General features: G+C 69.9%; 50 protein-coding genes. 33 read left to right on the forward strand and 17 right to left on the reverse strand.

The features are described 5' to 3' along the window. Positions 1-206: 206 nt before the first annotated feature. Complete coding sequence (locus tag SREC43747_RS0109725) at positions 207-920, forward strand: YwaF family protein (protein WP_029721021.1); 714 nt, start codon at positions 207-209, stop codon at positions 918-920. Here SREC43747_RS0109725 and SREC43747_RS0109730 read toward each other — a convergent pair. Further along, positions 896-1,351, reverse strand: coding sequence for a tRNA (cytidine(34)-2'-O)-methyltransferase (locus SREC43747_RS0109730; RefSeq protein WP_029721022.1), 456 nt, complete (start codon positions 1,349-1,351; stop codon positions 896-898). The two genes, SREC43747_RS0109725 and SREC43747_RS0109730, sit on opposite strands and share 25 nt — an antisense overlap. 132 nt (positions 1,352-1,483) lie before the next feature. Between SREC43747_RS0109730 and SREC43747_RS0109735 the strand changes: the two genes are divergently transcribed. The 5 genes from SREC43747_RS0109735 to SREC43747_RS0109755 all read left to right on the forward strand — a co-directional run bounded on the left by SREC43747_RS0109735 (position 1,484) and on the right by SREC43747_RS0109755 (position 8,526). Further along, complete coding sequence (locus tag SREC43747_RS0109735; RefSeq protein ID WP_029721023.1) at positions 1,484-3,508, forward strand: primosomal protein N'; 2,025 nt, start codon at positions 1,484-1,486, stop codon at positions 3,506-3,508. 241 nt (positions 3,509-3,749) lie between these two features. After that, on the forward strand, positions 3,750-5,540 hold the full coding sequence (ggt, locus tag SREC43747_RS0109740) for a gamma-glutamyltransferase (RefSeq protein WP_029721024.1): 1,791 nt from the start codon (positions 3,750-3,752) through the stop codon (positions 5,538-5,540). Positions 5,541-5,637: 97 nt separating this feature from the next. Then, positions 5,638-6,183, forward strand: a complete 546-nt coding sequence (gene def, locus SREC43747_RS0109745) for a peptide deformylase (RefSeq protein WP_029721025.1) — start codon at positions 5,638-5,640, stop codon at positions 6,181-6,183. Position 6,184: 1 nt separating this feature from the next. Beyond that, positions 6,185-7,108, forward strand: coding sequence for a methionyl-tRNA formyltransferase (gene fmt, locus SREC43747_RS0109750; protein ID WP_029721026.1), 924 nt, complete (start codon positions 6,185-6,187; stop codon positions 7,106-7,108). Then, on the forward strand, positions 7,105-8,526 hold the full coding sequence (locus tag SREC43747_RS0109755) for an RsmB/NOP family class I SAM-dependent RNA methyltransferase (protein ID WP_029721027.1): 1,422 nt from the start codon (positions 7,105-7,107) through the stop codon (positions 8,524-8,526). Before fmt ends, SREC43747_RS0109755 begins: the two co-directional genes overlap by 4 nt. Before the next feature lie 56 nt (positions 8,527-8,582). On the opposite strand, the gene SREC43747_RS0109760 is transcribed toward SREC43747_RS0109755, so the two are convergent. After that, a complete protein-coding gene (locus tag SREC43747_RS0109760; protein WP_162832386.1) occupies positions 8,583-10,145 on the reverse strand; it encodes an FUSC family protein in 1,563 nt (520 codons plus the stop codon). A gap of 99 nt (positions 10,146-10,244) precedes the next feature. On the opposite strand from SREC43747_RS0109760, the gene SREC43747_RS0109765 reads away from it, so the two are divergent. The 10 genes from SREC43747_RS0109765 (at position 10,245) to SREC43747_RS0109810 (ending at position 18,321) form a co-directional block, all read left to right on the forward strand. Continuing rightward, entirely contained in the window at positions 10,245-10,769 is a 525-nt protein-coding gene (locus SREC43747_RS0109765; protein WP_029721029.1) for a MarR family winged helix-turn-helix transcriptional regulator, read from the forward strand. A 108-nt stretch (positions 10,770-10,877) separates the two neighbouring features. Further along, positions 10,878-11,270 (forward strand): OsmC family protein, encoded by a 393-nt coding sequence (locus SREC43747_RS0109770; RefSeq protein ID WP_236623116.1) that lies wholly within the window; start codon positions 10,878-10,880, stop codon positions 11,268-11,270. Positions 11,271-11,388: 118 nt separating this feature from the next. Further along, positions 11,389-12,789, forward strand: a complete 1,401-nt coding sequence (locus tag SREC43747_RS0109775; RefSeq protein ID WP_029721031.1) for an amino acid permease — start codon at positions 11,389-11,391, stop codon at positions 12,787-12,789. Between the two features lie 62 nt (positions 12,790-12,851). Continuing rightward, positions 12,852-13,532 (forward strand): ribulose-phosphate 3-epimerase, encoded by a 681-nt coding sequence (gene rpe, locus SREC43747_RS0109780; RefSeq protein WP_037331711.1) that lies wholly within the window; start codon positions 12,852-12,854, stop codon positions 13,530-13,532. 79 nt (positions 13,533-13,611) lie between these two features. Then, on the forward strand, positions 13,612-14,649 hold the full coding sequence (gene ribD / locus SREC43747_RS0109785; protein WP_051387919.1) for a bifunctional diaminohydroxyphosphoribosylaminopyrimidine deaminase/5-amino-6-(5-phosphoribosylamino)uracil reductase RibD: 1,038 nt from the start codon (positions 13,612-13,614) through the stop codon (positions 14,647-14,649). Next, the gene (locus SREC43747_RS0109790) at positions 14,630-15,277 is read left to right on the forward strand and encodes a riboflavin synthase (RefSeq protein WP_029721034.1); all 648 of its coding nucleotides are present in this window, start codon (positions 14,630-14,632) and stop codon (positions 15,275-15,277) included. Before ribD ends, SREC43747_RS0109790 begins: the two co-directional genes overlap by 20 nt. 56 nt (positions 15,278-15,333) lie before the next feature. Continuing rightward, a complete protein-coding gene (locus tag SREC43747_RS0109795; protein WP_037331714.1) occupies positions 15,334-16,602 on the forward strand; it encodes a bifunctional 3,4-dihydroxy-2-butanone-4-phosphate synthase/GTP cyclohydrolase II in 1,269 nt (422 codons plus the stop codon). Next, a complete protein-coding gene (gene ribH, locus SREC43747_RS0109800; RefSeq protein ID WP_029721036.1) occupies positions 16,599-17,096 on the forward strand; it encodes a 6,7-dimethyl-8-ribityllumazine synthase in 498 nt (165 codons plus the stop codon). The genes SREC43747_RS0109795 and ribH overlap by 4 nt, the downstream gene beginning before the upstream one ends. 8 nt (positions 17,097-17,104) lie before the next feature. Next, positions 17,105-17,545 carry a PH domain-containing protein gene (locus SREC43747_RS0109805; protein WP_236623117.1) on the forward strand — a complete coding sequence of 147 codons (441 nt, stop codon included), beginning with the start codon at positions 17,105-17,107 and terminating at the stop codon, positions 17,543-17,545. Positions 17,546-17,547: 2 nt separating this feature from the next. After that, complete coding sequence (locus tag SREC43747_RS0109810; RefSeq protein ID WP_037331703.1) at positions 17,548-18,321, forward strand: nucleotidyltransferase domain-containing protein; 774 nt, start codon at positions 17,548-17,550, stop codon at positions 18,319-18,321. Between the two features lie 111 nt (positions 18,322-18,432). On the opposite strand, the gene SREC43747_RS21695 is transcribed toward SREC43747_RS0109810, so the two are convergent. Then, positions 18,433-19,224 (reverse strand): DUF4231 domain-containing protein, encoded by a 792-nt coding sequence (locus SREC43747_RS21695; protein WP_201768663.1) that lies wholly within the window; start codon positions 19,222-19,224, stop codon positions 18,433-18,435. Positions 19,225-19,587: 363 nt separating this feature from the next. On the opposite strand from SREC43747_RS21695, the gene SREC43747_RS0109820 reads away from it, so the two are divergent. From SREC43747_RS0109820 to SREC43747_RS0109865, 10 genes are all read left to right on the forward strand, one after another. Then, on the forward strand, positions 19,588-20,610 hold the full coding sequence (locus SREC43747_RS0109820; RefSeq protein ID WP_029721040.1) for a beta/alpha barrel domain-containing protein: 1,023 nt from the start codon (positions 19,588-19,590) through the stop codon (positions 20,608-20,610). Between the two features lie 405 nt (positions 20,611-21,015). Beyond that, complete coding sequence (gene uvrC, locus SREC43747_RS0109825; RefSeq protein ID WP_029721041.1) at positions 21,016-23,061, forward strand: excinuclease ABC subunit UvrC; 2,046 nt, start codon at positions 21,016-21,018, stop codon at positions 23,059-23,061. Further along, the gene (gene rapZ, locus SREC43747_RS0109830) at positions 23,054-23,932 is read left to right on the forward strand and encodes an RNase adapter RapZ (protein WP_029721042.1); all 879 of its coding nucleotides are present in this window, start codon (positions 23,054-23,056) and stop codon (positions 23,930-23,932) included. The genes uvrC and rapZ overlap by 8 nt, the downstream gene beginning before the upstream one ends. 2 nt (positions 23,933-23,934) lie before the next feature. Beyond that, positions 23,935-24,912 carry a gluconeogenesis factor YvcK family protein gene (locus tag SREC43747_RS0109835; RefSeq protein WP_152528376.1) on the forward strand — a complete coding sequence of 326 codons (978 nt, stop codon included), beginning with the start codon at positions 23,935-23,937 and terminating at the stop codon, positions 24,910-24,912. After that, on the forward strand, positions 24,903-25,889 hold the full coding sequence (gene whiA, locus SREC43747_RS0109840) for a DNA-binding protein WhiA (protein WP_029721044.1): 987 nt from the start codon (positions 24,903-24,905) through the stop codon (positions 25,887-25,889). The genes SREC43747_RS0109835 and whiA overlap by 10 nt, the downstream gene beginning before the upstream one ends. Before the next feature lie 283 nt (positions 25,890-26,172). After that, positions 26,173-27,183: a type I glyceraldehyde-3-phosphate dehydrogenase gene (gene gap / locus SREC43747_RS0109845; RefSeq protein WP_029721045.1), complete on the forward strand. Its 1,011-nt coding sequence runs from the start codon at positions 26,173-26,175 to the stop codon at positions 27,181-27,183. Positions 27,184-27,265: 82 nt separating this feature from the next. Continuing rightward, on the forward strand, positions 27,266-28,468 hold the full coding sequence (locus SREC43747_RS0109850) for a phosphoglycerate kinase (RefSeq protein WP_201768664.1): 1,203 nt from the start codon (positions 27,266-27,268) through the stop codon (positions 28,466-28,468). Then, complete coding sequence (tpiA, locus tag SREC43747_RS0109855) at positions 28,468-29,253, forward strand: triose-phosphate isomerase (protein ID WP_029721047.1); 786 nt, start codon at positions 28,468-28,470, stop codon at positions 29,251-29,253. Before SREC43747_RS0109850 ends, tpiA begins: the two co-directional genes overlap by 1 nt. A 188-nt stretch (positions 29,254-29,441) precedes the next feature. Then, positions 29,442-29,675: a preprotein translocase subunit SecG gene (gene secG, locus SREC43747_RS0109860; protein WP_029721048.1), complete on the forward strand. Its 234-nt coding sequence runs from the start codon at positions 29,442-29,444 to the stop codon at positions 29,673-29,675. Between the two features lie 45 nt (positions 29,676-29,720). Then, the gene (locus tag SREC43747_RS0109865; protein ID WP_029721049.1) at positions 29,721-30,065 is read left to right on the forward strand and encodes an RNA polymerase-binding protein RbpA; all 345 of its coding nucleotides are present in this window, start codon (positions 29,721-29,723) and stop codon (positions 30,063-30,065) included. Positions 30,066-30,095: 30 nt separating this feature from the next. Here the strand turns inward: SREC43747_RS0109865 and SREC43747_RS0109870 are convergent, their stop codons facing one another. Beyond that, positions 30,096-30,566 carry a MarR family winged helix-turn-helix transcriptional regulator gene (locus SREC43747_RS0109870; protein ID WP_029721050.1) on the reverse strand — a complete coding sequence of 157 codons (471 nt, stop codon included), beginning with the start codon at positions 30,564-30,566 and terminating at the stop codon, positions 30,096-30,098. Positions 30,567-30,592: 26 nt separating this feature from the next. Here SREC43747_RS0109870 and SREC43747_RS0109875 point away from each other — a divergent pair, with 26 nt between their 5' ends. After that, positions 30,593-31,402, forward strand: a complete 810-nt coding sequence (locus tag SREC43747_RS0109875) for an alpha/beta fold hydrolase (RefSeq protein ID WP_029721051.1) — start codon at positions 30,593-30,595, stop codon at positions 31,400-31,402. A 140-nt stretch (positions 31,403-31,542) separates the two neighbouring features. Further along, entirely contained in the window at positions 31,543-32,016 is a 474-nt protein-coding gene (gene rraA / locus SREC43747_RS0109880) for a ribonuclease E activity regulator RraA (RefSeq protein WP_029721052.1), read from the forward strand. A 99-nt stretch (positions 32,017-32,115) separates the two neighbouring features. Here the strand turns inward: rraA and pgl are convergent, their stop codons facing one another. The 6 genes from pgl to tkt form a co-directional block, all read right to left on the reverse strand. Continuing rightward, positions 32,116-32,880: a 6-phosphogluconolactonase gene (gene pgl, locus SREC43747_RS0109885; RefSeq protein ID WP_029721053.1), complete on the reverse strand. Its 765-nt coding sequence runs from the start codon at positions 32,878-32,880 to the stop codon at positions 32,116-32,118. Continuing rightward, positions 32,877-33,836, reverse strand: a complete 960-nt coding sequence (gene opcA, locus SREC43747_RS0109890) for a glucose-6-phosphate dehydrogenase assembly protein OpcA (protein ID WP_029721054.1) — start codon at positions 33,834-33,836, stop codon at positions 32,877-32,879. Before opcA ends, pgl begins: the two co-directional genes overlap by 4 nt. Beyond that, positions 33,833-35,368 carry a glucose-6-phosphate dehydrogenase gene (gene zwf, locus SREC43747_RS0109895; protein WP_029721055.1) on the reverse strand — a complete coding sequence of 512 codons (1,536 nt, stop codon included), beginning with the start codon at positions 35,366-35,368 and terminating at the stop codon, positions 33,833-33,835. Before zwf ends, opcA begins: the two co-directional genes overlap by 4 nt. Next, on the reverse strand, positions 35,368-37,002 hold the full coding sequence (locus SREC43747_RS0109900) for a phosphoglucose isomerase-related protein (RefSeq protein WP_029721056.1): 1,635 nt from the start codon (positions 37,000-37,002) through the stop codon (positions 35,368-35,370). The genes zwf and SREC43747_RS0109900 overlap by 1 nt, the downstream gene beginning before the upstream one ends. A gap of 229 nt (positions 37,003-37,231) precedes the next feature. After that, positions 37,232-38,341, reverse strand: coding sequence for a transaldolase (tal, locus tag SREC43747_RS0109905; RefSeq protein ID WP_029721057.1), 1,110 nt, complete (start codon positions 38,339-38,341; stop codon positions 37,232-37,234). Positions 38,342-38,356: 15 nt separating this feature from the next. Next, entirely contained in the window at positions 38,357-40,456 is a 2,100-nt protein-coding gene (tkt, locus tag SREC43747_RS0109910; RefSeq protein ID WP_201768665.1) for a transketolase, read from the reverse strand. A 424-nt stretch (positions 40,457-40,880) separates the two neighbouring features. Between tkt and SREC43747_RS0109915 the strand changes: the two genes are divergently transcribed. Together SREC43747_RS0109915 and SREC43747_RS0109920 are read left to right on the forward strand one after the other, a co-directional pair. Continuing rightward, positions 40,881-41,852, forward strand: a complete 972-nt coding sequence (locus SREC43747_RS0109915) for a heme o synthase (protein ID WP_029721059.1) — start codon at positions 40,881-40,883, stop codon at positions 41,850-41,852. 35 nt (positions 41,853-41,887) lie between these two features. Next, positions 41,888-42,823: a DUF2157 domain-containing protein gene (locus SREC43747_RS0109920; RefSeq protein WP_029721060.1), complete on the forward strand. Its 936-nt coding sequence runs from the start codon at positions 41,888-41,890 to the stop codon at positions 42,821-42,823. A gap of 40 nt (positions 42,824-42,863) precedes the next feature. Here SREC43747_RS0109920 and SREC43747_RS0109925 read toward each other — a convergent pair whose 3' ends face one another. After that, complete coding sequence (locus tag SREC43747_RS0109925; protein ID WP_029721061.1) at positions 42,864-44,027, reverse strand: glycerol dehydrogenase; 1,164 nt, start codon at positions 44,025-44,027, stop codon at positions 42,864-42,866. Between the two features lie 81 nt (positions 44,028-44,108). Beyond that, positions 44,109-45,077 carry a quinone oxidoreductase family protein gene (locus SREC43747_RS0109930; RefSeq protein WP_029721062.1) on the reverse strand — a complete coding sequence of 323 codons (969 nt, stop codon included), beginning with the start codon at positions 45,075-45,077 and terminating at the stop codon, positions 44,109-44,111. A gap of 144 nt (positions 45,078-45,221) precedes the next feature. Here SREC43747_RS0109930 and SREC43747_RS0109935 point away from each other — a divergent pair, with 144 nt between their 5' ends. After that, positions 45,222-45,536: a hypothetical protein gene (locus SREC43747_RS0109935; RefSeq protein ID WP_029721063.1), complete on the forward strand. Its 315-nt coding sequence runs from the start codon at positions 45,222-45,224 to the stop codon at positions 45,534-45,536. A 414-nt stretch (positions 45,537-45,950) separates the two neighbouring features. Next, the gene (locus SREC43747_RS0109940; protein ID WP_029721064.1) at positions 45,951-46,445 is read left to right on the forward strand and encodes a GbsR/MarR family transcriptional regulator; all 495 of its coding nucleotides are present in this window, start codon (positions 45,951-45,953) and stop codon (positions 46,443-46,445) included. 19 nt (positions 46,446-46,464) lie between these two features. Here the strand turns inward: SREC43747_RS0109940 and SREC43747_RS0109945 are convergent, their stop codons facing one another. The 5 genes from SREC43747_RS0109945 to mptB all read right to left on the reverse strand — a co-directional run bounded on the left by SREC43747_RS0109945 (position 46,465) and on the right by mptB (position 51,737). Further along, a complete protein-coding gene (locus tag SREC43747_RS0109945; RefSeq protein WP_037331705.1) occupies positions 46,465-47,415 on the reverse strand; it encodes a COX15/CtaA family protein in 951 nt (316 codons plus the stop codon). Positions 47,416-47,480: 65 nt separating this feature from the next. Next, entirely contained in the window at positions 47,481-48,332 is an 852-nt protein-coding gene (locus SREC43747_RS0109950) for an SCO6745 family protein (RefSeq protein ID WP_029721066.1), read from the reverse strand. 47 nt (positions 48,333-48,379) lie between these two features. Next, positions 48,380-49,096 carry an ABC transporter permease gene (locus SREC43747_RS0109955; protein ID WP_081722511.1) on the reverse strand — a complete coding sequence of 239 codons (717 nt, stop codon included), beginning with the start codon at positions 49,094-49,096 and terminating at the stop codon, positions 48,380-48,382. A gap of 92 nt (positions 49,097-49,188) precedes the next feature. Beyond that, positions 49,189-50,124 (reverse strand): ABC transporter ATP-binding protein, encoded by a 936-nt coding sequence (locus tag SREC43747_RS0109960; protein ID WP_029721068.1) that lies wholly within the window; start codon positions 50,122-50,124, stop codon positions 49,189-49,191. A gap of 11 nt (positions 50,125-50,135) precedes the next feature. Further along, complete coding sequence (gene mptB, locus SREC43747_RS0109965) at positions 50,136-51,737, reverse strand: polyprenol phosphomannose-dependent alpha 1,6 mannosyltransferase MptB (RefSeq protein ID WP_236623118.1); 1,602 nt, start codon at positions 51,735-51,737, stop codon at positions 50,136-50,138. A gap of 91 nt (positions 51,738-51,828) precedes the next feature. Between mptB and SREC43747_RS20580 the strand changes: the two genes are divergently transcribed. Further along, the coding region (locus SREC43747_RS20580; RefSeq protein WP_152528375.1) for a helix-turn-helix transcriptional regulator at positions 51,829-52,211 on the forward strand (383 nt) is incomplete at its 3' end.

The raw sequence follows: 52,211 nt of genomic DNA on the forward strand, positions 1-52,211 counted from the left end.
TCATTTCGGTCGGTCGGATGTGGATCTGCCGTGGGAGCGCACGGATCGGGCGGAGGCGTTGAAGAACGCCGCCGGCCTGTGACCGGACGACAACGATCCGCACCGGTGTTCTCGCGGACGTCAGCTCGCCCGGGGCGACCCTTGCGCGGCTGACGTCCTTCGCGTTCGACGACGAGCAGGGCGCGCGACGGCCCTAAGCTGAGGCCGTGCTCTTCGGCCTGGCGCAGCGCACCTTCGTCGCTTACGGCCCGTCGCACTGGGTGCTGATCGGGGTGCTCCTGGCGGGTGCGCTGGTGTTCGGCGTGCTCGGCGGCCGGGTGCGCGATCCCAGGCCGGTGGCGCGCACCTTCGCGGTCGTCATCGTGGCCTTCCAGCTACCCCTGCTGGTCTACCGGCTGCTGCCGGCCCAGTTCGACGTGGCCGTCTCGCTCCCGTTCCACCTGTGCGACATCGCCTGGCCGGTTGCTGCCCACGCGCTGTGGCGGCAGGACCAGCGGACTTGCGCGCTCACGTACTACTGGGGGCTCACCCTCGCACCGCAGGCGGTGTTCACTCCGGCGCTGGACGCCCCGGATTTCCCGCACGTGGACTTCATCGAGTTCTGGGGCCAACACCTGCTGGTGGTGTGGAGCGCGGTGTTCTTGACCTGGGGGGTGGGGCTGCGTCCGAACTGGCGGGGTTACCGCCTCTCGGTGGCGGTCACCGTCGGCTGGGGGCTGCTGGTGCTGGGGTTCAACTCCTCGGCGGGCACCAACTACGGCTTCGTCAACAGCAAACCGGACAACCCCTCCCTGCTCGACCTGATGGGCGGGTGGCCCTGGTACCTGGTGGTGGAGCTGGTGGTGGGCATGGCCGCCTGGGCTCTGCTCACCTGGCCGTGGACGCGGTCGCGGGATCACGGCATGGCGAAGCCCTGCTGACGCCACGCTTCGTAGACGGCGACGGCCGCGGAGTTGGCGAGGTTCATCGAACGGATGCCGGGGAGCATCGGAATCCGGACCTGCACGGTGGCCGTGGCGAGCACGTCGCGGGGGAGGCCGGTCGATTCGGGGCCGAACAGCAGCACGTCGCCGGGGCGGTAGCGGACGGTTTCGTAGGACTGCTCGGACTGGGTGCTGAAGGCGATGATCCGCTCCGGTTGCAGCGCTTTCCAGCAGGAGTCCAGGTCCGGGTGGACGTGCAGGGCTGCTCTGTCGTGGTAGTCCAGCCCGGCCCGGCGCAGTTTCGCGTCATCCAGGTCGAATCCGAGCGGCTCGATCAGGTGCAGGGAGCAGCCGGAGCCAGCGGCCATGCGCACGGCATTGCCGGTGTTGCCGGGGATTTCCGGGTGGTAGAAGACGACGTGAAACACTCGAAATTTTTTCATACCGCGTTGCCAGGTCGCGCGGAGGGCTCGCGCGCAACTCGAGTCTGCGCTGGCGACCGGGCACGTGCACAGCGGTGCTGCGCGAACACCGCGACCGCTTTCTGGTAGAGAGGTGCTATGGCAGGTGCGCAATCCCGGCGGCGGAAGGAGGCGAAGCAGCAGACGGCGGCCCCGCAGCGTCCGGTCGCGCGGGTCCTGGTCGACATTCCGCTGCCCGCGCATCTGGACCGACCGTTCGACTACCTGATCCCGGAGCGCCTGCACGACACCGCCCAGGCCGGCTGCCGGATCCGGGTCCGGTTCCGCGGCAAGCTGGTGGACGGTTTCCTGCTCGAACGAGCGGAATCCTCCGACTACCCGGGGGACTTGAGCTGGGTGGAGCGGGTCGTCTCGCCGGAGCCCGTGCTCACCCCCCAGCTGCTGGGCTTGGCCCGCGCGGTCGCCGACCGCTACGGCGGGATGCTGGCCGACGTGGTGCGGTTGGTGATCCCCCCGCGCCACGCCGCCGCCGAGAAGGCAGCTCCTCGGCAGCCGGCCGCAGCCCCACCGCCCCGCCCGGAGGCCACCGGTTGGCAGGAGTACCAGTACGGGAAGTCCTACCTGGACGCGGTGCACGCGGGGAAAACGGCTCGGGCGGTGTGGCAGGCGCTGCCGGGGGAGGACTGGCCCGCGAGGTTGGCCGAAGTCGCGGCGACCGCCGCCGCAGCCGGTCGAGGCGCCCTGCTGGTGGTTCCGGACCACCGGGACCTGAAGCGGGTGCACGACGCGTGCGCGCGGCTCGTCGGGGAGCGGGGAGTGGTGGCGCTCGCCGGGGAGCTGTCCCCCGCGGAGCGCTACCGGCGCTGGCTCGCCGTGCTGCGCGGCGTGGTGCGCGTGGTGGTTGGCACGCGGGCGGCGATGTTCGCGCCGGTGCGCGACCTCGGCCTGGTGGCGGTGTGGAACGACGGCGACGAACTGCACAGCTATCCGCAGGTCCCGTTCCCGCACGCCCGCGACGTGCTGATGCTGCGGTCGCACGCGACCGGCGCGGCTTTCCTGGTGGGCGGCTTCTCCCGCACCGCCGAGGCAGCCCTGCTGGTGGAGTCGGGATGGGCCCACCAGCTCACCGCCCCCCGCAGTGCGGTCCGGGCAGCCGCTCCCCGCGTGACCGCCATCGGCGAGGACGACACCCAGCTGGCCCGGGACCCGGCGGCGCGGGCCGCGCGCCTGCCGTCGGTGGCCTTCGAAGCCGCCCGCGCGGCACTGGCAGCGGGCGCCCCGGTCCTCGTCCAGGTCCCCCGGCGCGGTTACGTGCCCGCGCTCGCCTGCGCGGATTGCCGCGAGCGGGCCCGGTGCCGCCGCTGCAGCGGCCTGCTGGCACTGCCGGGCAGCTCCGAAGGGCAGCCGAACCCGCCGGCCTGCAAGCTGTGCGGCACCGTGGAAGCGGCTTTCCGCTGCCCGGCGTGCGGTTCCCGCCGGTTGCGGGCCGTCGTGGTCGGGGCCGGCCGCACCGCGGAAGAACTGGGGCGGGCGTTCCCGAACGTCGCGGTGCGCACGTCCGGAGGCGGCAACGTGCTGGCCTCGGTGCCCGCCCAACCCGCCTTGATCGTGTGCACCCCGGGCGCGGAGCCGGTGGCTGAGCAGGGTTACGGCGCAGCGCTGCTGCTCGACGGTTGGGCGCTGCTGGGCCGTTCGGAGCTGCGCGCCGCGGAGACCGCACTGCGGCTGTGGTTCGACGCGGCCGCCCTGGTCCGCCCGGCCCGGGAAGGCGGGCGCGTGGTGGTGATGGCCGACTCCGCCCTCGTTCCGGTGCAAGCCCTGGTCCGCTGGGATCCGGCCTGGTTCGCCGCTCGGGAACTGGCCGACCGGGTCGAGCTGGGGTTCCCACCGGCCCGTCGGGTCGCTGCGGTGGACGGGGCGCCGGAAACCATCGAGGCCCTGGTGGATTCCGCCGAGCTGCCGGAGTCGGCGGAAGTGCTCGGCCCGGTGCCGCTGGGCGAAGTGGGCGAAGACGGGACCGCGGACCGGGAACGGCTGATCGTGCGGGTGGACCGCACCGAGAGCCGCGAACTGGCCGGTGCGCTGCGGGCCGCCCAAGCCCAGCGGGCCGCTCGCAAGGCCGCGGAGCTGCAGGTCCGGCTCGACCCGTTGGAGCTGCTGTAGTCCTCCAACGCCCCGAGGGCTTCGGGCGTCGCTGCGCCGGGGGAACGCCGTTTCCGGTCTGCAGTGGACTCACCGTGCCACCGCTGGTGCCTCCACTGGGGAGCGAGCAGCTCGGGCACTGCTCCGGTCGGTGGTCGGGGGAGGCGGCCAACTGGCCCATCTGGACCGCGGCGGGAGCGCTTGCGGTTGTCCGACGCGTCCAGTGCCGGCAGAGTATGCGTGGCCGGTCCTGGAGGTGGCGATGCCAGCGAGACTTGTCGGACTCAGCCTGAGCGCAGCGGTGGTTGCCGGATTGCTCTCCCCGGTGGCTCACTCGGCGGAGAATCCGCCGCAGCCGCCGAAGCAAGCCGAAGCGGTCGGTTACGGGGGCGCGGTGTCCAGTGTCGACCCGGACGCCACCCGGATCGGCATCGAGGTGCTCCGCGAGGGCGGCACCGCGACCGACGCGGCCGTCGCGGTCGCCGCGGCGCTCGGCGTCACCGAGCCGTACTCGGCCGGGATCGGCGGGGGCGGCTACTTCGTCCACTACGACGCCGAGACCGGTGAGGTGGAGACGATCGACGGGCGCGAAACCGCGCCGCGGTCGGCCGCGGAGGACATGTTCGTCGAGAACGGGCAACCGATCCCGTTCGACGAGGCGGTCACCAGCGGGCTCAGCGTCGGTGTGCCCGGCACTCCGCTGACGTGGCAGCACGCGCTGGACAAGTGGGGGACCAAGAGCCTGTCCGAAGTGCTGCGACCGGCCGAGCAACTGGCCCGGCGAGGTTTCGTCGTCGACGCCGCTTTCCGGGAGCAGACCGCGGAGAACGAGGACCGGTTCCGGGACTTCCCGGCCACCCGGGAGCTGTTCCTGCCCGGCGGACAGCTGCCCGAGGTGGGCAGCGTGCTGCGCAACCCCGATCTGGCCGACACCTACCGGCTGCTGCGCACCGAGGGGTTGAAGGCCTTCTACGAGGGGGAGATCGGCCAGGACGTGGTCGACGCGGTGAACGCTCCGCCGGTCGACCCGGCAGCTGAGCGCGAGGTGCGTCCCGGCGGCATGACCATGGCCGACCTGAGGGAGTACCGGACGATCGAGCGGGAACCGGTCCACCTCGAGTACCGGGGGCTCGACGTGTACGGGATGGCGCCGGGCAGTTCCGGTGGCACCACCGTCGGCGAAGCGCTCAACATCCTGGAGGAGACCGACCTGTCCCAGGTCGACCAGGCCGAATACCTGCACCGGTTCCTGGAAGCCAGCAAGCTGGCGTTCGCCGACCGCAACCGCTGGGTGGGGGATCCGGCGTTCACCGAGGTGCCCACCGAAGAGCTGGTGAGCACCGAGTTCGCCCGGTCCCGGGAATGCCTGATCGAGGACGACGCGGTGCTGCCGGCTCCCGTGCCCGCCGCGGATCCGCGGAACCCGCAGCCCTGCCAGGACGCGGGAACCGCTTCCCCGACGTCGTACGAAGGGCCGAACACCACGCACCTGACCGTGGCCGACCGCTGGGGGAACGTCGTCTCCTACACCTTGACCATCGAGCAGACCGGTGGGAACGCGGTGGTCGTCCCCGGGCGCGGGTTCCTGCTCAACAACGAGCTGACCGATTTCGACTTCACCCCGGCCGTGCCGGGGCAAGCGGACCCCAACCTGCCCGCGCCGGGCAAGCGGCCCCGCAGTTCGATGAGCCCGACGATCGTGCTGCAGGACGGCGAGCCGCTGCTGGCCGTCGGCAGCCCGGGCGGCGCCACGATCATCACGACCGTGCTGCAGGTGCTCACCGGGCGCATCGACCGCGGGCTGTCCCTTGTGGAGGCGATCGCGCAGCCGCGGGCCTCGCAGCGCAACGCAGCCCAGACGCAGGCCGAACCCGGTTTCCTCGCGCAACCGGCTGCTGAGCAGCTGCGCGCCCTGGGGCACGAGTTCACCGAAACCGCGGAGATCGGTGCGGCCACCGGGGTGGAGCGGCTGCCGGACGGCCGGTGGATCGCGGCGGCCGAGCCGGAACGCCGAGGCGGCGGATCCGCGGCGGTCGTGCTGCCGACTCCTTGAACGGGACGGGTGAGCAGCTCCCGGGCCCCGGTCGGGTGCGGGCCAGCGACTAAACTCGATTAGTCGCAAGCCGCACCGTAGACCTCCAGGAGTTCACGTGACCGTCCAGCCGATCAGGCTTTTCGGGGATCCCGTGCTGCGCACCCGGGCAGCGGAAGTGACCGACTTCGACAAGGAGCTGCGAAACCTGGTCAAGGACCTGTGGGACACCATGGAGGCGCAGGGCGGGGCCGGGCTCGCGGCGCCGCAGCTCGGGGTGAGCCTGCGGGTCTTCACCTACCACTGCGACGGTTTCGCCGGGCACTTGGTGAACCCGACGTTCGACGTGGTCGGTGATGAGGAGCAGGACGGCCCGGAGGGGTGCCTCTCCATCCCGGGCATGAGCTGGGACTGCCGCCGGTACCGGCACGTGGTCGCCCGGGGCTGGAACATGCACGGCGAGCCGGTGGAGGTCGAGGGAACGGACTTGCTCGCCCGGTGCATCCAGCACGAAACCGACCACCTGGACGGTGTGCTGTTCGTCGATCGGTTGGATGAGCAGACCCGCAAGCAGGCGTTGCGGGAGATCCGCAGCGCGGAGTGGTTCGACGGCAACGTGCCGGTGATCAAGGAAAATCCGCATCCGTTGTTCGGGGGTCGGTAAATTGCGTCTGGTCTTCGCCGGTACACCAGCTGCTGCGGTTCCCACCCTGGAGGCGTTGATCGCTTCGGAGCGGCACGAGGTCGTCGCCGTGGTGACCCGCCCGGACGCGCCGGCCGGGCGCGGCCGCAAGCTCGTGCGCTCGCCGGTCGGCGCGGTCGCCGATGAGCACGGCATCGAGGTGCTCACCCCGCACAAGGCCTCCGATCCGGAGTTCTTGCAGCGCTTGCGGGAGCTGGCGCCCGACTGCTGCCCGGTGGTGGCCTACGGGGCGCTGCTGCGCCCCGAAGCCCTCGCCATCCCCCGGCACGGCTGGGTCAACCTGCACTTCTCGCTGTTGCCGGCGTGGCGCGGGGCCGCGCCCGTGCAAGCCGCCATCCGGCACGGGGACGAGATCACCGGAGCCACCACCTTCCGGCTGGTTCCGGAGTTGGACGCCGGGCCGGTCTTCGGTGTGGTCACCGAGCAGGTGAGCCCGACCGACACCGCCGGCGACCTGTTGGACCGGTTGTCCCGCTCCGGTGCCCAGCTGATGGTGAAGACGCTGGACGGGATCGAGGACGGCACCGTTCGAGCTGAGGAGCAGCCGGCCGAAGGGGTCAGCTACGCCCCCAAGGTGACGGTGGAGGACGCCAAGGCCGAGTTCGCGCAGCCGGCTGTTGCGGTGGACCGGCTCATCCGCTCGGTGACCCCGGATCCGGGGGCTTGGGCGTTGTTCCGCGGCGAGCGGCTCAAGTTGGGGCCGGTGTCGGTGACGGACGTGGAGCTGCCCCCGGGGGAGATCCGGGTGGAGCGCAAGCGGGTGCTCGTGGGGACGGCGACCACGGCGGTCGCCCTCGGCCAGGTGCAGGCTCCGGGGAAGAAACGGATGGCCGCCACCGACTGGGCTCGCGGAGCCCGCATCGAACAAGGGGAGCTGCTCCAGTGAACCACCGTCGCAGGCCGGCTCGGCCGGCACGGAACCGTCCGCCGAAGCGGAAACCCAACCCGGCGCGGCCGGTCGACGTCGACCCGGCCCGGTTGGCCGCGGTGGACACGCTGCGCGCGGTGCGGGAGCGCGACGCCTACGCCAACTTGGCGTTGCCGGCGTTGCTGCAGCAGCGGCAGATCACCGGGCGGGACGCCGCGCTGGCCACCGAGCTCACCTACGGGACGTGCCGGGCGCAGGGGCTGTTGGACGCCGTGCTGGCCGAGTGCAGCAGCCGGCCGCTGTCTGAAGTGGACGGCAAACTGCTCGACGCGCTGCGGCTCGGTGCCTACCAGCTGCTGCGGACCAGGATTCCGGCGCATGCCGCGGTGGCCGCCACTGTGGACATCGTTCGGATGCACTCCGGGACCAAGCTCGCCGGCTTCGTCAACGCCGTGCTGCGCCGGGTGGCCGAGCACGACGAGGAAACCTGGGTGGCCAAGATCGCACCGGACCCGGACACCGATCCGGTGGGGCATCTGGCGCTGCGGCACGCGCATCCGCGCTGGATCGCCCAGGCCTTCGCGGATTCGCTGGAGGACAGCGACGCGGAACTGGCCGCGGCGCTGGCCGCTGACGACGCGCGTCCGGCCGTGCACCTGACCGCCCGGCCGGGGGAGATCAGCGCCGACGAGCTGGCCGCCATCACCGGTGGCGATCCGGCCCCCTACTCGCCGTACGGGGTGCACCTGGAGGCGGGGTCCGGGGATCCGGGCGAGTTGGAACCGGTCAAGGAGGGATTCGCCACCGTCCAGGACGAGGGCAGCCAGCTGGTCGCCTTGGCGCTCACCCGCGCCGAGCTCTCCGGATCGGATTCCAGGTGGTTGGACCTGTGCGCCGGCCCGGGCGGGAAGGCCGCCCTGCTCGGCGCGCTGATCACTTTGGACGGCGGCGAGCTCGACGCGGTGGAACAGGCGCCGCACCGCGCTGATCTGGTGCGCAAGGCGACCGAGGGGCTCTCGGTCTCGGTGCACGTGGCCGACGGCCGCGAACCCGGACTGGAACCGGGTTACGACCGGGTGCTGGTGGACGCCCCGTGCACCGGGCTGGGCTCGTTGCGCCGCCGCCCGGAGTCGCGCTGGCGCCGCCAGCCTTCCGACGTCGGAGAGCTGACCAAGCTGCAGCGGGAACTGCTGCTGTCGGCGGTGCGGTTGACCAGGCCCGGCGGGGTGGTCGGCTACGTGGTGTGCTCCCCGCACCTGGCGGAGACCGAGGGCGTGGTGGCCGATGTGGTGCGCCGGGCGCCGGTCGAGCAGATCGATGCCCGGGAGTGCTTCCCCGGGGTGCCGGACCTGGGTGGGGGACCTGCGGTCCAGCTCTGGCCGCACCGCCACGGAACGGACGCCATGTTCTGCGCGTTGCTGCGCGTCACCGGCTGACTTCGCCGAACGGAGCAGCGGGGGCGGTGGGATGGCGGCGGTCGAGCGCCGCGTGCTCAGCCCTGCCGGGGCGCGGCGTCCGCGGAGCTCCGCTGGCCGGCTTCTTCCAGCACGGCGTGCGCCCGGTGCGAGAGCTCCAGCAGCTGTTCGGTGGGCAGCTTGGAGCTGCGCACCTCGCCGCTGGCCACGTCGTAGGCCTCGTGCAGTTCGATCAGGGCTTTGCGGAGCTCAGCCCGGGGCACCGGTTCGGTCGCGGTGAGCTGGTGCACCCGGTCCATCGCCGTGCGCACCCGGGCCACCCAGGCGCGGGGCGGCGAGACCCAGTTGACCGCGACGGCGACCGCGGCGCCCAGCAGGGTCGCCCAGAGCCGGTCGGAGGCGATTTCCGCAGGTGGGGCGGAGGAGTTGAACGCGCTCACCAGCAGGGCGACCGGGGTCGCGAAGAACAGGCCGAACGCGTAGTTCATCAGCACGGTCAGTTCCGCGCCCCACTGCAGGGCGGCCAGCAGGAGGATGATCGCCCAGGCCGGCGGGTCGGCGGTGAGCAGCCCCAGGCCGACGAGCACGCCGCCGATCGTTCCGGTGACGCGCTGCAGCATCCGGGGCACCGAGGTGGACGTGCTGGTGGCCTGCATGACCGAGACCGCGGAGACGGCTGCCCAGTAGGCGTGCCCGATGCCGAGCAGGTGGGTGAGCAGACTGCCGAGCAGGGCGGCGACGACGACTCGGAAGGCGTAGGGCACCAGCCAGGAGCTGGCGTGCTGGCCGGGGCGCAGGGCGGCGACGAGAACACCGCGGATCAACCTCCAACGGGAGGCCGGAGGCGGTGGGGTGGCGGCCTCCGCGGCGACGTCGCCGAGCAGTTCGCCGAAGGCCGTTCCGCTGCGGGCAGCGGTGGCTGCGCGCCGCAGGGCTGCCGGGTCCGCCTCGCCGGAGAACAGCAAGTTCTCGCACAGCTGCGTGGCCTGCACCAGGGCGAGGTGGTCGGGTGAGTCGCGGTGCAGGCGCCCCACGTTGGCCACGCTGTTCCAGGCGGTTTCCACGGCCACCGCGGCGCGGTGCCGGGCGGTCGGGTCCAGGCGCGCCTCCACGTGGGCAGCGGTGGCTTCCAGGGCGGCGGCGACGGCGCGCCGTTGCGGGCCGAGCCCGATCACCACGGCCCCGGCGATGCTCACGCCCCAGGCGAGGGCGGCGCTGAGCGCGGTCACCAGCAGGTGCAGCGGCAGGTCCGCGTGGCTCAGCGGCAGGTGGGAGCAGGCTCCGGTGGCGAAGGCGAAGATCAGGCCGCCGGGCGGGCCGAGCTTCACGGCGGTGGCCGCTGCGGTGGTGATCGCGCCGACGAGCGCGGTGGCCAGCAGGGAGAGGGCTTCCTGCCACGGCCCGGAGGGACCGTGGACGGCGATCAGGTCACCGATGGCCACCGAGACGACCATGGTCACCGCGACCGCGGCGAGCGTTCGGGCTTGCTGCCGGTACGGCTCGCTGCGGCAGTAGACGCTGGTCAGTGCCCCGAAGACCGCGCCGGCGACCAGGTCCAGTCGACCGGCGGCCAGCAGCGCCACCATCGGCACCAGCATGGAGAGGAAAGCTCTGAGCGCGGGCCAGGCGATGGCTTCCATCCGCCGGAGTCGGAAGGTGTCTTGGAGGTTTCGAACGAGTACGGTACGGGGCACGTTCCTCCATAATACGCTATTAATTTACAAGTGAAATAAAAAGCGATGAACAGAACACCTGACCTCATCGAAGCGGCCAGGGCGCAGTGGCGGGACGTGCACCCCGACCTGGACACCTCGAGCATGGAGGTGATCGGGAGGGTGCTGCGAGCCGCGGCGGTGCTGCGGCACCGGCTGGACGCCGTGCTGGCCGAAGAAGGGCTGAACCGGGCCGAGTTCGACCTGCTGTGCGCGCTGCGCCGGACCGGCGCCCCGGTCAGCCCCGGCAAGCTCAACGAACTGACCGTGGCCTCCGGGGCAGCGGTCACCAAGCGGATCCAGGCGCTCGCCGAACGCGGCCTGCTGGAACGGGCCACCGACGAGCGGGACCGCCGGCGAGCTCGCGTGCAGCTGACCCGAGCCGGCGAGGAGCTGACCGATCGCGCCCTCGCCCGCAACCTGGCCGCCGAGCAGCGGGTGCTGGCCGGCCTCACCGCTCGACAACGGGAAGCCATCGCCACCGGACTCGCCCACCTGCTGCGCTCCCTCGAAGGCGCTCCGGACGTCGGCCTGGCCGAAACCGCCGAATGAGCTGTTGCGCGTCGGGAAGAACGAATAGGGTGCTCGCAGGTTGACCTCGAGCAGCCGGAAAGCAGCACGACATTCGGGCGGTACGACATGTCAGGAACACCCGTTGAAGTGACCCGGACCGGGCAGCACGCGTTCATGGCGGTGAACCCGCGGGGTGGGAAGGTGGCCATCGGCCGGGAGGACGCGGCCGACTCGTTCACCCCCGGCGAGCTGCTGCTGGCCGCGATAGCCGGCTGCTCCGCGCTGACCGGCGAGAACCTGCTGGTCCGGCGACTGGGGCAGGACGCGGAACTCACCGTGCGGGCGGATCGGACGAAATCGCCCGAAGAGCCGCACAAGTTCGCCTCCGTGCAGGTCAGCTTCAACTACGACCTCAGCGGCCTGTCCGAGCCGGAGCGGTCCAAACTGGTCGAAGCCGTGCAGCGGGCGGTCGACAAGTACTGCACGGTGAGCCGGTCGGTGACCGAGGGCACACCGGTGGAAGTCGATCTCCCGCGCTGAGCCGGCGAGTGTCCGGGCTGTTGCGGTGCTGTGACTGAAGTGCTGGCCAGCGGGCTGCACAGGTGCCGTAAGGTGCTCGTCGCGTTGTGCTGGCACACGTCGAGCAGGAGGCGCACCAGTGGCCCACGAGACCGCACCGCCGCAGCAGACCGGACTGCGCCGGGAACTGAGCAGCCGCCAGGTCGGGATGATCGCGATCGGCGGCGCAATCGGAACCGGCCTGTTCCTCGGCTCCGGGTTGGCCATCTCCATCGCCGGCCCCGCGGTGGTCATCGCGTACGCGGTGGCCGCGCTGGCCGCGCTGACCCTGGCCTTCGCGCTCGCCGAAATGGTGGTCGTGCACCCGGAGGCCGGTGGCTTCGGCGCCATCGCGCAGCGCTACCTGGGCGGTTTGGCCGGATTCGTCTCCCGGTGGATCTACTGGGCCGCGCAGGTGGTCAACATCGGCAGCGAGGTGATCGCGGCGGGCCTGTACGTCAAGTTCTGGTACCCGCAGCTGCCGTTATGGGTGCCGGTCGTGGCGTTCTCGGTGATCATGCTCGGCGTGAACCTCGCCGCGGTGCGCTACTTCGGCGAGTTCGAGTACTGGTTCGCCATGGTCAAGGTCGTCACCATCGTGGCGTTCATCGGCCTCGGCCTCTGCTACATCTTCTTCGGGCTGCCAGGGCGACCGGCAGTCGGTTTCGAGGCGCTGAGCGAGCACGGCGGTTTCCTGCCCAACGGACTGGGCGCGGTCTGGCTGGCCCTGACCGTGGTGACCTTCTCCTACATCGGCACCGAAGCGGTCTCCCTGACCGCGGCCGAATCCCGCGACCCCGGCAAGGACGTCCCCCGAGCCGCCCGGAACATGGTGCTGCGGCTCGGCCTGTTCTACGTGCTGGGCATGCTCGTGGTGGTCTCGATCCTGCCGTGGGACCAGGTGTCGACGTCCGAGGACGTCACCCAGAGCCCCTTCGTCCGGCTGTTCAGCATGGCGGGCATCCCGGCCGCGGCAGGGATCATGAACTTCGTGGTGCTCACGGCAGCGCTGTCGGCGATGAACACCAACCTCTACCTGACCGCGCGGATGACCCACTCGCTGGCCACCGACGGCTACGCGCCGCGCTGGTTCGCCAAGGTCAGCCGCAGCGGGGTGCCCCGGCGCGCCCTCCTGCTGTCGGCGCTCGGCTTGGCCTTGGCGGCTTCGATCTCGGTGTTCGCGCCGGAGAACGCGTTCGCGATGCTGCTCGGCATGGCGCTGTTCGGCGCCCTCGTGGTGTGGTTGCTGATCTTCGTCAGCCACCTGGTGTTCCGCCGCCAGCGGGCGGCCCAGGGGCTGCCCCCGTCGCCGGTGCGGCTGGCCGGGGCGCCGCTGACCACGGTGCTGGCCATGCTCTTCCTCGCCGCGGTCCTGCTGACCACGCCGTTCACCGAGCAGTTCAGCGTGGCCTGGAAAGCGGGGGTGCCGTTCGTGCTCCTGCTGTGCGCCGTCTACTACTTGATCCGGCGGCGCAGGGCGCAGCACGCGGAGGAGAGCTGAAGCCGCCCCGACCGCCTCGGCCGGGGGACGGGCTTTACACTCCGCTTGTGTCCAACCAGCCGATGATCGCGCCGTCCATTCTGTCCGCTGATTTCGCCCGTCTGGCGGACGAGGTTTCTGCTGTCAACGGTGAGCCCGGCCGTCGTGCGGACTGGCTCCATGTCGATGTCATGGACGCGCATTTCGTGCCGAACTTGACGCTGGGGCTGCCGGTGGTCGAGTCGCTGCTGAAGGTGACCGACATCCCCATGGACTGCCACCTGATGATCGAAGACCCCGACCGGTGGGCGGTCGGGTACGCCGAAGCAGGTGCGCACAACGTGACCGTCCACGTGGAGGCGGCCAAGGACCCGGTGGCCATCGCCAAGGACCTCCGGGCCGCCGGCGCCAAGGCAGGGCTGTCGATCAAGCCGAACACCCCGCTGGAGCCCTACGTCGAGGTGCTCAAGCACTACGACACCCTGCTGGTGATGTCGGTCGAGCCGGGCTTCGGCGGGCAGAAGTTCATCTCCGACGTGCTCAGCAAGGTCAAGAAAGCCCGCAACCTGGTGGACACCGGCCACCTGAACCTCCTCGTGGAGATCGACGGGGGCATCAACCCCGACACCATCGAGCAAGCTGCCGAGGCCGGAGTCGACTGCTTCGTGGCGGGTTCGGCCGTCTACGGAGCGGAGGACCCCGCCAAGGCCATCGAGGCGCTGCGGGCCAAGGCGGCCCCCGCGTTCGCCAAAGTCAGGCAGTGATTGCGGTCGCCGGTGCGAGCCGGCGCACGTCGGGGAAGGGAGGGGCGCCGTGTCCGCCCCGGAGCTGCTGGCCGCTGCCATGCGCACGGCGATCGATCGGAGCGAGCAGGTCCGCGGGACCACCAGTCCCAATCCGCCGGTCGGCTGCGTCGTGCTGGACGCCTCCGGCGCGGTGGTCGGAGTGGGGGCGACCCAGCCCCCGGGCGGACCGCACGCCGAAGTGGTGGCCCTCCGGCAAGCCGGGGAACGAGCCGCCGGCGGCACCGCTGTGGTGACGCTGGAGCCCTGCGCGCACACCGGCCGCACCCCGCCGTGCACCGATGCGCTGCGCGAAGCCGGCATCGCCCGCGTGGTGCACGCGGTGTCGGACCCGAACCCGCAGGCCGCCGGCGGTGCTGAGGTGCTGCGCGCCGCCGGGGTCGAGGTGCAGTCCGGTCTGCTCGCCCGCGAGGCGGCCAACGGCCCGCTGCGGGCTTGGCTGCACTTCGTTCGCACCGGTCGACCGCACGTGACCTGGAAGTACGCCGCTACTTTGGACGGCAGGTCAGCAGCGGCCGACGGGAGCAGCAAGTGGATCAGTTCCGCCGACTCCCGGGCCGAGGTGCACCAGATCCGTGCCAAAGTGGACGCGATCGTCGCCGGCACCGGAACCGTGCTGGCGGACGACCCGCAGCTGACCGCTCGCCACCCGGACGGAACGCTGCTGCCCCGGCAACCGCTCCGGGTGGTCGTGGGAGACCGGCCGATTCCCCCCGGAGCGCGAGTGCTGGACGACTCGGCCGAGACGGTGCAGCTGCCCGGCGGCGACCCCGCCGGTGCGCTCGCCGAACTCGCCCGGCGCGGGATCGTGGACGTGCTGCTGGAAGGCGGGCCCACGCTGGCCGGGGCGTTCCTGGCCGCCGGTTGCGTCGACCGGATCATCGGCTACGTCGCGCCGATGCTGTTCGGATCCGGGCGGGCCGCGCTGGGCGACGCCGGGGTGGGAACGATCTCCCAGGCTCTGCGGTTCGAAGTGGAAGAAGTGTCGATGTGCGGACCTGACGTGCGGGTGAGTGCGGTCCCCGTGCGGCGGCCCGGGTGCGGACGGGAGGAAACGAGTGTTCACCGGGATCGTTGAGGAACTCGGCGCGGTCACGGGCGTCCAGCAGCAGGACGGGGGGTGCCGGCTGACCATCTCGGGCCCCAAGGTCGTCGCCGACGCCAAGCACGGGGACTCGATCGCGGTGAACGGCGTCTGCCTCACCGTGGTCGATCTCACAGGCGATGAGTTCAGCGTGGACGTCGTCGAAGAGACGCTCCGCAGGTCCGCGTTGAAGCACGTCTCCGTCGGAGACCGGGTCAACCTGGAACGCGCGATGGCCCTCGGCGAGCGGCTCGGCGGGCACATCGTGCAGGGCCACGTGGACGGCACGGCTGTGGTGCGCGCCACCGAGCCCTCCGGGCTCACCCGGTTCGAACTGCCCAGCCGGCTCTCCCGCTACCTCGTGGAGAAGGGCTCCATCACCGTGGACGGGGTTTCCCTGACCGTGGTGGAGGCCGGGGACGCCGAATTCAGCGTCGCCCTGATCCCCGCCACCAAGGAACTGACCACCCTGGGGTTCCGCGAGCCGGGTGACGAAGTGAACATCGAGGTGGATGTGCTGGCCAAGCACCTGGAACGGCTCGCGCAGCCGCTTCTCGGCGGACCGGACCGTGGATCCGGAGGCGTTTCGGAGGACAATGGCGGCGTCGGGGAGGCCCGGTGAACCTGGAATCGGCCAGCCCCGGGCGGGACGGCCGGGAGAACAAGGGTGCAGGCACGGTGAGTGACAGCAAGTTTGACAGCATCGAGCGCGCGTTGGCCGACATCGCTGCCGGCCGCCCGGTGATCGTCGTCGACGACGAGGACCGGGAGAACGAAGGCGACCTGATCTTCGCGGCGGAGAAGGCGACCCCCGAGCTGGTCGCCTTCATGGTGCGCTACACGTCCGGCTACATCTGCGTGGCGCTCACCGGTGAGGACTGCGACCGGCTCGACTTGCCCCCGATGTACTACTGGAACCAGGACCGCAAGGGCACCGCGTACACGGTGACCGTGGACGCCGCGGAGGGAGTCACGACCGGTATCTCGGCGTCCGACCGGGCCACGACCCTGCGGGTGCTCGCCGACCCGAAGTCCGGCCCCCAGGACCTCACCAGGCCGGGGCACGTGGTGCCGCTGCGCGCACGCGATGGCGGGGTGCTGCGCCGGCCCGGGCACACCGAGGCCGCGGTGGACCTGGCCCGGCTGGCCGGGCTGCAACCGGCGGGCGCGCTGTGCGAGATCGTCAGCCAGAAGTCCGAGGCGGACATGGCGCGCCGCGACGAACTCGAGGTCTTCGCCGACGAGCACGACTTAGCGCTGATCAGCATCGCCGATCTGATCGCCTACCGCCGCCGCTTCGAGAAGCAGGTGGAGCGGGTCGCGGAAGCCCGGATCCCCACCCGGCACGGAACTTTCCGCGCGATCGGCTACGACAGCACGCTCGACGGCATCGAGCACATCGCGCTGGTCTACGGCGAAATCGGGGACGGCGAGAACATCCTGGTCCGGGTGCACTCCGAGTGCTTGACCGGTGACGTGCTCGGTTCCCTGCGCTGCGACTGCGGGCCGCAGCTGGACGCGGCGATGGCCAAGGTCGCCGAAGCCGGCCGCGGTGTCGTGCTCTACATGCGGGGGCACGAAGGCCGGGGCATCGGGCTGATCCACAAGCTGCAGGCCTACCAGCTGCAGGACCGCGGTGCGGACACGGTGGACGCCAACGTGGCGCTCGGCATGCCGGTGGACAGCCGGGACTACGGCCAGGGTGCGCAGATCCTCAACGACCTCGGGGTCAAGTCGATGCGGCTGCTGACCAACAACCCGGCCAAGCGGATCGGCCTGGAGGGTTACGGGCTGCGGATCGTGGACCGGGTGCCGCTGCCGGTCCGGCCGAATCCGGAGAACATCCGCTACCTGCGCACCAAGCGGGACAGGATGGGGCACGTGCTGGAATATCTGGACGAGGGGGAGGACTCCTCGATCAGCGGTGACACCGGGGTGACGGCATGAGTGGTGAAGGGCGGCCGCGGGTCGGTGTGCCCAAGGCGGAGGGCCTGCGGCTCGGCATCGCTGCGATCCGCTGGCACGAGCGGCTGGTGGAGCAGATGCTGTCCAGGGCGTTGGCAGCCGCTTCCGAGGCCGGGATCGGCGACCCGAAGGTCGTGCGGGTGCCGGGGTCGATCGAGCTGCCGGTCGTCTGCCAGGAGCTGGCCCGCCAGTGCGACGCCGTGGTGGCGCTGGGCGTCGTCATCCGCGGCGGCACTCCGCATTTCGAATACGTCTGCGATTCGGTGACCCAGGGGCTGACCAGGGTCGCGCTCGACGAGTCCACCGCTGTCGGCAACGGAGTCCTGACCTGCGACACCCTGGAGCAGGCCGAGGCGCGGGCAGGCTTCCCCGACTCGACGGAGGACAAGGGCTACGAAGCGACCGCGGCGGCTCTCGAGACGGCGCTGGCGCTCCGGGACCTGCGCAGCTGGAACAACGAGCGAGGGTTCCTGTGAGTGCTCAGGTGACGGATCGGGTCGAAGTGCGACCGCGGAAGGTCCGGCGAGTGGTGATCCCGCTGGCCGTGTTCTTCGTCGTGGTGTTCGCCGTCGTGGGCGCGCTGCTCCCGCAGAGCTCCACCGGCGCGGTCTTCCGGACTTCCGATCAGGTCGCGATGGTGCTGATCGGGGTGTTGCTGGCAGCGGGGGCGCTGTTGTTCATGCGGCCGCGCCTGCGCGCCGATGCCAGCGGAGTGGAGATCCGCAACATCGTCAGCACTCGCCACTACGAGTGGGAGATCGTGCGCGGTTTCAGCTTCCCGGAGAGGGCGCCGTGGGCCCGGCTGGAGCTGCCGGCCGACGAGTACGTGCCGATCATGGCCATTCAGGCGATGGACGGTGAGCAGGCCGTGGTCGCGATGCGCAACTTGCGCCGGCTGCGGCGGGAGGTTTCCGAAGGGGACTAGTCGTGGCGGACGCCCAGACCTTCGAAGCACGTGTGGCGGATCGGCTGGCGGGTTTGCCGGGCGTGCAGGCGGTGTCCCTCGGAGGATCTCGCGCCCAGGGCACGCACCGGCCGGACAGCGACTGGGACTTCGCCGTCTACTACCGGGGCCACTTCTCGCCCCAGCACTTGCGGGAGCTCGGCTGGCCCGGGGAGGTGTCCGAGCTCGGGGCTTGGGGCGGCGTGTTCAACGGCGGGGCCTGGTTGACGGTGGAGGGCCGGCCGGTCGATGTGCACTACCGCGATCTCGATGTGGTGGACCAGCAGCTGGAGCGGGCCCGGGAAGGGCAGTTCGAGTGGCAGCCGCTGATGTTCCACCTCGCCGGGATCCCCAGCTATCTGCTGCTCGCCGAGCTGGCGATGAACCGCGTGCTGCACGGCGACCTGCCCCGGCCGGAGTTCCCGCCCGCGCTGCGGAAGTCCGCGCCGCAGGTGTGGTGGCAGCACGCCTCGCTCGGTTTCGACTACGCCCGGGCCAATCACGCCCGTTCCGGTCGACTCGCCGAAACCGCCGGCGCGATCGCCCAAGCTGCTTGCCAGACCGCTCATGCGGTGCTGGCCGGCCGGGGCGAGTGGGTCACCAACGAGAAGCGGCTGCTGGCGCGGGCCGGATTGCGCGGCGTCGATCAGGTCGTGGCCGGCCTTTCGGCCGAGCCGGAGGTCCTGCTGCGCGGCGTCGACGAGGCCCGGGAGCGGTGCGCGGCGGCCGTGGCGGAGTACGTGCCCGGCGCCAGCTGACCGCCGACGCCCTGAGATCTCAATGCGACAGCAGCCGGCAGGGGGAGTCTCCACCCGGTGCGGGCGGGCACCCCTTGCCGGCTGCTGCTGGCCAGCAGGCTCGGCCAGCTCTCAGTTCTGCCGGTTCAGCTCCGTGGAGCTCTGCTCCAACTGCAGTTCCCGCTTGCGCTGTTCTTCTTTCAGCGCTTCCACCTTCACCGCATATCGTTTCAACGCTTCTTCTTCTGTTGCGTCGTAGTCACCGACCCGCAAATCCACCGCGTTGTATTCCTTTTCTATCGCGTCAGCGGTGAGCTGCTGGTTGAATCCGCGTTCGCGGAATTTGAAATATCCGGTGAAGCCGGCGGAAATGCTGACCATGCCGGCGAGAATGACGCTCGACCAGCGGAACAGCGGGGTGTCGAGCCCCGCACTGGTAAGGCTGGTCACGCCGATGGAACCGACGATGATGATCGCTTGGAAGAAGTTGTGGATCATCCGGTTCTGGCGCGCTTGCCGCCGGTAGGACTCGATGTCCAAATAGGAGGCGGCGCGGTAGACCCGGAGGGACTGCTTGACGTTGCGCTCGAACCGGGCAGCCGCCATGCGGTGCTTGTTCTCCAACTCGGCCAGCTCGTGGGCGCGCTGGGCGATGACCGGGCGGTGCTTGAACACCAGCCAGCCGGCCACCGCGGTGGAGCAGATCCCCAGCAGCAGGCCGGCGTAGCTGAGGAACGTGCGGTTGGTGGCCCAGATGCCGTAGACGGTGGCTGCCCCCAGCGCGGTGGCGATGCCGAGGCTGCTCAGGAGCCAGAAGTACCTCAAGCGCTGCTTGAGGCGCTGCTCCTTTAACAGCACTTGCTGCTCGGTCAGCGACTTGACTGCCGGTTGCTCGGCTTCGTCAACCTGCTCGTTGTTCCTCACCGGTTCACTGGTCGTCGTTGTCAATGCCCCTGGCCTTTCAAGGATTGCCTGCTCGGCAGTAAGTTAGTGGGAACAGGGCCGACGAAGATCCTTTTGTCGAAGAAAAAACTACATCGAGTGGCAGGCGCGAGTATTCCGGCGATTGCTATGCACTTTCCGTGATTCGCAGTAATCCTGCTGTGGCAGAAACGGTCGCACGGCACGGTGAATCACGTGGAAGGCGAACACGCGAAATCCCACCGCCGAGCTGGCTGAAGCGCATTCGCGTTTGCGCTCGCCCCGGTCTCCGGCGAGGTGCCCCCTCGCCCGGCTCCGGCCACCGGTGGGGGACAATGGCCAAAAGCCCAGCAGGCGGGAGGACACGTGAGCGTAGCTCAGCAGCGCAACCTTCGGTTGGTGCGGGACTTCCCCCGGGAGCCCGGGGTGCAGCTCGGGGACATCCACCTGCGCAACCGGTTGGTGACCTCCTCGAGCCTGCTCGGCTACGGCGTGGCCAACGCCAAGCTGGTGCCCTACGGGATGAGCCCCATCTCCCAGTTCGTCCCGCTGGAGCGGTTCGGTGCCGTCACCACCCGCACGGTCACCGTCGAACCCCGGGAGGGCCACTTCACCACCCGCGACGTCTGGCCGTTGCGGGAGCTGCCCGCGCTGATCAAGAAGTACGGGCAGGCGCTGCGCCAGGTCGACGGCGGCTGGCTGAACGCCTTCGGCTGGTGCAACGTCGGCATCGACGCCTACCTGCGCGACTACTACCCGCGCACCCGCGAGCAGAACACGATCATCTCGGTCGGCGGGTTCTCGGCGGAGGAGTTCGTCACCCTCGTCGACAAGATCAACGAGCGGGTGCCGGCCGGCGACATCGCGGCGGTCGAGTTCAACGTCTCCTGCCACAACGTCAACTTCGACTTCAACAAGATCATCGAATCGGTGCTGGTCGAGGCCGTGCCGCGCAGCAACCACCCGGTGATCTTGAAGCTGTCCCCGGACTACGACTACATCGCGCACGCCGAGCTGGCCGCCAAGCACGGTGTTTCGGCCTTGACCGCGATCAACACCGTCAAAGGGCTCCGGCTGGACCCGGAAACCGGGGAGCCGCTGCTGAAGAACGGCTTCGGCGGCCTGTCCGGCCGGGCGATCAAGCCGATCGGGCTGCGCGTGGTCAAGGAGCTGCGGGACGCGGGGGTCGCCCTGCCGATCATCGCCACCGGGGGCATCCGGAACTGGGACGACTGCCGGGAGTACTTCTGGGCCGGCGCTGACGCGGTGAGCCTGGGCAGCGCCGCTTGGTTCGCCAGCTACCCGGGGTACGCCCTTTCCCCGCTGCACGCCCTCCGGATTCGGAACCTGCTGCGGCGCATCGAGAACTACCAGCCGCCCGCTCGCTGATCGCCTGCCGCGACGCCGGTGGCCCGTCCGCGCATCGCGGAGGAGGCGTTCGTCCTCCGGAGTGCGGTGCGCCGCGGGCCGCGGAGTTCGCCCCGCTGCCGGCGCCGGTCCGGCAGGGCGTCCAGTGGGGACGGGCCGCGGCGCGCCAGTCCCGCTCCGGCTGCGGAGCGAGGCGCCGCGCTGTCTCGGCGCGGCGGTCCGGTCGCCTGCTGAGCGCGTTCCGGCCCGAGCGGTTCCGCTCCGCCAGCTCCTCAACGCTCCTGCTCGCCCCGTTCGAGCGCCATCGCGCCCGGAGCGCCGGAATCCGATGGCGGAGAGTGCTCGGACCAGCACCGGTGGTGATGTTGCGCCCGGCTTCTCCCACACCATGACCGGCACGCGGGTTTGCGCACGTAGGGTGGAAACGTGGCCGATCCGTCCACCTACCGACCTGCGCCCGGCACCATCCCGGACGAGCCGGGCGTGTACCGCTTCTACGACGACGCCGGCCGGGTGATCTACGTCGGCAAGGCGAAGAGCCTGCGCAGCAGGCTCTCGTCGTACTTCGCCGACCTGGCCACCCTGCATCCGCGCACCCGGCAGATGGTCACCACCGCCGCCGGCGTCAAGTGGACCGTCGTCAGCACCGAGGTCGAGGCGCTGCAGCTGGAGTACTCCTGGATCAAGGAGTTCGACCCCAAGTTCAACGTCCGGTACCGCGACGACAAGTCCTACCCGGTGCTCGCGGTCACCTTGCACGAGGAGTTCCCGCGGCTGCACGTCTACCGGGGGCCGCGGCGCAAGGGGGTCCGGTACTTCGGGCCGTACGTGCACGCGTGGGCCATCCGGGAGACGCTCGACCTGCTGCTGCGGGTCTTCCCCGCGCGGACCTGCTCCAACGGGGTCTTCAAGCGCCATTCCCAGATCGGCCGGCCCTGCCTGCTCGGCTACATCGGCAAGTGCTCCGCCCCGTGCGTGGGGCGGGTCAGCGCCGAAGAGCACCGCCAGATCGTCGAGGACTTCTGCGAATTCCTGGCCGGGCGCACCGACCAGCTGGTGCGCCGGTTGGAGAAGAAGATGTGGCAGGCCTCCGAGGACCTCGACTTCGAGCGGGCCGCGCGGTTGCGGGACGACCTGGAAGCCCTGCGCCGAGCGATGGAGAAGCAGGCGGTGGTCTTCGGCGACGGCACCGACGCCGACGTGATCGCCTTCGCCGACGACGAGCTGGTGGCCGCGGTGCAGATCTTCCACGTGCGCGGCGGCCGGGTTCGCGGTCAGCGCGGCTGGGTCATCGACAAGGTCGAGGAGACCAGCATCGCGGCCTTGACCGCCCAGTTCCTCACCCAGTTCTACGGCGAGCAGTCGGCGCTGGCCGACCAGGCCGACGCCGGTGGCGGCACCCCGGTGCCCCGCGAGGTGCTGGTCCCCGAGCTTCCGGAGGACGCCGAGGCCATCGCCGACTGGCTCAGCGAGCTGCGCGGCAGCCGGGTGCGGTTGCGGGTGCCGCAGCGCGGGGACAAGCGCGCGCTCCTGGAAACCGTGGAGCGCAATGCGAAGGAAGGGCTGCAGCAGCACAAGCTGCGGCGGGCCGGGGACCTGACCGCGCGGTCGGCGGCGCTGCAAGAGCTGCAGGAGGCGTTGTCACTGGACAGCGCGCCGCTGCGGATCGAATGCGTGGACGTCAGCCACATCCAGGGCAGTGACGTGGTGGCTTCGCTGGTGGTGTTCGAGGACGGTGTTCCGCGCAAGCAGGAGTACCGGCGGTTCGCCATCCGGGACGGGGCCGAAGGCGGCGATGTCGGCTCGATCGCGGAAGTGGTCCGCCGCCGGTTCAACCGCTACCTCGCCGAAACCGGCAAGTCCTCGGGGGGTGCGCCGTCGGAGTCCGCTGCGGGGCAGGAGGAGGCCGCCGCGGGGCCGTCGCTGATCGATCCGGAGACCGGGCGGCCCAAGAAGTTCGCGTACCCGCCCAACCTGCTGCTCGTCGACGGCGGTGCGGCGCAGGCCAACGCGGCCGCGGACGCGCTGACCGAGCTCGGCATCACCGATGTCGCGGTGGCCGGACTGGCCAAGCGCTTGGAAGAGGTCTGGCTGCCCGCCGATCCGGACCCGGTGATCCTGCCGCGCACGAGCGAGGCGCTCTACCTGCTGCAGCGGGTCCGCGACGAGGCGCACCGCTTCGCCATCTCCTACCACCGGTCCAAGCGCTCCAAGCGCATGAAGAGCTCCACATTGGATGCCATTCCGGGGCTGGGGCAAGCTCGGCGGAAAGCGCTGCTCAAGCACTTCGGATCGGTGCGGAAGCTGCGCCAGGCGAGTGTGGAGGAAATAGCTGAAGTCCCGGGCTTCGGGCGCCGGCTGGCCGAGACCGTGCACTCGGCGCTGTCGGCAGAAGGGGGAACCGGACGGGGCCCGGAGGAGAACCGGGAACGTTCCGGTGTCGATATCGCTGAAGGGGAGAGCAGTGAGTGAAGAACATGCCGGTATCGAGGTCGCGGTGGTCAGCGGCCTTTCCGGTGCGGGACGCAGTACGGCGGCCAAGTGCCTGGAGGACCTGGGCTGGTTCGTGGTGGACAACCTGCCCCCGGAGTTGATCGCCACGATGGTGGACCTGGGCGCCCGCTCCAGCGGCGCGGTCACCCGGGTGGCCGTGGTGATGGACGTGCGCAGCCGGGCTTTCACCGAAGACCTCGGCGCGGTCATCAAGGACCTGGACGCGCGCGGGTACAAGCCGAAGGTGCTTTTCCTGGAAGCCACCGACGAAGTGCTGATCCGCCGTTTCGAGCAGGTGCGGCGCGGCCATCCGCTGCAGGGGGACGGCCGGCTCGCCGACGGCATAGCCGCGGAACGCTCCTTGCTGTCCAAGCTCCGCTCCGAGGCCGACCTCGTCTTGGACACCACGGGCCTGTCGGTGCACCAGCTGCGGGCGAAGATCGAAGACGCGTTCGGGACCGAGGCCACCACCCGCACCAAGGTCACCGTGCTGTCCTTCGGCTACAAGTACGGGCTGCCGATGGACGCCGACCTGGTGATGGACTGCCGCTTCCTGCCTAACCCGTTCTGGATCCCCGAATTGCGTGAATTCAACGGGCTGGACGAGGAAGTGCGCAATTATGTGCTCGGTCAAGAAGGGGCTGAGGAGTTCCTCCAGAGCTACCAGCAGTTGCTGCGGCTGGTGGGCGCCGGTTATCACCGCGAGGGCAAGCGCTACCTGACGCTGGCGCTGGGCTGCACCGGTGGCAAGCACCGGAGCGTGGCGCTCGCCGAGGAGCTGGCCCGGCGGCTGGCCGAGGACGACGGGATGACGGTCAAGACGGTGCATCGGGACCTGGGGCGCGAGTGAGCATTGAAGATGGCGCAGGCCCGCTTCGGGCGGTGGCCCTGGGCGGCGGGCACGGTCTGCAGGCCACTTTGGCCGCGTTGCGCAGGATCACCACGGACGTGACCGCGGTGGTCACCGTGGCCGACGACGGCGGTTCGTCGGGGCGGTTGCGCCGGGAGCTCGGCATGCTGCCACCCGGTGACCTGCGCAAGGCGCTGGCGGCGTTGGCCGGTGAGGACGATTCGGAGCGGCTGTGGGCCACGTTGTTCGAACACCGCTTCGGCGGCAACGGCGCGCTGGCCGGTCACGCGGTCGGGAACCTGGTGCTCGCCGGCCTGCTGGACATCCTGCAGGACCCGGTGGAGGTGCTGGACCACGCTTGCCGGCTGTTGGGGGTGCGGGGCCGCGTGCTGCCGATGTCCACCCTGCCGCTGGACATGGAAGCCGACGTGGTCGGGTTGGACTCCGACCCGGACGCGGTGCGGACCATTCGGGGGCAGGTGGCCATCGCAACCACGCCCGGTCGGGTGAAACAAGTGCGGTTGTACGCCACCGGATCGGAGCAGCCGATCGCGTGCCCGGAAGCGGTCCAGGCGGTGTTGGACGCCGATCTGGTGTTGCTCGGCCCGGGCTCGTGGTTCACCAGTGTGCTGCCTCATCTGCTGGTTCCGGAGTTGCACGAGGCACTGGTCAACACCAAGGCCAGCCGAGTGGTGATCCTCAACCTCGTCCCTCAACCAGGTGAGACCGCGGGTTTCTCACCCGAGCAGCATTTGGACGTACTCTCGCAGCACGCGCCGCGGCTGCGGGTCGATGCGGTGCTGGCCGATGTCGACTCCGTGCCCACTCCGGACCGTCTCCGCTCGGCTGCGGAGGGGTTGGGTGCGCGGACCGTGCTCGACAAGGTGGCTTCTCCGCAGGCGCCGGGGCGGCACGAACCGCAGGCACTGGCGGCGAGCCTGAAGGCCGCGTTGGAGAGGAGGACAGACCGGTGGCGATGACCGCAGCGGTCAAGGACGAGTTGAGCAGGTTGCCGGTGGCCAAGACCTGCTGTCGACGTGCTGAAGTGTCCTCTTTGCTGCGCTTCGCGGGCGGACTCCACATCGTCGCCGGACGTGTCGTGGTCGAGGCCGAAGTGGACAGCGGTTCCACGGCGCGTCGGCTGCGCAAGGAAATCCACGACTTGTACGGGCACCGCTCCGACGTCCACGTGATCACCTCCGGCGGGCTGCGCAAGGGCACCCGGTACGTGGTCCGGGTCGTCAAGGACGGCGAGGCGCTGGCCCGGCAGACCGGTCTGCTGGACTCCCGCGGCCGCCCGGTCCGGGGGCTGCCGGCGCACGTGGTCTCCGGCGGCGCCTGCGACTCCGAGGCCGCGTGGCGCGGGGCGTTCCTGGCGCACGGATCGCTGACCGAACCGGGGCGTTCCTCGTCGCTCGAGGTCACCTGCCCCGGACCGGAGGCGGCGCTGGCCCTGGTCGGCGCTGCCCGGCGGATCGGCATCCAGGCCAAGTCCCGGGAAGTCCGCGGAGCCGACCGGGTGGTGGTGCGCGACGGTGACGCCATCGGGGCGCTGCTGACCCGCCTCGGGGCGCACTCCAGCGTGCTGACCTGGGAGGAGCGCCGGGTGCGCCGGGAAGTGCGGGCCACCGCCAACCGGCTGGCCAACTTCGACGACGCGAACCTGCGCCGTTCGGCTCGGGCCGCGGTGGCCGCTGCGGCCCGCGTGGAGCGGGCGTTGGAACTGCTCGGTTCCTCCGCTCCCGAGCACTTGATGAACGCCGGCAAGCTGCGGTTGACCTACCGGCAGGCCTCGCTGGAGGAGCTCGGTCGGCTGGCGGACCCGCCGATGACCAAGGACGCGGTGGCCGGGCGGATCCGGCGGTTGCTGGCGATGGCGGACAAGAAGGCGCGGGAGCTGGGGGTGCCGAACACCGAGTCCGCGGTGACGCCGGAGCTGCTGGAAGCAGAGCTCTAGCCGCTGTTCCGCGGGGTCGCCGAGCGGGAACGGTGCAGAGAGATTGATCACTCCGGGCCGTTCCCCACCACCCCCGCAGGTGATGATGTTCTCCCTGGTCAATGCGCCTTTTCCGGGGCGGACCGGAGACCCCGCGAGCCACATTGGCCCGTGCTGCAACGCGGGGTGAAACCTGCAACGCCCGCCCAAGCGGAACTTCCGCGCAGGCAGATAGGGTGAAAGTGGAGTCCATCAACCTCACCCGCCGCTTCGCCGGTCGGGTCAGTCACGAGGAGAGATCGGCGTGACCGTTCGCGTAGGTATCAACGGCTTCGGTCGGATCGGGCGGAACTTCTGGCGGGCGGCTACCGCCAGCAATCACGACATCGAGATCGTGGCCGCCAACGACCTGGGCGATGTCGCGACCATGGCCCACCTGCTCAAGTACGACAGCGTTCTGGGCCCGCTCGCGGAAGAAGTGAAGGTCACCGGCGAAGGCATCGAGGTGGGCGGCAAGCTCATCAAGATCCTCGCCGAGCGGGACCCGGGCAACCTGCCGTGGGGCGACCTCGGGGTGGACGTCGTGGTGGAGTCCACCGGTTTCTTCACCAAGGCCGAAGACGCCCGCAAGCACGTCGACCAGGGCGGCGCCAAGAAGGTCATCATCTCCGCCCCGGCGAAGGGCGAGGACCTGACCGTGGTGCTCGGGGTCAACGACGACAAGTTCGACGGTTCCCAGACCATCCTGTCCAACGCCTCCTGCACCACCAACTGCCTCGCTCCGATGGCGAAGGTGCTGCACGACAACTTCGGCATCGAGCAGGGTCTGATGACCACCGTCCACGCCTACACGCAGGACCAGAACCTGCAGGACGGGCCGCACAAGGACCTGCGCCGGGCACGGGCCGCTGCCGTCAACGTGGTGCCCACCAGCACCGGTGCGGCCAAGGCGATCGGTCTGGTGCTCCCCGAGCTGAACGGCAAGCTCGACGGTTACGCGATGCGCGTCCCGGTGCCGACCGGTTCGGTGACCGACTTGACCGCGACCATCTCCAAGAGCGCCACCGCGGAAGAGGTCAACGAGGCCTTCAAGGCCGCCGCGGCGGAGGGCAAGCTGAAGGGCATCCTGCGCTACAGCGAGGACCCGATCGTTTCCAGCGACATCGTCACCGACCCGCACTCGACGATCTTCGACGCGCCGCTGACCAAGGTCATCGGAAACCAGGTCAAGATCGTCGGCTGGTACGACAACGAGTGGGGTTACTCCAACCGGCTGGCCGACCTGGTCGCGCTGGTGGGCAAGAAGCTGTCCTGATCAAGTCCTCGGTGTACCGGAAGGCCCGCACGAGCACGATCGGGTGCCCGTGCGGGCTTTCGGCGGAAAAATGGAGCAGACCGTGAAGAATCTCGACGATCTGCTGTCCGAGGGCGTTCGGGGGCGGCGTGTGCTCGTGCGCGCCGACCTCAACGTGCCGCTGGACGGCGAGCGGATCACTGACGACGGTCGGGTGCGGGCTTCGCTGCCGACCTTGCGCAAGCTCACCGAGGCCGGTGCCCGGGTCGTGGTCACCGCCCACCTGGGGCGCCCGAAGGGAACACCGGACCCCCAGTTCTCCTTGGCCCCGGTGGCGCGCCGGCTGTCCGAGCTGCTCGGTGCCGAAGTCGCGTTCGCCACCGACCTCGTCGGGGAATCGGCGAAGTCCGTGGTGGCCGGGCTGTCCGACGGGGCGGTGGCCCTGCTGGAGAACGTCCGGTTCGACGCGCGGGAGACCAGCAAGGACGAGCAGGAGCGCGGTGCGCTGGCCGACGAGCTGGCGGCGCTGGTCGGGCCGGACGCGGCGTTCGTGTCCGACGGCTTCGGGGTGGTGCACCGCAAGCAGGCCTCCGTCTACGACGTGGCCAAGCGGTTGCCGGCCTACGCCGGTGGCCTGGTCCTGTCCGAGGTGGAGGTGCTGCGCACCCTCACCGGAGACCCGAAGCGCCCCTACGCCGTGGTGCTCGGCGGTTCGAAGGTCTCCGACAAGCTGGGGGTCATCCAGGCGCTGCTGCCCAAGGTGGACAAGCTGCTGATCGGCGGTGGCATGGCCTACACGTTCCTGGCGGCCCAGGGCCACGACGTGGGCAAGTCCCTGCTGCAGGAGGACCAGCTGGACAACACCCGCCAGCTGCTCGCCGAGCACGGGGACAAGCTGGTGCTGCCGGTCGACGTGGTGGTCGCGGACCGGTTCGCCGCGGACGCGCAGAAGCGGACCGTCGGGGTCGACGAGATCCCGGCGGACTGGATGGGGCTGGACATCGGTCCGCGCAGCGTCGAGCTGTTCTCCGGCATCCTCGCCGAAGCGCGCACCGTGTTCTGGAACGGCCCGGCCGGTGTGTTCGAGTTCGAGGCGTTCGCCGACGGCACCCGCGGGATCGCGCAGGCCATTGTGGACTCCGACGCGTTCAGCGTGGTCGGCGGCGGTGACTCGGCCGCGGCGGTGCGCACCCTCGGTTTGCCCGAGGCGGGCTTCTCGCACATCTCCACCGGCGGTGGTGCTTCGCTGGAGTTCCTGGAGGGCAAGCAGCTGCCCGGGGTTGCCGTGCTGGAGGGTGAGGGCTGATGGCCAGGAAGCCGTTGATCGCCGGCAACTGGAAGATGAACCTCAACCACCTGGAGGCGATCGCCCTGGTGCAGAAGGTCGCCTTCGCGTTGCCGGAGAAGTACTTCGACAAGGTCGAGGTGGCGGTGCTGCCCCCGTTCACCGACATCCGCAGCGTGCAGACGCTGGTGGACGGGGACAAGCTGCTGTTGAAGTACGGCGCCCAGGACATCTCGGCGCACGACTCCGGGGCGTACACCGGTGAGGTCTCCGGCCCGATGCTGGCCAAGCTCGGCTGCACCTACGTCGTCGTCGGGCACTCCGAGCGCCGCGAGTACCACGCCGAGACCGACGAGCTCGTCAACCGCAAGGTGCGGGCAGCTCTCAAGCACGAGCTGAGCCCGATCCTCTGCGTGGGCGAGCAGTTGGAGGTCCGGGAAGCCGGCAACCACGTGGACCACTGCACCGCTCAGCTCATCGCCGGTCTCAAGGGGCTGAAGGCCGAGCAGGTGCGGCAGGTCGTGGTGGCGTACGAGCCGGTGTGGGCCATCGGCACCGGCAAGGTGGCCACCGCTGCCGACGCCCAGGAGGTGTGCGCAGCTCTCCGCGCGGCGCTGGCGGACAAGTACGGCCAGGAGATCGCCGATGAGGTGCGGGTGCTCTACGGCGGGTCGGTGAAGTCCAGCAACATCGGTGAACTGATCGCCCAGTCGGACATCGACGGCGCGCTGGTCGGCGGTGCCAGCCTCAACGGCGATGAGTTCGCTAAGCTGAGCGCGATTGCCGCTGGCGGGCCGCTCCCTTGAGATGCGTCTCGCACGGCCGCCGGATCGATCGGTCCGGCGGCCGTCGCTTGTTCCTGGTCCACTCCCCGCCCGGTAGCCTCTGGTCCGGAGTGTGAGACCGTGAGTGACGGCAATGGGTGGGTGGATGTCCACACACTGCCAGCAGCCCGGTACTCTAAGTTGCGAACCGCTGTGCGAACGAGGACGCCATGATTGTTTTCCTGCAGGCCATGCTGATCATCACGAGCGTGCTGCTGGTGCTGCTGGTGCTGCTGCACCGGGCCAAGGGCGGCGGGCTTTCCTCGCTATTCGGTGGCGGTATGCAGTCCAGTCTGGCCGGCTCCAGCGTGGCGGAGAAGAACCTCGACCGCTTGACGCTGTTCGTGATGGCGCTGTGGGTCATCGCGATCGTCGGAGTCGGCCTGCTGATCAAACTCGGTTGACCGGATCAGTGCCTGATTACCCGGGCCGCTTGGTGGTGAGGAACGATGACTGGCGGGAACGCCATTCGCGGTACCCGTGTGGGGGCAGGCCCCGTGGTGAACGAGTCGGAGCGGGGGCAGTCGGCACCGCGTCAGCGGGTGGACTACTGGTGCGCGAACGGCCACCACATCCGTCCGTGGTTCGCGCTGGACGCTGAGATCCCCGCGGAGTGGGATTGTCCGCGCTGCGGTTTTCCCGCCGGTCGGGATCCGGAGAATCCACCTGCGCCGCCGCGGAACGAGCCGTACAAGACCCACCTGGCCTACGTGCAGGAGCGGCGCACCGATGAGGAGGGCATGGCGCTGGTGGAGGAGGCGCTGCGCAAACTCCGCGAGCGGCGCGGTTACTGAGCTGCGCTGGTGCCGGGGAGGGCTGCCCGGCTAGTCGAGTTCGATGTCCTCGAGCGCGGCGAGCATGGTGCGCAGCACCCGGAGGGTGGCTTCGACGTCGGTGTCGGTGATGTCGCTGGCTATCCGCCCCAGCAGTTGCTGTTCTCGCTGTTCAACGGCGGTGAACGTGGCGTGCCCGGTCGCTGTGAGGCCGATCAGGGGCGAGCGGCGGTGCGCCGGGTTGGGGAGGAGCTCCACGAATTCCTGTTGCCGGGCTTGGTTGACCGTTCGTTGCACGAATTGCCGGCTCAGGCCGAGCGAGCGGGCGATTTGCGGCACCGTTGCGGCTCGTCCGGTTCTGTCGAGGTACTCCAGCAGGGCGCGCACTGCCACGGGAATCCCCTTCTGGGAGGGGTGCTGCTCGATCGCGCGGACTGCGCGCCGGTAGAGCGGGCCGACGACGGAGTACACCTCGGCCAGGCGGGGGCCCAGCTCTTCCGGAGGCAGAGGTTTGCCAGCCATGTTGTCATTATGACACCCTAGTTGTCATGGTGTCGGTCAAAGTCGCCTCGGTTCCGGTCTCCGACGGGCAGTTGTACGCCGAAATAGCTGGTTCTGGCGAACCGGTGGTCCTGCTGCACTCCGGGTTGACCTCTTCAGCGCTCTGGGACGAGCAGTTCACCGAACTCGCCTCCGATTACACCGTCGTCCGCTTCGACGCTCGTTCGCACGGTCGTTCCAGCACGGCGAGGAGCGATTACCAACCGGAAGAAGACCTGCTCGCGGTTCTCGACCACTTCGGACTCCAGCGGGCTTCGTTGATCGGCAACTCGATGGGCGGAGCCACCGCGGCAGCGTTCGCGCTGGCGCATCCCGATCGGACGAACAAACTGGTGCTGGCGGGCCCGGGCATCCCGCCGATGGAGTTCCAGGACCCGTTCGTGCAGCAACTGCACCGGCAGCAGGAGGAAGCGCGGAAGCGGCTGGACCCCGTGGCCTACGTCGAGGCCTTCCTGCGCTACGCCGTGGACGGGAAGTACCGGAGCCCGGAAGACACCGATCCGCAGGTGCGGGCCCGGTGCCGGGAGGTGGCCATGGCCACGGTCGAGGCGCACCACACCGCAACGGGCGTTCCGGTGGAGCGGAACGTCGCCGCCAACTTGGAGGAGATCAACGCGCCCGCGCTGTTCGTCCTGGGATCCTTGGAATTGCCGGACATCCGGCGGGTTTCGGCCGAAGCCGCCAGGCGGATGCCCCGCGCCGCGCTGGCGTCCATCCCGAACTGCGGGCACATGGTGCACATGGAGGAACCGGCCCAGTTCAACAAGTTCGTGCGGGACTTCCTGGGCTCTGCCTGAACCCCGTCACCCCTCCGGTGCAGAACGCGGCCCGGCGTGGTGGAGCGGGCGCGGCTGCTGTGTGATTCGTCGCGGCGCCGTCGCCACGTTGATTACCGGCCAGTACGCTCGCTGCTTACGACGGGCTAGCTGGAGGAACTATGACTTTGTCAACGGCTGACTTGGCGGACCGGGAAGGCCCGGAGGTCCGCAGCTGCGATGTCCAGTTCCGCAATCTCGGTGGACGGGTCGCGTTTTCCGGTCGGATCCGCACGGTGACCTGCTTCCAGGACAACGCCCTGCTGAAGAAGGTGCTCTCCGAACCCGGTGACGGCCAGGTCCTGGTGATCGACGGCCAGGGATCGCTGCACACCGCGCTGATCGGTGACGTGATCGCTGAGATCGGGCGTTCCAACGGCTGGAGCGGAGTCGTGGTGAACGGTGCGGTGCGCGATTCGGCCGTGCTCGCCGAAATGGACTTCGGTGTCAAAGCGCTGGGCACGAACCCGCGCAAGAGCACCAAGACCGGTGAGGGCGAAGTGGACAAGGTCGTCGAGATCGGCGGGGTCCAGTTCGTCCCCGGGGAAACCGTGGTCTGCGACCACGACGGCGTCGTAGTCGTCAAAGAGCTCTGACCCGAGTTCCTGACGACGATCGCTCCGGTCGCGCGGAGCGGATCCACCGGCCCGTCACCCGGAGGTGATCGCAACCCCGGGTGACGGGCCGGTGTCAGTTCACACGCCGGTGGGCACGGTGGCCGCTGCCGAAGTGTCCAGCAGCCAGAGCGTGCGCTCCCGGCCCCGAGCGCCAGCTGCCGGGATGCTCACCGGATCGGCCCCGCCAAGAGCGGAGGCGACGGCTTCCGCTTTCGCTTTGCCCGAAGTCATCAACCACACTTCGGACGCGGCCTGGATGGCCGGCAGGGTCAACGAGATCCGGGTCGGCGGCGGTTTCGGGCAGTCCCGAACCGGAACCACCATCCGTTCGGTTTCCCGCACGTGGGGGGTGTCCGGGAAGAGCGAGGCCGTGTGCCCTTCCTCGCCGACACCGAGCAGCAGCACGTCGAACCGCGGCACCGGGATCTCGGTCTCCTCGGCGGCAGTCGCCGCCAGCACCTCGGCGTAGTGGGACGCCGCCGCGTCCGGGTCGTCCCCGAACTTGCCGTCCGACGGCGCCATCGCGTGCACCCGGGAGGGATCGACGCCCACGTGGTCGAGCAGGGCCTTGCGGGCCTGCGTCTCGTTGCGCTCCGGATCCCCCTCCGGGAGGAACCGCTCGTCGCCCCAGAAGATCTCGACGTTGGCCCAGTCGACGGCATCGCAAGCCGGGGAGAGGCGCACCTGCTCCAGCACGCTGATGCCGGTGCGACCACCGGTCAGCACGAGCGAAGCCACCCCGTGCTCGGCCTGCACGTCGACCAGCTTCGTGATCAACCGGGCCGCGGTCGCCGCCGCAAGCAGCTCGTCGCTCTCGTGCACGACGACGTTCTGGACCGTCATGACGAAACCGCCTCCGCCTCCTGGTCGTTCTCGGCGGAAACCCGCTCCACTTCGGAGAGTCCGCGCAGCGTGGCCTCGTACACCTCGTCGGAGGACAGGCGCCGCAGCTCCTCGGTCAGGCAGTCGTCGAGCTGGCGGCGCTGCAGCGAGACCCGGCGGTCCGGCTGGCCCGGCTGGGTGAGCCGGCCGCTCTTGCCGTCCGGGCGAACGATCTCGATCGGACCGGACGGTCGCTCCAGCACGGCCGACACGATGCCGGGACCCCGGGGGTGGTCCACCCGGCGGACCGGGACCTTCAGGTACACCGCCAGCCAGGCGGCGAGCAGGTCGGTGGACGGCGAGTCCGCCTCCCCGGTGACCGTGGCGCTGGTGACCGGCTCGTACGGCGGCAGGTCCAGTGCGGAAGCCAGCACCGCCCGCCACGAGGTCAGCCGGGTCCAGGCCAGATCGGTGTCCCCGTCGACGTAGGAGCGGGCCCGCTGCTCGAGTGCGGCGATCGGGTCCTGCTCGGCCGCCGCGTCGGTGATCCGGCGGTGCGCGAGAGCACCGATCGGGTCTTCGACCGGCACCGCCGGGGCGTTCGACGGCCACCACGCCACCACCGGGGCGTCCGGCAGCAGCATCGGCACCACCGAGCTGGCCCCTTCGTCGGCCAGCGGCCCGTACATCCGCAGCACGATGACCTCGGAAGCGCCGGCGTCACCACCGATCCGGATCTGGGCGTCCAGCCGCGGCGCGGCCTCCTTCAAACCGCGGGCCACCACGATGACCCGGCACGGGTGCTCGCGGCTGGCGGCGTTGGCCGCCTGGATCGACTTCTCCACCTCGGAGCCGTCCCCGGTGACGATCACCAAGGTCAGCACCCGGCCAAGGGCAACAGCACCACCAGACTCCCGCAGCTCGACGAGCTTCTTGTTGACCTGTGAAGTCGTGGTGGACGGCAGATCGATGATCACGGTCGCCTCCAGGAGCGTCCGGTACGGGCGAGCATTGCCTCAGCCGACGGTGGACCCCACGAACCGGCCTTGTACGGCTCGGGCTTGCCGTGCGAAGCCCAGTACTCCAGCACCGGGTCCAAGATCTTCCAGGAAAGTTCGACTTCTTCGTTGACCGGGAACAAGGAGGGTTCACCCAGCAGCACGTCCAGGATGAGCCGCTCGTAGGCCTCCGGCGAGGACTCGGTGAACGCGTGCCCGTAGCCGAAGTCCATCGTCACGTCCCGCACCTCCATCGAGGTGCCCGGGACCTTCGCGCCGAACCGCATCGTCACGCCCTCGTCCGGCTGCACCCGGATGACCAGGGCGTTCTGGCCCAGTTCCTCGGTCATGGTGTCGTCGAACGGCAGGTGCGGGGCGCGTTTGAAGATCACGGCGATCTCCGTCACCCGCCGACCTAACCGCTTGCCGGTGCGCAGGTAGAACGGAACACCGGCCCAGCGGCGGGTCTCCACGCCGAGGGTGATCGCCGCGAAGGTCTCCGTGGTGGAGTCCGAAGCGAAACCGCCCTCCTCGTGCAGCCCGGGGACCAGGTTCCCGCCCTGCCAGCCACCGACGTACTGGCCGCGCGCGGTGGTCTTGTCGAACGGCCCCACCGGCTTGGTGGCCGACAGCACCTTGATCTTCTCGGCCCGCAGGTCCTGAGGGGAGAAGGAGACGGGCTCCTCCATCGCCGTCAGCGCCAGCAGCTGCAGCAGGTGGTTCTGGATCACGTCCCGAGCCGCGCCGATCCCGTCGTAGTAACCGGCGCGCCCGCCGAGCCCGATGTCCTCGGCCATGGTGATCTGGACGTGGTCCACGTAGTTGGCGTTCCAGATCGGCTCGAACAGCTGGTTGGCGAACCGCAGCGCCAAGATGTTCTGCACCGTCTCCTTGCCGAGGTAGTGGTCGATGCGGAACACCGACTCCTCGGGGAAGACGTTGTTGACGATGCGGTTGAGCTCCTTGGCGCTTTCGAGGTCGTGCCCGAACGGCTTCTCCACCACGACCCGCCGCCAGCTGCCGTTGGGCTGGTCGGTGAGCCCGGAGCGGGCCAGCTGCTTGAGCACGGTTTCGAACGCCGACGGCGGAACCGACAGGTAGAACGCGTGGTTGCCGCCGGTGCCGCGCTCGGCGTCGAGCTGCTTGACCGTCTCGGCCAGCCGGTCGAAGGCGTCGTCGTCGTCGAACGAGCCGGACACGAAGCGGAATCCCTCGGCCAGCCGATCCCACACCGACTGCTTGAACGGGGTGCGGGCGTTCTCCTTGACCGCCTCGTAGACGACCTGGCCGAAGTCCTGGTCCTCCCAGTCCCGGCGGGCGAACCCGGTCAGGGAGAACCCCGGCGGCAGCAGCCCCCGGTTGGCCAGGTCGTAGATCGCGGGCATCAGCTTCTTGCGGGACAGGTCGCCGGTGACCCCGAAGATCGTCAAACTGCAGGGACCGGCGATCCGCGGCAGCCGCTTGTCCAGCGGATCCCGCAGCGGGTTCTTCCACTGCTCAGCTGGCGATATCACGCTTCCCCCTTCAGCGAGCGCAGGCTCTGCACCGCCTTGACCAGCTCGACCAGTCCTGCACTGCGGTCCGTCAGGTGCAGTCGCAGCACCGGCCGGTGCCGGTTGCTCAGCACCTGACCGTCACCGAGGGCCTGGGCGCGCTGCAGGCCGCCCAGGGTGTAGGGGCGGTCCGGAACCTCCAGGTCCTGCTCGGGTTCACCGGTGATCTGCAGGAAGATGCCGTTCTGGTGGCCGCCCTTGTGGTACTGGCCGGTGGAGTGCAGGAAACGCGGTCCCCAGCCGAACGTGGTCTGCAGACCGGTGCGCCGGGCCAACTCCGAGCGGAGCAGCGCGGCCGAGGCGTCCTCCAGCCGGTCCAGGTAGGCGTGGATGGCCAGGTAGCCCTTCTCCGGCGCGGTGGCCAGGAAGGCCCGCAGCGCGTCCGAGACGGTGGCCACCCCGGCGCTGAGCCAATTCCCCGAGGCGTGGACCTCGATGGGGCCGTCCACCAGGACCGGGGTCAACGGGGGACCGCCAGCGGGGCTGTCCAGCAGGGACCGGGCGGCTTGCTTGGCAGCCTCCACGTCGGGCTGGTCGAACGGGTTGATGCCGATCAGTCGACCGGCCACCGCGGTGGCGAACTCCCACAGCAGGAACAGGCCTCCCAGCGGGCCCGCGGTGCTCAGCTGGGCAGCGCTGTGCGCCGGCCCCACCGCCACGGTGGTGGCGTCGTCCCCGGCATCGGCGAACCCCGGCGCGTCCGGGTTCTCCACGACCACCGGCAGCAGGCCGGTGCCCTCCTTGCCGGTGGATTCGGCGATGAGCTGCTCCACCCAGTCGCCGAAGCCGTGGATGCCGGAACCGGTGTCGGCGAAGACGACCTTCTCCGCGCCCTTGTCGTGCGCGGCGGCCAGTGCGGCAGCCAACTGCAGTCCCGGGTTGTCGGGCTCGTCGACGCGGAGCTTCTCGAACACCGCTGCGGCGTCGTCGAGCAGCGTGGCGATGTCGGCCCCGGCCAACCCGGCCGGAACCAGGCCGAACGCGGACAGCGCCGAGTAGCGGCCACCGACGTTGGGGTCTGCGGTGAAGACCTTGCGGTACCCGGCTTCGCGAGCGGTGGTCTCCAGCGGAGAACCCGGATCGGTGACCACGATGATGCGGGTCACAGGATCGATTCCGTTAGCGGAAAAAGCCCGCTCGAACACCCGGCGGTGGCTGTCGGTCTCGACGGTGGTGCCGGACTTGGAAGAGACGATCAGCACGGTGCGGGACAGATCGCCGCTCAGCGCGTCGGCCACCTGCCCGGGATCAGTGGTGTCCAGCACGATCAGCGGCACCCCGGCGGTAGCGGTGATCACTTCCGGGGCGAGCGACGAACCGCCCATGCCTGCCAGCACGATCCGGTCCAGGCCTTCCGACTGCAGGTCGGCGCGCAGGGCTTCGATCTCCGCCACCAGGGGGCGGGAAGTCTCGTGCAGTGCGGTCCAGGCCAACCGGATGGCGGCTTCCTGCTCCGCGGCCGGCCCCCACAGCGTGGGGTCCTGGGCGGCGAGCTTGCCGGCAACCTGATCTGCGGTCAACCGTTCGACGAGGGGACGTGCTTCCCCTGCCAGGGATTGGTCGGAGATGTCGACGGAAGTTTCGGCTGCCATCTAATTCCTTCAACGCTCGATCGTGTTACGAGCTCACCCTCGAATGCGGACCGGATTCCGCCGACCACGCTCGAGAATGACCTCACCAATACATTGGTGTTCGCGACCACAGTGTCGCTCATACGGGCCGGTGCGCCAGTCGCGCACCGGCCCGCGTGGAAGTGCGAAAGCGTCCCGCCCAGCGGGGCATGACCAAGCGGATGCGGCCGGTGCCGCATCCGCGCAGCCGTTACTTCTTGGCCTCCTCCAGCTGCTGCTGGACGGTGTCAAGCAGCTCCTGCCAGGACTTCTCGAACTTCTCGACACCTTCGCGCTCCAGCACCGCGAAGACGTCGTCGACGTCGATGCCGGCCTTGCTCAGGTCGTCGAACACCTGCTGGGCCTGCGCAGCGGTGCCGCTCACCGTGTCCCCGCGGACGTTCGCGTGGTCGGCGACCGCCTGCAGCGTGGCCTCCGGCATGGTGTTCACCGTGTTCGGCGCCACCAGCTCGTCCACGTAGCGGGTGTCCGAGTAGGCCGGGTCCTTCACACCGGTGGAAGCCCACAGCGGCCGCTGCGGGTTGGCGCCGGCGGCCTCCAGCGCCTTCCAGCGGTCGGAGGAGAAGACCTCCTGGTAAGCGGCGTAGGCCAGGCGGGCGTTGGCGATCGCGGCCTTGCCGCGCAGCTGCTCACCGCCCTCGACCTTCTCCAGCCGCTTGTCGATCTCGGTGTCCACCCGGGAGACGAAGAACGAGGCCACCGAGAAGATCTCGCTGAGGTCCTTGCCGTTCTCCTTCGCCCGCTCCAGGCCGGTGAGGAAGGCGTCCATGACCTCGCGGTAGCGCTCCACCGAGAAGATGAGCGTGACGTTGACGCTGACACCTTCGGCCAGGGCGCGGGTGATGGCCGGCAGGCCCTCGACGGTGGCGGGGATCTTGACCATCAGGTTGGGCCGGTCCACCGTCTTCCACAGGTCCAGCGCCTCGGCCACGGTGCCCTCGGTGTCATGGGCCAGCCGCGGGTCGACCTCCAGCGAAACCCGCCCGTCGACCTTGCCGGTGGACTCGTAGACGTTGCGGAAGACGTCCGCGGCGTCGCGCACGTCGCTGGTGATCAGCTCGCGCACCGCCTCGTCGACGCTGGCGCCGCGAGCGGCCAGCTCCCGCACCTTGTCGTTGTAGTCGGCGGCGTTGGACAGGGCCTTGGCGAAGATCGTCGGGTTGCTGGTGACGCCGACGACAGCCTGCTTCTCGATCAACTCGGCGAGGTTACCGGAGTTGATCCGGCCGCGGGACAGGTCGTCCAGCCAGATCGACACCCCGGCTTCGCTGAGCGCGGTGAGGTTCGGATTGGTCGTCACGGATAGTTCCTCCACTCACGCGTTGGTGCGTGCGTTGTTCAGGCTGCGCCGGGCTGCCTCAACCACGGCCTCCGCGGTGAAGCCGTACTCCCGGAACAGGGTCTTGTAGTCGGCCGAAGCGCCGAAGTGGTCGATGGACACGATCTCGCCGGCGTCCTTGACGAAGCGGTACCACGGCTGCGCGCAGCCCGCCTCGACCGAGACGCGGGCGCGGACCGACTCCGGCAGCACCTTCTCCCGGTAGTCCGCGTCCTGCGCGTCGAACCACTCCACGCAGGGCATCGAGACCACACGGGTTGCAACGCCCTCGGCCTCCAGAATCTTCCGGGCCTCCACCGCGAGCTGGACCTCGGAACCGGTGGCGATGAGGATCACCTCCGGCTTGCCGTTGCCGGCCTCGGCCAGCACGTAGCCGCCCTTGGCCACGCCCTCGGCGTCCACGCCTTCCAGGGTGGGCACGCCCTGCCGGGTCAGGGCGAGTCCGGCCGGACCGCTGGTGTCCTCCAGGATCGCCTTCCAGGCCGCAGCGGTCTCGTTGGCGTCGGCCGGGCGCACCAGGGAGAAGCCCGGGATGGCCCGCAGCGAGGCCAGGTGCTCGATGGGCTGGTGGGTCGGGCCGTCCTCGCCCAAACCGATCGAGTCGTGCGTCCACACGTAGATGACCGGCGTCTTCATCAGCGCGGACAGCCGGACCGCCGGCCGCATGTAGTCGCTGAACACCAGGAACGTGCCGCCGTACGGCCGGGTTCCACCGTGCAGCGCGATGCCGTTGAGGATGGCGCCCATCGCGTGCTCGCGGATGCCGAAGTGCAGGTTCCGCCCGTACGGGTGCGCCTTCCAGGCGTCCGTGGCGATCGACTCGGGGCCGAACGAGTCAGCGCCCTTGATCGGGGTGTTGTTGCTCTCGGCCAGGTCAGCGGAACCGCCCCACAGCTCGGGCAGCACGTCGGCCAGCGCGTTGATCACCTCACCGGAGGCCTTGCGGGTGGCCAGGGACGTGCCGTCCTGCTCCCAGCTCGGCAGCTTCTCGGCCCAGCCGGCGGGCAGCTCGCGCTTGCTCAGCCGGTCCAGCAGGGCCTTGCGCTCCGGGTTGGCAGCGGCCCACGCGTCGAACTTCTGCTGCCACTCGGCCCGGGTGGCCTTGGCCCGCTCGGCGACCTTGCGGGCGTGCGCCAGCACCTCGTCGTCCACCTGGAACGACTGCTCCGGGTCGAAGCCCAGGGCCTTCTTGATCCCGGCGACCTCGTCGGCGCCCAGCGCGGCACCGTGCGCCTTGCCGGTGTTCATCTTGGTGGGCGCCGGGTAGCCGATGACCGTGCGCAGCACGATCAGGCTGGGGCGGTCGGTCTCGGCCTTGGCGGCCTCGATGGCGGCCAGCAGGTCCTTGACGTTCTCCCCACCGTCGACGGTGACGACGTGCCAGCCGTAGGCCTCGTACCGCTTGGCGGTGTCCTCGGTCAGGGCGATCCGGGTGTTGTCCTCGATGGAGATCTCGTTGGCGTCGTAGATCACCGTGAGGTTGCCCAGCTGCTGGGTCCCGGCCAGCGAGGACGCCTCGGAGGTGACGCCTTCCTCGATGTCGCCGTCGGAGGCGATCACGTAGATGTGGTGGTCGAACGGGCTCTCCCCGGCCGGGGTGTCCGGGTCGAACAGACCGCGCTCCCGCCGAGCGGCCATCGCCATGCCGACCGCGGTGGCCAGGCCCTGGCCCAGCGGACCGGTGGTGGTCTCCACCCCGGCGGTGTGGCCGTACTCGGGGTGGCCCGGCGTCTTCGAGCCCCACTTGCGCAGCGCCTTCAGGTCGTCCAGCTCCAGTCCGTAACCGGACAGGAACAGCTGGATGTACAGGGTGAGGCTCGAGTGACCGGCCGACAGCACGAAGCGGTCCCGGCCGATCCACTCCGGGTCGCTCGGGTCGTGCCGCATGACGCGCTGGAACAGCGCGTAGGCAGCCGGGGCCAAGCTCATCGCGGTCCCCGGGTGACCGCTGCCGCAGTGCTCCACCGCGTCGGCGGCCAGCACCCGCGCGGTGTCCACAGCACGCTGGTCCAGCTCGGTCCAGTCTTCCGGGAGTTGTTTGGTGGTCAAGCGGGCAAGATCGTCAGTGACGGACACGGACGCAGCTCCAGTTTCCCTCGATGCGGAGAATGCGGCCACTTGACCGATTCAACCGCTGTTATCCCTCGTCCGACGGCAGCCTAATAGGCGTGGTCGGACATCCTTTCCACCCGTCTGATTTGCTGATCCCGCAGCTGCAGTGCGGGCCGGAACATCGCCCGGCTGCATCTGAGGCACGCGTTCGAGGTGCCGGCTGCGGCCGCTGGATACGGGAGGGGACTCCCGCGACCAGCTGCAGCGCAGGGCGAACACACCCCTCGAAGGGGGTCACTTCCAGGGTACCTGGCGGCCGTCGCCAGCTGCGGTCTTTCCATTGAGGGCGGACCCGCCAGCCGGCGTTTTGAGTAGCACACCTACTATTCAGTATTTGACCCCGAGTGACCAAGTACTCCTGCCCGGCCCACCGGGCGGCTCGGCTGACATGACCAAGGAGATCCATGCCGTCGGTGAGCGCAGCGTCGTGACCACCGTCGACGCACCCCAGACGCGGCATGCTCGGCGTCCCGCCGAGCTGCTGAAAGCCTATATCGGCCTGATGAAGCTGCGGGTCATCGAACTGCTGTTGGTGACCACGATCCCGGCCATGATCTTGGCCGAGGGCGGCATTCCGTCCCCGTGGCTGGTGATCGCCACCCTGCTCGGTGGCACGATGGCAGCCGGTAGTGCGAACGCGCTCAACTGCGTGGTCGACGCCGACATCGACAAGGTGATGCAGCGCACCAGGGCTCGTCCGCTGGTGCGGCACACCGTGTCCGATCGGCACGCGCTGGTCTTCGGGATCGTGCTCGGGCTGGCCTCCGTGGGGTTCCTGTGGGCCACCGCGAACCTGCTCGCGGGGCTGCTCGCGCTCGCGACGATCCTGTTCTACGTCTTCGTCTACTCGCTGTGGTTGAAGCGCCGCACCGCGCAGAACATCGTCTGGGGCGGGGCCGCCGGGTGCATGCCCCCGGTGATCGGCTGGGCAGCCGTCACCGGCGAGGTCTCCTGGCAAGCGCTGGTGATGTTCGGCATCGTGTTCTTCTGGACACCGCCGCACACCTGGACGCTGGCCGTCAAGTACAAGGACGACTACGCCCGGGCCGGGGTGCCGATGCTGCCGGTGGTGGCCGGGCCGGTGCAGGTCACCCGGCAGGTGCTGATCTACACCTGGCTGACGGTGTTGACGACGCTGCTGCTGATCCCCGCGGCGGGTTGGCTCTACGCGCTGTCGGCGGTGGTCAGCGGAGCGTGGTTCTTGTACCTGACGCACCGGCTGCACACCATGACCAAGCGCGGGGAGAAGACCAAGCCGATCCAACTGTTCCACCTGTCGAACACCTACCTGATGTTCGTCTTCGTCGGGCTGGCCGTGGACGCGGCCCTCGGGCTGCCGGTCATCGGCTGGCTGTGGTGAGCCGACGGGGTTGATCCCCCGGTAGCCTCGCCGCCATGAAGCTCACCGAGCAGCAGCGCGCCGCGTTGCAGGAACTGGTCGGCCGGGGAGTGCTGGGGCAGGACCAGGCCGACGCGGTGCGCGCCGCGTTGGACAGCGGTCCGACGCGGTCTCGTCGCGGTGTGCTCTGGGAGGTCCTCGGGTACCTGGGCGGGGTGCTCGTGCTCAGCGGTGCACTGCTGCTGGCCGGGCAGACCTGGGCGGAGCTGCCGGAACCCGCTCGGGTGTTGATCCTCACCGCGGTCGCGGTGCTGCCGGCCGGAGTCGGGGTGTTCATCGCGGGTGGCCCCGGCAGGGTGCGCAGTTCGCGCGGTCATCGGGCGCGCGTCATCACCGTGCTGTTCGCGTTGACCGCGGTGGCCGGCGCCGCGGCGGTCGGCACTGCGGTTCCCGAGCCGGTCGGGGAGTGGCCCTGGGCGGTCACCGGCCTGGTGCTCGCTGTGGTCGGTTACTTGGCGTTGCCCGCCGCGTTCACCGCCTTCGCTTCGTGCGCGTTCACCGCGGCGCTGGTGCTGGCCGCGGCCTCGGACTGCTTCTCCTGGTCGGTTCCGGTGACGACGGGGCTCCTGCTGGGCGCCGGGCTGCTGTGGACCGTGCTCGTCTTGACCGGGGTGGTCGCCCAGCGGACCGCGTTGGCGTGCGGGTTGGCCATCGCCCTCACCGGCGCCCAGTGGCCGGCGTCCGAGAGCTGGCCGTGGGCCTACGGCAGCACGTTCGTGCTGGCCTTGCTGCTGTTGGCGGCGTTCTTGCGCTCGCGGGACCCGGTGCTGCTGGCAGCGGGGGTGATCGGTGTTGTGATCGCGGTCCCGGAAGCGGTGTGGGACTGGACGGGCGGTGCGCTCAGCGCGCCGCTGATCGTGCTGCTCGCCGGCGTGGTGCTGCTGGTCGCCGGCGGGGTCGGGCTGGGCTGGCGGAGGCGCACCGCGCGGTGAGCTTCCGGGGTGGTCTGCTGCGGCCCAGCCCGTTGGGTCGTCAGTGCCCGGTGGAGCCCGGTGCTGCTGGGGCGGGCAGCCCCGCTCGCTCGCGGAACCCGACCGCGTACCGGTCGGCTGCTCGCAGCGCGTCGATCACATCGGCAGCGCTCACCTCGAACGGCAGGTTGTGGATCGTTTCCTCCGGTGCGGTGGCCGTCTCCGCCACGTGGCGGAGCGCTTCGCCGTCCGCATCGCCGAGCCCGACCTCGGTGAGCGTGGTGGGCAGCCCGATCCTGGTGGAGAAGTCGATGAAGCTGTCGATCTCCGCGGTCGGTCGCCCCTCCAGGACCAGCTGGGTCAGCGTGCCCAGGTTCACCTTCTCCCCGTGCATCACCGCGTGCGTTTGCGGTAGCGCGGTGAGGCCGTTGTGGATCGCGTGCGCCGCGGCCAGACCGCCGGATTCGAAACCCAGGCCGGACAGCAGGGTGTTGGCTTCGGTGATCTTCTCCAGCGCGGGGGTCACCAGGTGGTGGCGGGCGGCGTCGCAGGCCTGCACCCCGTACTCCCACAGCGTGTCCCAGCACAGCTTGGCCAGGGCGACGGCGGCGAGCGGGGCCTTCCCGCCGGCCATCGTGGTGGCCCCGGACTGCTGGCAGGCGCGCGCTTCCACCCACGTGGCCAGGGCGTCACCGATGCCGGACTGCAGGAAGCGGGCGGGGGCGTTGGCCACCAGCTGGGTGTCGACGATCACCAGGTCCGGGTTGTGGGGGAAGAACCGGTACTCCTCGAACGCGCCGTCCTCGGTGTAGACCACGGCCAGGGCGCTGGTGGGGGCGTCGGTGGAGGCCACCGTGGGCGCGGAGACCCATTTGGTGCCGGCCTGGTGGCCAGCGGCCTTCGCGGTGTCGATCGCGGTTCCTCCGCCGAGGCCGACGATCGCGTCCACTTCCGCTCGTCGCGCGACTTCGGCGACCCGGTCGATCTCCGCTGCGGTGCAGCTCCCGCGGAACTCCTCGAAGTGCAGGCCGACGCCCGCCTTCTCCAGCGAAGCGCGGATGGTCTTCTCGGCGATCCCCCAGACGACCTGGTCGGAGATCAACAGCACTTTTTCGGCCAAAGTGGACAGACGGGTGCCGAGGTCGGCGAGCACGCCGGCTCCTTGGACGTACGCGGCCGGGCTGATCAGGGCGACGGTGTGCCGGGCTTGCTGCTCGTTGTCCATGCCCCAGTGGATTCCCGGTGCGGGAAGCCGGGCAAACCCCGACAGCGCGCCGGGGCGCTGTCGGGGCGGGTTTCCGCGGTTTCAGGGGATCAGCAGGAGTTTGCCCGTGGTGCGGCGGTTTTCCAGGTCTTCGTGCGCTTGTTTGGCGTCTTGCAGGGAATAGGTGCCCCCGATCCGGACGGTCAGGGTGCCGTTGCGGATCCACTCGAAGACCTCGCCGGCGCGCCATTCCAGTTCTTCCCGGGTGAGGATGTGGTGCGCGAGGCTGGGGCGGGTGAGGAACACCGATCCGGCCGAGTTGAGCCGCTGGGGGTCCACCGGTGGCACCGGGCCGCTGGCCGCGCCGAACAGCACCAGGGTGCCCCGGGGGCGCAGGCTGGCCAGGCTGGCGTCGAAGGTGCTCTTGCCGACCCCGTCGTAGACCACGTCGACCCCGCGGCCGTCGGTGAGGTCGCGGACCTCCTTGGCGACGTCGGCTTCGGTGTAGCGGATGATCTCGTCGGCACCGGCTTCCCGGGCCAGCCGTTCTTTGTCCGGAGTGGACACGGTGCCGATCACGTTGCCGCCGCGGTGCTTGATGAGCTGGGTCAGCAGCAGGCCCATTCCGCCGGCCGCGGCGTGCACCAGCGCGGTGTCCGCCGTCTTCACCGGGAAGGTGGAGGTGACCAGGAAGTGCGCTGTCATGCCCTGCAGCAGTGCGGCCGCCGCGGTGCGCTCGTCCACGCCGTCCGGTATCCGGACGGCCTTGTCCGCCGGCACCACCGCGCGCTCGGCGTAGCTTCCCGGGGTCATCGCCCAAGCCACCCGGTCGCCCGGGGAGAACTCCGTGACCTCGCTGCCGACTTCGACGACGGTCCCGGCTCCTTCGGAGCCCGGGGTGAAGGGCAGTGGGAGCTGGTAGACGCCGCTGCGGTGGTAGGTGTCGATGAAGTTCACCCCGCTCGCGGCCACGTCCACCAGCAGTTCCCGGGGCTGGGGCGCGGGGGGCTCCGTCTCGGTGTACTCCAGTACTTCCGGTCCACCGGTGGCCTGCACCCGGATTGCGCGCATCCTGTCTCCTCCGCCTGGTGTCGCTGCTTTTGACCGCGTGTTGGTCACGCCGTTGATTTCCTACGCTACGGCAGGCGATCGAGCAGAAGTGGTGTGCACTACGGGATGGTCCGCCACGGAGTGGAGTTGTCTATGATTCCCGTCATGGCCGAGAAGGACACCGAAAGGGCTGCCAAGCCCTCTCCGAAAGCGATCGCGGCTGCCAAGACGTTCGTTCGCGAGCACGGCGGCTCAGCGCGAGCTGTAGTGGAAAACCTTGGCCAGGCGGGGGCGCGGGTCGTCCTGATCGGCGAGGACGGCGGCATGGGTGACGTCATGGTTCCCGATGTGGCCGCCGGCGAGGCGCTGGTCGAAGCTGTCGAGGACCTGACGGCCAGCGAATGGGACGCGGACACCGCCGCCGCGCTCAAGATCGGCGCCGAGCACCGGCGGCGCATGGCGGGGCCGCGCGCTCGCTGAATCCGCTTCCGTCCTCCGCCGGTGCGGGGACGGGTGCCGGCGGGTGGGTTCCGCCCGCGGTGCGCCTGTCCGCTGTCATCGGCGGTGTCGTCTTCCGGAGGCCTGCAGGTACCCCGGTCCCGGGGTGTTGATCCGCCATCCGTACTTGTGGTGCCAGCGGACGCGGCGGCCGAGTTTGACGCTCCAGCTGAACCCGCGCCTGCCCAGGTGCAGGCGCAGGGGTCCCAGTCGGAACGTTTTCCGCAGGTGAAACCGCACTGTGGACTCCAAAGATCGCTAGCTGGCGGTCGAGCGCTCCGCTTCACACTGTGCCAGTCGACGGCGAGCTGCGCCGGGGCTCGACGGCCCCGGGTTGGCACGCGCTTCACCTTGGTTTATCTTTTCAGCACTGATTGAACCTATGGGGGAGGTGTGGTGGCCGACTACCTGCAGCGCACCGATCGACCGGCCCTGGCCGACTGGATAGAGCGGATGGCGGCTCACTTCGAAGCCACCGAGGGAATGCCCTTGATCGCCGGTCGCATCCTGGCGTTCCTGCTGGTGTGCGATCCGCCGGAGCGCACCGCTGCGGAGTTGTCCCACGCGCTCAACGCCAGCACCGGTTCGGTCAGCACCAACGTGCGGCTGCTGATGCGGCTGGGCCTGATCTCGAAGACGACCCGGCAGGGCAGGGAAGCGGCGCTGTACCGGATCGAGGAGGACAGCTGGCCCGATTTCGTGCGGCAGCGCATGCAGCGGTTCACCGAGCTGGAAGAGCTGACCGCCCTCGGCCTGCGTATGTTCAGCGGCCAAGGGGAACGGGCCCGGCGACTGCGCTCGGTCAACGAGTTCTACCGGTGGCTGTCCGGGGAAATGCCCGAGCTCTGGCGCCGGTGGGAGCGCGAAGGCAAGCCGCGGCTGCGGTTCTGACCGCCACCGCGGCGCGCGCTCAGCTCGCGGCCGGCTCCGCCTGCTTCTGCTGCGGCAGCGGGCCGCGGTAGCGGGACTCGCACCACAGCCACGAGGTCGCCACCACCACGAGCATGGCGCCGAGCACGTGCGCCACCACGAGCGGCTCGGGAACGCCGAGGGCGTACTGGGTGTAGCCGATCGCCCCCTGCAGCAGCACCACCGCGCACGCCGCGCTGTAGGCCTTCAGCAGTGCTTTGGTCGGTCGTGCGCTGCGCAGCCACACCCCGAACACGGCCAGCAGCAGCACGTAGGCCATCGTCGACATGCTGTGCACCCGGGCGATGGTTTCCACCGGCACGTCCAGCCGTGGCGTTGCAGCGTCCCCGGCGTGCGGACCGGCGGCGGTGACCAGGGTTCCGGCGAACAGCATCACGAAGGTGACCGCGCTCAGCGCCACCAGCAGCCGCTGCATGGTCCTGGTGATCACCAGCATCGGTTTGTCGTCGCCCTCGCTGGCCGTCTTGACCAGGATCGCCGCCAGCCACACCAGCACCGCCGACGCCAGGAAGTGCAGGGAGACGCTCCACCACTGCAGGTCCACGAGCACCGTGATGCCGCCGATGATCGCCTGCGCCACCACGCCCAGCGGCATGACCAGGGCCAGCCGGACCAGTCGCGGACGGCGCGGCCGGGAGCGCCAGGCGGCCAGGAAGCAGGCGATCGCCGCGATGCCGACGACGAAGGTCAGCAGCCGGTTGCCGAACTCGATGGCCTGGTGCAGCGGGGCGATCTCCGCGTGGGAAACCGGGACCATGCTGCCCGGGAAGCACTGGGGCCAGGTGGGGCAGCCCAGACCGGATCCGGTGACTCGCACGATCGTTCCGGTCACCGAGATCAGCACCTGGGTCACCAGCACTGCCAGGGCCAGTGCCCGCACCATGCGCGGAGAAGGACGGGATAAACGCGCTTTCAAAGACGCCGCAGCCACGCCTCGATGGTAAGCCGCGCCGACTTCCCTCCTCCGCCGGGCTGGCGACCGGCCCCGGCGGGAGCTCAGTCGCGGCCGAACAGCTCTCGAGGTGCCGCCCCGGCCTTGGCCAGAGCGCGGCTCAGCTGGCGCCCGCTGGTCAGCAGCTGTTCGGTGGCCGACTCGCCGAGCGCCGTCCACGGGGGCATGGACATGGCGTCGGTGTCGGTCTCGACCTCCTCCCGCAGGCGGGTGCCCGCGTCGGTGATCACCCCGTCTTCGTCCACCAGGCCCCGGTCCCGCAGCTGCTGCTCGGCTGCCGCCCACTGCTCGTCGGACCACTCGCGCAACTTCTTGGCCACCGACGGCTTGAAGCCCTCGCCGCTGGCGCTGTGCAGCACCAGTGCCTGCAGTCCGCTCAACCCGGCTCGCTGCAGCGCGGCGATGTGCGCGTCACCGCGGAACTCCCGCAGCAGCGTCGCCGCGTGCCACAGCTTCAGGTGGGGTTCCTGCGGCCAGGGCAGGTCGGCGTGGGCGGCGAACAGCGGTTTTCCTTCGGGGGTGCAGGCCAGGGCGGCTTCCTGCGCCAGCTGCGCGGTTCGGCCGACCAGCTCGGACTCCAGCACTTCCGCGCCGAGGTAGCGGTGCAGGGCCGCGTCGGCCGCTTCGAACCGGGCGGTCAGCACGTCCTGCGGAGCGGCGATCTCCCACGCCCGCGGAATCGATTTGGCCACGGACGCCGGGTTGAAGTTGTAGAAGGTCGCGGCGACCACTCCCGGCCCCACCGGCCCCATGGCGGCTGCCCGGCCGGCGTAGTAGGACATTCGCCCGGGTTCCAGCCCGAGGGCGGTGAAGTTCTTCTCCGCCTCGGGCGCGAAGTAGATCATCGAGTGGATCAGTTCGAGGGATTTCTTGGCCTGGCGGGCGATCTTCGTCATGCGGGTCACCCTAGCTCCGGGCAGGGCGCTGTGACCACTGCGACGGATCAGGTCAGTCGGGTCGTGCGCACGGCGATCGCGCTGGTCACCACACCCCAGGCCAGCAGAACCAGGACCGACTGCAAACCGGGTGCCGAGCCGTGCGCCAGCGCGGCCTCCAAGGCGCTGGCCAGCGCGCCGGAGGGCAGGAAGTCGGCGATCTGCGCCAATGGGCCGGGGAGGTCGTCGCTCGGCAGGGCGAGGCCACCGGCGAGCAGCAGGACGAACCAGATCGCGTTGGCCAGCGCCAGCACGACTTCCGCCTTGAGCGCTCCGCCGACCAGGACTCCGGCCGCGCCGAAGGCGAACGTGCCCAGCACCAGCAGCGGCACGGCCAGCAGCAGCCCGACCGGAGTGGTGGACCAGCCCAGCAGCAGCCCGGCCACGCACAGCACCACCACCTGCAGCGCGATGACCGCCAGGGTGGCGGTGATCCGGCCGCCGATCAGCGTCCAGCGGGGCAGGGCGGTGGCGGCCAACCGCTTGAGCACGCCGTAGCGGCGGTCGAAGCCCAGGGCGATGGCTTGGCCGGTGAAGGCGGTGGACATCACCGCCAGTGCCAGGATGCGCGGCACCACCCAGTTCACCCGGGGCTCCGGCAGGCTGCCGATGTCGAGCGCGCTCAGCCCGAACAGCAGGGCCAGCGGGATGATCAGCGTCAGCAGCACCTGCTCTCCGTTGCGGAGGGTGAGCAGCGCTTCCGTCTTGGTCTGGGCCGCCAACATCCGCAGCGGTCGGCCTCGCCCGGGGGCGGGGGTGAACGTGCCGGCCGGGAATCGCGCGCCCGTACCAGCGGTGTGCAGGTCGGTTTCCCGGCTCACGATCGCAGCTCCCGTCCGGTCAGTTCCAGGAACACGTCTTCCAGGCTGCGCTTGGTCACCCGCAGCTCCTCGGCGAGCACGCCGTGCTGGGCGCACCAGGCGGTGACGGTGGAGATGACCTGCGGAGTGACGTTGCCGCGCACCTGGTAGTCACCCGGGCGCAGCTCGACGGCCTTGCAGTCCTCGGGCAGCGCGCTGAGCAGCTGCTCGAGGTTCAGGCTCGGCTGGGACTTGAACCGCAGCTCCTGCTCCTCGTCCTGGCTGGCGGTCAGCTCGGCCGCGGTGCCGCTGGCCACCGCCCGGCCCTGGTCGACGATGACGATCTTGTCGGCGAGGGTCTCGGCCTCGTCCATCAGGTGCGTCGTCAGCAGAACGCTGACCCCGTCGCGGCGCAGCGCGCCGATCAGTTCCCACACCAGTCGCCGCGCTTGCGGGTCCATGCCGGCGGTGGGCTCGTCCAGGAACACCAGCTCCGGTCGGTTCACCAGGGCGCAGGCCAAGGAGAGCCGCTGCTGCTGACCGCCGGAGAGCCGCTTGTAGGGGGTGCGCCGGGCGGAGTCGAGTCCGAGGACCTCCAGCAGCCACGCCGGGTCCAGCGGATCGGCCGCGCAGGAGGCGACCAGCTCGAGCATCTCGTCGGCGCGCACGCCGGGGTAGGCACCGCCGCCCTGCGGCATCACGCCGATTCGCGGGCGCAGTTGTTCGGCTTGGGTGATCGGGTCGAGCCCGAGCACCCGGACTTCGCCGCTGTCGGGGCGCTGGAAGCCTTCGCAGATCTCCACGGTGGTGGTCTTGCCCGCCCCGTTGGGACCGAGCAGGGCCAGCACGCTGCCGCGTTCCATCACCAGGTCGAGACCGGCCACGGCGGCTGTGCTGCCGAAGTGCTTCTGCAGGCCGCGAACCTGGACAGCGGGGCCGTCGGCGTTCTTCACGACTTCTAAGCCTATGACGCACCGCCGCGTGCTCGGCCCCGGGTGGGGCCAGGCCACGGAACCTTGCCCCGCAGCAGCCAGAGCAGCAGCAGGAACGCCACCAGCGCGGCCGAGACCGCCAGCGGGATCTGGTAGGCCCGCAGCGGGTAGCCGGCTCCGGTGGGCGGCACCAGCAGGGACACCGACGCGCAGATCACCGTCGCGGTGATCCGGAACCGGTTGTCGTTGGTGGAGATGGCCAGGGTGGTGACCGGCCAGAGCAGGTACCACGGCCACAGCACGGGCACCGCCAGGGCCAGCACCAGCAGGGTGATGCCCAAGCCGGTCAGCGGGTTGATCCGGCCGCGGAACGACAACCACAGCAGGCGCAGGCAGACCACGGCGGTGATCGCGTAGCCGAGCAGCTTGGTGATCACCAGCATCGCGTCGGTGTGGTTGCCCAGCCCCAGGACCATGGTGATGCCGCCACCGGTCATGCCGAACGCGGTCAGCGGCGCCATGAACGTCTTGACCCGGTTGGGCACGTCGAACGTTTCGATCCAGCCCAGGCCCCAGCCGCTGGCCAGGGTGATCACGGTCATGGTGGCCAGGAAGGTGGCGGTGAGCACCGCCGCGGTGCGCAGCAGGTCGCCCCACCTGCTGCCGCGGCGCACCACGAGGTAGATGCCGAAGAAGCCGAGGGCGATGAAGGCGGGTGGTTTGATCGCTCCGGCGATGGTCAGCAGCACACCGGCGACGATCGTTCCGGCCCAGTTCTGCCAGCGGAGCCCGAGCTCGATGGCCGCCAGCATGATGCCGACCATGATCGCTTCGTTGTGCATGCCGCTGACCACGTGGAACAGCGCGACCGGGTTGGCGGCCGACAGCCACAGGGCGGCCACCGGTTGCACGCCGCAGCGGCGGGCCAGGCGCGGGATCGCCCAGATGGCCATGGCGAAGCCGCAGAGCATCACCACGCGCCACAGCAGCACGCCGAAGACCACGTTGTCGCCGATGACGCGGGACAGCGTCTGGCCGATCATCAGGAACAGCGGCCCGTACGGCGAGGGGGTGTCGCGCCAGATGTTCGGCACGTTGCTGGTGAACGGGTGCTCGACCCCCAGCGCGTTGACCGGGCCCAGTTCGTAGGGGTTGTAGCCGCGGGCGGCGACTTCGCTCTGCGCCAGGTAGCTGTAGACGTCGGTGCTGAACAGGGGTGGTGCCAGGGCCAGCGGCAGCGCCCACATCACCACGGTGCGGGCGAGCTGGGTGACCGAGACCATCCGCTCCTTGCCCGGCCACGACAGCTTCCCCAGCCACAGCCAGGAGATGACCAGCATCATCATGCCCAGCCAGGCGCAGGCCATGGCGACGGTGGGGATGCGGACCGGGAGGCCCAGCAGCCGCACCCCGGAGAGCGGGTTGTCCACGGGGGCGGCGCCGGCGCCGATCGCGCCGAAGGCGAGGACCAGCGACCCCGTGGTGCCGAACCGCCGCACCACGTCGAGCTGCTGGCGCTCGGTCCGGTTCAGCGGCGCCGGAGTGCCGAGCTCAGCGGTGCCCTGAGCAGTTGCCTGCTGTGCCGGGTGCGGCCGGTTCGCCCTGGCCCCACCGGTTGTTTCGCTTGCCGCCACGATGACGAAGCGTATCCGGGTGGGTGGGTTCACCAATTCCCCCTCACCCCTGGCGCTGGCGACCGAAGCTGAATTAGGTAACATTCGTGTTGTGAAAAACGCCGGATCGCCCCCACCTGCTGCGGCTGCCAAGCCAGGCGCCGCAGGGCACGGCGCGGCCGTCCACGGGGACGGGCGCACCCGGCACGCGGTCGCGCGGTTGTTGTTGGAACGCGGGCCGATAACCGCTGCTGCGGTGGCGGAAGAACTGGGAGTCAGCCCGACCGCGGTCCGCCGGCACTTGGATGCGCTGGTGGCCGAGGGGGAGGCCTACACCAGGGAATCGTCACGGCGGGGTCGACGCGGTCGAGGCCGGCCGGCGAAGCTCTTCCTGCTCACCGAAGTCGGCCGGGCACGTTTTGGACATGCCTACGACGACCTGGCGGTGGCCGCACTGCGCTGCGGGATCAGCAAATCAGACGGGTGGAAAGGATG

This window comes from Saccharopolyspora rectivirgula DSM 43747, assembly GCF_000497205.1.
GTDB lineage: Bacteria > Actinomycetota > Actinomycetes > Mycobacteriales > Pseudonocardiaceae > Saccharopolyspora > Saccharopolyspora rectivirgula.

Bases quoted from the DNA above. Each gene is read 5' to 3' on its own strand.
- SREC43747_RS0109955 (WP_081722511.1), bottom strand. From the start codon at position 49,096: ATGTTGGCGGCCCAGACCAAGACGGAAGCGCTGCTCACCCTCCGCAAC.
- SREC43747_RS0109765 (WP_029721029.1), top strand. From the start codon at position 10,245: ATGAACAGAACACCTGACCTCATCGAAGCGGCCAGGGCGCAGTGGCGG.
- rraA (WP_029721052.1), top strand. From the start codon at position 31,543: ATGACTTTGTCAACGGCTGACTTGGCGGACCGGGAAGGCCCGGAGGTC.
- SREC43747_RS0109865 (WP_029721049.1), top strand. From the start codon at position 29,721: ATGACTGGCGGGAACGCCATTCGCGGTACCCGTGTGGGGGCAGGCCCC.
- SREC43747_RS0109930 (WP_029721062.1), bottom strand. From the start codon at position 45,077: ATGCGCGCAATCCGGGTGCAGGCCACCGGTGGACCGGAAGTACTGGAG.
- SREC43747_RS0109760 (WP_162832386.1), bottom strand. From the start codon at position 10,145: ATGGAAGCCATCGCCTGGCCCGCGCTCAGAGCTTTCCTCTCCATGCTG.
- SREC43747_RS0109935 (WP_029721063.1), top strand. From the start codon at position 45,222: ATGGCCGAGAAGGACACCGAAAGGGCTGCCAAGCCCTCTCCGAAAGCG.
- tpiA (WP_029721047.1), top strand. From the start codon at position 28,468: ATGGCCAGGAAGCCGTTGATCGCCGGCAACTGGAAGATGAACCTCAAC.
- ggt (WP_029721024.1), top strand. From the start codon at position 3,750: ATGCCAGCGAGACTTGTCGGACTCAGCCTGAGCGCAGCGGTGGTTGCC.
- SREC43747_RS0109875 (WP_029721051.1), top strand. From the start codon at position 30,593: ATGGTGTCGGTCAAAGTCGCCTCGGTTCCGGTCTCCGACGGGCAGTTG.
- SREC43747_RS0109950 (WP_029721066.1), bottom strand. From the start codon at position 48,332: ATGACGAAGATCGCCCGCCAGGCCAAGAAATCCCTCGAACTGATCCAC.
- ribD (WP_051387919.1), top strand. From the start codon at position 13,612: ATGCGCACGGCGATCGATCGGAGCGAGCAGGTCCGCGGGACCACCAGT.
- rpe (WP_037331711.1), top strand. From the start codon at position 12,852: ATGATCGCGCCGTCCATTCTGTCCGCTGATTTCGCCCGTCTGGCGGAC.
- ribH (WP_029721036.1), top strand. From the start codon at position 16,599: ATGAGTGGTGAAGGGCGGCCGCGGGTCGGTGTGCCCAAGGCGGAGGGC.
- secG (WP_029721048.1), top strand. From the start codon at position 29,442: ATGATTGTTTTCCTGCAGGCCATGCTGATCATCACGAGCGTGCTGCTG.
- SREC43747_RS0109900 (WP_029721056.1), bottom strand. From the start codon at position 37,002: ATGGCAGCCGAAACTTCCGTCGACATCTCCGACCAATCCCTGGCAGGG.
- SREC43747_RS0109915 (WP_029721059.1), top strand. From the start codon at position 40,881: ATGACCAAGGAGATCCATGCCGTCGGTGAGCGCAGCGTCGTGACCACC.
- SREC43747_RS0109870 (WP_029721050.1), bottom strand. From the start codon at position 30,566: ATGGCTGGCAAACCTCTGCCTCCGGAAGAGCTGGGCCCCCGCCTGGCC.
- SREC43747_RS0109920 (WP_029721060.1), top strand. From the start codon at position 41,888: ATGAAGCTCACCGAGCAGCAGCGCGCCGCGTTGCAGGAACTGGTCGGC.
- SREC43747_RS0109735 (WP_029721023.1), top strand. From the start codon at position 1,484: ATGGCAGGTGCGCAATCCCGGCGGCGGAAGGAGGCGAAGCAGCAGACG.
- SREC43747_RS0109925 (WP_029721061.1), bottom strand. From the start codon at position 44,027: ATGGACAACGAGCAGCAAGCCCGGCACACCGTCGCCCTGATCAGCCCG.
- pgl (WP_029721053.1), bottom strand. From the start codon at position 32,880: ATGACGGTCCAGAACGTCGTCGTGCACGAGAGCGACGAGCTGCTTGCG.